We start from the raw sequence: 56,375 nt of genomic DNA on the forward strand, positions 1-56,375 counted from the left end.
GATCCGACTTGCCCGCGAAAGCGGTGTGTCAGTCGGCATCATCGGTAACTGATACACCGCCTTCGCGGGCAAGTCGGATCGCCGCACCGCTCGCTCCTACAGGAGATCGTGGCGCTAATGCCGGATCAGCTATAGTGCCGCGCGGGTTTTGTTCTGGAGACATCCCTTTGCGTATCGTTTTTCTTTTTTCGGCGTGGCTGTTGAGTTTCGGTGCCCTGGCGGCACCGGGCGATGTGGCGACGCTCGATCGCAGCACCTGGCCTGAACAGCTCAGCAACCCGACGCTGTTCGATGTCGCCTCGCGGGCAGAGATTCTGATGTTCGCGCGCGTGCTGCTGGCCAGCGAATCGCTGGATGACGCAAGCCTGGCCCAGCGCCTGGGCCTGCGCACGATCAATCCGGATTCGGTCAACCATCTGCGCCAGCGCATGTGGCAACGACTGCTGACCAACTACAACTTCGCTCAACAGAGCTGCGATCAGGACGCTTCCTGGTGTTATCTGGTGGAGGACATGGCCACCTTGCGCCAGCAAGCCGCCAAGTTTCAGGTCAGCGCCGACAGCTACTACATCAAGTGGTCCGAGCCGAGCCGACTGTTCCATGCGCAGTACCTCGACGAGCAATTGCGCAAGGCTGCGCTGTTTCCGCAAACCAGCAGCGAAATCGATCGTTTTGGCGACTACGAACGCAACGGCGAGCAGATGCATGACCGGCTGTTCCTGTTGACCTTCGACAGCGCCGCCAATGCCGCGCCGGACAACACGGCGTGGGTCACCGAGTACCTGCGCAAGGCCAACATGACGGGCACGTTTTTCGTCCTTGGCAAGGACATTCAGGCGCGTCTGAGCGATCGTTCCGTCGCCAGCCTGCAGGCCACTTACTCGGCGCAGTGCATCGGCGTGCAAGGCTGGGAGTTTCGCTCCCACAGCCATTGGCAGGACTGGCAGGACTCGGTGCGGCGCAGCGCCGAACTGGTCAAAAGCAAATTGCCGGAGAACTACGTGCCGCTGTTTCGTCCGCCCGATGGTCAGCGCCGTTCAGACGCACAAGGCTTCTTCAGATCCCAGGGCCTGCAAGTGGCGCTGTGGGACATCGATGCCCAGGACGGCGCCGGCAAACTCAAGGCCAGTCAGAGCGCGCAGCGCGTGCTGACCCTGATGCTGTTGTGGCGGCATGGGGTGATCAATTTCAATATTAAACAGGATGGCGTGAAAACGGCGATGCCCTGGCTTGTGACGCAAACGGCGCTCAGCGGGATCGGTTGGGAAGATTGTCAGGATGCGTTTCGCTGAAAGCGGGAAAGCCCGTAAATATTGGGGCTAAGGCGATTTTGGAGGGAAATTCAGTGCAGGCGGACTTCCGACTTTAACGGCACATTGCCTGCAGGCCAAGGGCTATTCGTCACTCTGAAAAATAAACTTCAAAAAAGCGTCAAAGTGCTTTTTTCTGTCACATGTTTTGGAGTATTACGAAGACAGACCGCCGAAACCTGCAACACAGGTGGCGTCTCCCAAGACCCAGCTATGGATGCAGTTCACTTGAGTCCCCGCAGGTGAATTCGGCAGTCACTTCGAGGCGCAGCACCGCCAAGGTATTGCGTCGAATGGCTCCCACAAAGGTGACCGAGTATGGATGATCACGGACGTAGTTCTTCCTCCAACCAGCCAATCCTTTATGTACTCGATACCAACGTATTGATTCACGATCCAAACGCCCTGCTGAACTTCGAAGAACACCACGTCGCGATTCCGATGACCGTGCTTGAAGAGCTGGACAAGCTCAAGAGCGGGCATCACAGCGTGGCTGCGGAATGCCGTCAGGCGATTCGCCTGATCGACAAGACCCTGGGCGAAGCCAGCCCTGAAGACGTTGAGCTGGGGGTGCCGATCCAGCGTGGCAAAAGTGGGCCGAAGGGTTTGCTGTCAATTCTGATGAGCAAACGTGCCGAACCGAACATCATTCTTCCCGAACACCTGAACGACAACATCATCATCAACCAGTTGATCGACCTGCACGCGCGCACGCCAAAGCTGCCCGTGGTGCTGGTCACCAAAGACATCAACATGCGCCTCAAGGCCCGTGCCTGTGGGATCGCGGCCGAGGACTACAGCACCGACCAACTGGTTGACGACGTTTCGCTGCTGCCCAACGGCTACCACAATATGGTCGGGTCCTTCTGGGACCTCGTCAGGAATGTCGAAACCCGCCAGGATCATGGCCGCACCTGGCACCAGGTGAAGATGATCGACAACCTGCCGGCCGTGCATATCAACGAGTTCATCATCGACGAACAGGGTTTCGTCGGCTGGATCAAGGAAATCGACGAAGACAAGTTGCTGATTCTCGACCTGCATCAGGAACCCCTGTTGCACCAGGAAGCCTGGGGCCTGAAACCGCGTGACATCTATCAGAGCCTGGCGCTGTACGCCTTGCTTGATCCGGATATCCATCTGGTCAACCTGTCGGGTGCGGCCGGTTCCGGCAAAACCATCCTGGCACTGGCGGCGGCAATCGAGCAGACCATGGTCAGCAAGCGCTATCGCCGGATCATCGCGACGCGCAGCGTACAGGGCCTGGACCAGGAGATCGGTTTCCTGCCCGGCACCGAAGCGGAAAAAATGGAGCCGTGGCTGGGCGCCATCACCGACAACCTCGAAGCCTTGCACATGGATGACGAAAACACCCATGGCAGCGTCGATTACATCCTCAGCAAAGTGCCGTTGCAGTTCAAATCCCTCAACTACATCCGGGGTCGCAGCTTCCAGCAGAGCCTGATTTTGATCGACGAATGCCAGAACCTCACGCCGCACCAGATGAAAACCATCATCACCCGTGCCGGCGCCGGTTCCAAAGTGGTGTGCCTGGGTAACCTGGCGCAGATCGACACCCCTTACCTGTCCGCGACCAGCTCCGGGCTGACCTACCTGACTGAACGTTTCAAGGATTTCCCCAACGGCGTGCACATCACCCTGCAAGGGGTGCCTCGTTCGATTCTGGCCGAATACGCCGAATCGCATTTGTAACCCTCACCAAAAAACCGGGCGGCCCAAAAGCCGCCCGGTTTTTCATGCCCCACACAAAACCCTGTAGGAGCCGGCTTGCTGGCGATAGGGCCTTGAGCCTTGCGTTGATCTTAAGGCTGCCATCGCCAGCAAGCCGGCTCCTACAGGGTTGTGAATGATCCAATAATCAAACGTGCGGAAGATTGACCCACAGGTTTACAATCGAGGCTCTTGATCAGGAGTAACCCTGTGCTGACTCATCTCGATTCCCAAGGTCGCGCCAACATGGTCGACGTCACTGAAAAAGACGTAACGTTCCGTGAAGCCACCGCTCAAGCGCGGGTGCGCATGCTGCCCGAAACCCTGCAAATGATCGTCAGCGGCGGTCACCCCAAGGGTGATGTGTTCGCCGTGGCGCGCATCGCCGGCATTCAGGCGGCGAAGAAAACCAGCGATCTGATTCCTCTGTGCCATCCGTTGCTGCTCACCGGCGTCAAGGTCGAACTGAGTGCCGAAGGTGACGACACCGTGCGCATCGTCGCGAGCTGCAAGTTGTCCGGGCAGACCGGTGTCGAAATGGAAGCGCTGACCGCAGCCAGTGTCGCGGCGCTGACGATTTATGACATGTGCAAGGCCGTGGATCGTGGCATGACCATCGAGAGCGTGCGTTTGCTGGAGAAACTCGGGGGCAAGAGCGGTCATTACCAGGCGGATCAGCCATGAACCTCACCGTGAAGTTTTTCGCTCGTTATAGAGAAGCACTGGGCGTCGACTCAGTGAAAGTCGAAGGTGATTTCGCCACCGTCGATGACGTTCGCGCACTGCTGGCCAAGCGTGACGGCGCCGATGTGTTGAGCGAGCAGAACCTGATGTGCGCCCGCAACGAAGACCTCTGCCAACTCGACGAGCCGGTAAGTGATGGCGATGAAGTGGCGTTCTTTCCGACCGTGACCGGGGGCTGAACCATGGCGATTCGCGTGCAGTCCACGGCGTTTGATCCGGGGGCGGAAGTCAACGCCATGCACGCCGCCAATGTCGGCGTCGGTGCGGTGGTGAGTTTTGTCGGTTACGTGCGCGACTTCAATGACGGGCTCGACGTGGCCGGGATGTTCCTGGAGCACTATCCGGGCATGACCGAAAAGGCCCTCGGCAAGATCGCCATCGAGGCCGAGCAACGCTGGCCGTTGCTCAAGCTGGAAGTGCTGCACCGCATCGGCGCCCTGGAGCCGGGTGAGCCTATCGTCTTCGTCGGCGCCGCCAGCGCCCACCGCCAGGCCGCGTTCGATGCCTGCGCCTTTGTCATGGACTACCTGAAAACCCGCGCACCGTTCTGGAAGAAAGAGAACACCCGTGAAGGCGCGCGTTGGGTGGAAGGGCGTGACAGTGATCATGCGGCGGCGGATCGCTGGAAGCAGTAAGTCCTGCGTTGTTCTCAAGTACGTCATCGCCGGCAAGCCGGTCTCACTCCCACAGGTTTATGTGTCGTACACAAAATTTGTGTTCAACCAGATCCACTGTGGGAGTGAGACCGGCTTGCCGGCGATGAGGCCATCAGCAGCACCAAAAATCCCAATGACTCACCGCCCGACCACCGGCCGGCACATCCGCGTTCCCTCCAATTGACGGTTCATACATAAAAGTCCAGTATGGAATTATAAGTACAAAAAAGGCGTACCCCTGTTTCTGCTCTTTCTTCTGTCTTGCCAAACCAACAACAACCCGCGAGAGAACGAACATGAAGAAATTCCCCCTCATCACCGGTCTGGCCCTGAGCCTGTTGGCGTGCAGCACTCTGTTTGCCGCCGAGAAAACCCTGCGCATCGGCATCGAGGCGGCTTACCCACCGTTCGCGTCGAAAACCGACAAAGGTGAAATCGTCGGTTTCGACTACGACATCGGCAATGCCCTCTGCGCGCAGATGCAGGTCAAGTGCGTCTGGGTCGAAGGTGAGTTCGACGGTCTGATTCCTTCCCTGAAAGTGAAGAAAATCGACATGGCGCTGTCGTCCATGACCATCAACGAAGACCGCAAGAAGTCGGTGGACTTCACCCACAAGTACTACTTCACCTCATCGCGACTGGTGATGAAGGAAGGCGCGGTGGTGGATGATCAGTACGCCAGCCTCAAAGGCAAGACCGTCGGCGTGCAACGTGCGACCACCACGGACCGTTATGCCACCGAGGTGTTTGAACCCAAGGGCATCAACGTCAAGCGTTACGGTAACAACGAAGAGATCTACATGGACCTGGCGGCCGGGCGCCTCGACGCCATTTTCGCCGACACCATCCCGCTGAATGACTTCCTGTCGATGCCACGTGGCAAGGGTTACGCCTTCGTCGGGCCAGAGCTCAAGGATCCGAAGTACGTGGGCGAGGGCGCCGGGATTGCAGTGCGCAAGGGCAACACCGAATTGGTCAGCCAACTGAACACGGCCATCGACGGTATTCGTGCCAGCGGCGAGTACCAGAAGATTTCCGAGAAGTACTTCAAGTCTGATATCTACGGCGACTGAGCAGGCGCATCGCCAGCAGGCTGGCTCCCACTTTGGAATGCATTCAACTGTGGGAGCCAGCCTGCTGGCGATGTGGTCGTGGGATCATGCAAATCTCTGGAAACTGATCGAATTTAATCCCTTCTTAACCACCTTATCGTTTATTCCCCGACATCTATTCCACACGCCCCGGGCTCTCCAAGGTCCGGGCCAGCGTGTAGACTTCCGGTCAATCGATATCTAGAAGGGAAACGCAATGAGCGAGGAAACGATGCGGTTGGGCCGTGAGCGGCGCTACCTGGTGTTGCTGGGCATCATCTGTCTGGCGCTGATTGGCGGCGCGCTGTACATGCAGATTGTGCTGGGCGAGGCGCCGTGCCCGCTGTGCATCCTGCAACGTTATGCCTTGTTGCTGATCGCGATCTTCGCGTTCATCGGCGCGGCAATGCGCACCCGCCGCAGCATCACGGTATTTGAAACCCTGGTGGTGATCTGCGCCCTGGCAGGCGTCGGCGTCGCCGGGCATCACGTCTATACCCAGTTCTATCCGGCGGTCAGCTGCGGCATCGATGTGTTGCAACCGATAGTCGATGGTCTGCCGCTGGCGAAGATCTTCCCGCTGGGGTTCCAGGTCGATGGTTTCTGCTCCACGCCGTACCCGCCGATCCTCGGTCTGTCGCTGGCACAGTGGGCGTTGATCGCCTTTGTCCTGGTGGTGGTGCTGGTGCCATTGCTCACTTCGCGCAACCGCAAGGCACTGCGCTGAGGTCATTCGCGGTATCGCTGCGCAACACATGAAAACGCCCCGGCCCTCGTTGAGAGAGCCGGGGCGTTTTGCCATTCAGGGCTCGGGTAAAAAGACCTTGATGCGCGACAAGAACGGGTGCGGCGCATGTGCGACATGTTGTCACAGCGCGAGTGTCGCAAGGCGTTTCAGCGTGTCGGATTGGTATGCGTAGACGCAATGAAAATGGTCTTCTGATTTCGCAGCAGGCTTTAGCGCTCTCAACCTGGAACAGGCAGTTTTAACAGGTCTTGGCAAATTGCCAGAGCCCTTGTCACATGGGGTCTTAGGCAGGGTAGAGGGCAGAGGCAGAGCCTTCGATACTGTCTGAACTGCGCGTGGTAGCCCTACTTATTTTGGTGTTTTTGTTGAGAATGAATTTCGATAAGATGCCGCACTTTTGCGAAAACCGTTAATGATTGTTGCTGGAATGGATAAAAATTATTTCGGGATGAGACATGGTTTATGAATCGTTACATATCTACAATCGCCCGCACTGAATTCCCGGCACTGCTCACCCTGCTTCAGGTGCTTGAGCAGCAATAGGACGTCGAGGGGCCGGATGGCTTCATGCGACTCCTCTGGTGTCGGTGCCTTCCAACTATCCGCACCAAATGGAATTGGTCTGTAACAAGGCCTTTGACCACGAATTCGAATAAGAACTCACCGCTTGCCCAGGAATTGTCGAGCAGCGTCTGACGCGCGACGGGCGGCCCTTATTCAATCCAAGAAAATGCCAACCCTTGGCAGGGTGAAGTGTTGGCGATCAAAACCCAACTGCATTGCGCAAGCTGCTTTAGAGGTCGTGAGATGAGTAAAAACAGGTACCCCAGACTACTAGGCTTATTGCCGCTGATCGGCACGTTGTTGCTGTCAGGCTGCAACATGACCTTGCTCGATCCCAAGGGCCAGGTTGGCCTGGACGAGCGAAACCTGATCATCACCGCAACGCTGCTGATGCTGTTGGTCGTGGTTCCGGTCATCGTCATGACCTTCCTGTTCGCCTGGAAATACCGCGCGTCCAACACCGACGCCGTGTACACGCCGAAATGGTCGCACTCCACCAAGATCGAAATCGCGGTGTGGGCTGTTCCAGTGCTGATCATCATTGCCCTGGGTTATGTCACCTACAAGTCGACCCACGCACTGGACCCTTACAAGCCGCTGGTCTCCGACGTCAAGCCAATCACCATTGAAGTGGTCGCGCTGGACTGGAAGTGGATGTTCATCTATCCGGAGCAAGGCATCGCCACCGTCAACAAGATCGTGTTCCCGGCGCACACGCCGATCAACTTCAAGGTGACTTCGGACTCCGTGATGAACTCGTTCTTCATCCCGGCGCTGGGCGGCCAGATCTACGCGATGGCCGGCATGCAGACCAAACTGCACCTGATCGCCAACCAGAACGCTGAAATGGACGGTATCTCCGCCAACTACAGCGGCGCGGGTTTCACCGGCATGAAGTTCAAAGCTATCGCCACTTCCCAGGAAGATTTCGACGCCTGGGTCAGCGAAGTCAAAAAGGCACCTAAACAGCTTGAAAAAGCTGAATACGAAGCCCTTTCCAAGCCAAGCCAGAACAACCCAGTCGAGCTCTACTCCTCGGTCACGCCGAACCTGTTCCAGATCATCGTCGACAAGTACGAAGGCATGAAACCAGGCAAGCCGATGCACCACGAGAAGAAAGAGCACGAAGTGGCCGCCATGGAAGGGATGGACATGAGTTCGCATTCAGCTGCCGGGGCAGAGGAGTAAACGATGTTTGGTAAATTAAGTTGGGAAGCGGTCCCGTTCCACGAGCCGATCGTGATGGTGACCATCGCCATGATCGCGCTCGGTGGTCTGGCGCTGTTCGCTGCAATCACCTACTTCAAGAAGTGGACTTACTTGTGGACCGAGTGGCTGACGTCGGTCGACCACAAGAAAATCGGCGTGATGTACATCATCGTCGCCATGGTCATGCTGCTGCGCGGCTTTGCCGACGCCATCATGATGCGTACCCAGCTGGCCATGGCCACCGAGGGTTCGCCTGGCTACCTGCCACCTGAACACTATGACCAGATCTTCACCGCTCACGGTGTGATCATGATCATCTTCATGGCGATGCCATTCTTCACCGGCCTGATGAACCTTGCAGTGCCGCTGCAGATCGGCGCGCGTGACGTTGCCTACCCGTTCCTGAACTCCCTGAGCTTCTGGTTGCTGGTATCCGGCGTAGTGCTGATCAACCTGTCCCTGGGCGTCGGCGAATTCGCCAAGACCGGCTGGGTTGCCTATCCACCGCTGTCGGGCCTGCAATACAGCCCTGGCGTGGGGATGGATTACTACATCTGGGCGCTACAGCTATCGGGTCTGGGTACGACGCTGACCGGGGTTAACTTCCTGGCGACCGTGCTGAAAATGCGTACCCCTGGCATGAAGCTGATGGACATGCCGATCTTCACCTGGACCTGCACCTGGGCCAACGTCCTGATCGTGGCTTCGTTCCCGATCCTGACCGCTACCCTGGCACTGCTGACGCTTGACCGTTACATGGATTTCCACATTTTCACCAATGAACTTGGTGGCAATCCGATGATGTACGTCAACCTGTTCTGGGCCTGGGGTCACCCCGAGGTTTACATCCTGATTCTGCCGGCGTTCGGGATCTTCTCCGAAGTCATCTCGACCTTCTCCGGCAAGCGTCTGTTCGGCCACCACTCGATGATCTACGCCTCGGGCGCGATCTCGATCCTGGGCTTCATGGTCTGGCTGCACCACTTCTTCACCATGGGTTCGGGTGCCAGCGTCAACGCCTTCTTCGGTCTGGCGACGATGCTGATTTCGATCCCGACGGGGGTGAAGCTATTCAACTGGCTGTTCACCATCTACCAGGGCCGTCTGCGTTTCACCAGCCAGGTTCTGTGGACCCTGGGCTTCATGGTGACCTTCGCCATCGGCGGCATGACCGGCGTACTGCTGGCCATTCCGGGTGCCGACTTCGTTCTGCACAACAGCCTGTTCGTGATCGCTCACTTCCACAACGTGATCATCGGCGGCGCGGTATTCGGTTACATCGCAGGCTTCGGCTTCTACTTCCCTAAAGCGTTCGGCTTCAAGCTGCACGAAGGTTGGGGCAAGGCAGCGTTCTGGTTCTGGATCACCGGCTTCTTCGTCGCGTTCATGCCGCTCTATGTACTGGGCTTCATGGGCATGACCCGTCGTCTGAACGCCACCACCAACCCTGAGTGGGTGCCGTACCTGTACGTCGCCATGTTCGGTGCGGTGATGATTGCCGTCGGCATCGCTTGCCAGCTGATTCAGCTGTACGTCAGCGTGCGTGATCGCAACAAGCCAGAAAACATGTGCGAACACGGCGACCCGTGGAATGCACACACGCTGGAATGGTCGACCTCGTCGCCACCACCGTTCTACAACTTCGCGGTCCTGCCAAAAGCGGAAACCATCGATCCGTTCACCGAAGCCAAGGAAAACGGTACTGCGTACAAGGCTCCGGCCAAGTACGAACCGATCCACATGCCAAACAACACCGCGACCGGTGTGGTCATGGGTGCTCTGTTGACCGTGTTCGGTTTCGCGATGATCTGGCACATCTGGTGGTTGGCTGCATTCGGCCTGATCGGCACCGTGGTGTACTTCGTGATCCACGCTGCACGTGATGATCAAGGCTATATGGTGCCGGTCGACGTGATCGAGCGCATCGAAGCCGAGCAGCACAAGCGTCTGGTAGCGGCCGGGAAAGTTCCAGCCACCGCCACCCGTGTTGAAACCTCGTTGGAACAGGCTTAAACCATGTCGAACTTAGTGACCAATGCTGGACACACCCATGTCGATGGACATGGGCACGATGACCATCACCACGACTCGGGCGAGATGACCGTATTCGGTTTCTGGCTCTACCTGATGACCGACTGCATCCTGTTTGCATCGATCTTCGCGGCGTACGCGGTACTGGTTAACAACGTAGCGGGTGGCCCGTCGGGCCACGACATCTTCGAACTGCCATACGTGCTGGGTGAAACCGCTCTGCTGCTGTTCAGTTCGATCACCTACGGCTTCGCCATGCTGGCGTTGTTCAAGGGCAAGAAGAACCAGGTCCTGGGCTGGCTGGCCATGACCTTCCTGTTCGGCGCCGGCTTCATCGGCATGGAGATCAACGAGTTCCACATGCTGATCTCCGAGGGCTTCGGTCCTAGCCGCAGCGGCTTCCTGTCCGGGTTCTTCACCCTGGTCGGCACCCACGGTCTGCACGTGACCAGCGGTCTGATCTGGATGGCGATCATGATGTACCAGGTGCAGAAAAACGGCCTGACGGCGACCAACAAGACCCGTCTGAGCTGCCTGAGCCTGTTCTGGCACTTCCTGGACGTGGTGTGGATCTGCGTATTCACCGTTGTTTATCTGATGGGGACTATGTAAATGGCTAACGCTCATTCCCACGATAGCCACGACGCCGGCCACGGCAGCGTCAAGTCCTACGCTATCGGTTTCATCCTGTCGGTCATCCTGACCGTCATTCCTTTCGGCCTGGTGATGTACCCATCGCTGCCGAAAGCCTTGACCCTGTGGATCGTACTGGCCTTCGCAGTAATCCAGGTGCTGGTGCACCTGGTGTACTTCCTCCACCTGGATCGTTCGGCCGCGCAGCGTAACAACGTGATTGCGTTTGTGTTCGCCGCGATCGTGATCGTCCTGCTGGTTGGCCTGTCGCTGTGGATCATGTTCAGCATCCACACCAACATGATGGCGCACTGAGGTAAATCCGGATGTCCTTGAAGCACTTTATCCAAATCACCAAACCGGGGATCATTTTCGGTAACGTGCTTTCAGTGGCAGGCGGATTTTTCCTGGCCTCGAAAGGGCATGTCGATCTGGCCATCTTCCTGGCCGCCATGATCGGCACGTCCCTGGTGGTGGCATCCGGTTGCGTGTTCAACAACTGCATCGACCGCGACATCGACATCAAGATGGAACGCACCAAGAACCGGGCGCTGGTGCAGGGCTTTGTCTCCCTGAAACTGGCCCTGGCCTTCGCGACCGTCCTGGGTGTTGCCGGCGTTGCGTTGCTGTACAAGGTGGCCAATCCGTTGGCTGCGCTGTTCGCCGTGATCGGTTTCGTCATCTACGTCGGCTTCTACAGCCTGTACCTCAAGCGCAAGTCGGTTCACGGCACGCTGGTGGGCAGTCTGTCGGGCGCGATGCCGCCGGTGATCGGCTATGTCGCGGTGAGCAACACCTTCGACATGGCTGCACTGACGCTGCTGGTGATGTTCAGCCTGTGGCAGATGCCGCATTCCTATGCCATCGCGATCTTCCGATTCAACGATTACCTGGCTGCATCGATTCCGGTGCTGCCAGTGAAGCGCGGGATTCAAGTGGCCAAGAAGCACATCCTGATCTACATCCTGGCCTTCCTCGTGGCGACCTTGATGCTGACCTTCAGCGGTTACGCCGGCATGAGCTACCTCGCCGTCGCCGCGGCCATGGGCATGTACTGGTTGTACATGGCCTGGACCGGCTACAAGGCAGTGGATGACACGGTCTGGGCACGCAAGCTGTTCGTGTTCTCGATCTTCACCATTACCGCGTTGAGCGTGATGATGTCCCTGGACTTCAAAGTGCCGACCGAGCTGTTGCTGACGTACGCGCCTTAAGCGTCGGATGCTGTAAAGAAAAACCCCGCCCTTTGAGAGAAGGTGCGGGGTTTTTTGTTGGGTGTTCAGTTCAGGATGATTTCGCTCTGCATGAAGACTTTTTCAGCGCGTCTCCCTCGGGCCACTCAGTTGGATTGCAGTGTCTGCCTGGTTTGTAGTGCTCTTGAATAAACCGGATAAAACGCTCTGCTTGGTCAGGAGGTGTGCGGCGTCCGTGCGCTGACTGGCCTTTAGGTAAATTTGGCCGGCAGTCAGCTGGAATGCTCAGTGCGCAAGATCCAAAGTAGTAAAACGTATCGGCTATCAAAACGTGCTGGCCGGAGATATCTCGATTTCGATCGAATTCACTTTGTCCACAAGAATCCCAGTGGTGGGGATTTTTGAGTTGCTCGAAGTGAGAGGGCTCAACGGCTCCAGGGACCAGAGGGCGATAGATGTTATCCCTGACTTTGCTGATTGGATCATTCAGTCGAGCATCCGGAATCTTGTTCTGGAAGCGAGGATCGATGAAGTAATCACGCAGGTGGCATTTCTCGCCAATCCGCATTAAGTACACCAGTCGCTCCTCGCCCAATCTGTCACCGTTTAAAGTCACGGAAGTGAAACCAGCGATCCATTGGCCTCTGTGCTTAGCCTTACGAATCTTCGGTTTGCAGGTTGCCAGCGTGAGCGTTTGGCCGAACGGGTTAGGCGCGAACCCCGTGTCATGGGTCATTTTGTAGCTGAACAGCTCCATCCAAGCCTCCTTGTTCTTCATCCCCAACTGCGAAGTTACTGGTCATTTAGGAAAGCGGAGTATGGCATTTGGGAAACGTCCTAACGCCGGGACCTGCATTGCTCGGGGTACGGTTCCTTTAGGCCCGTCACTGGCGAACGATCATCCATGGGACAAACGACTTCGGCGATGTATACGTCTTTGGCGGCATTAGCGGCGGGGGGAGGGAGATGAATAAACGTGAGCTTTTTGAAGAGTTGATGAAGGGGATTGAAGAGGTGACAGCTCATCGCGAGGAACAGTTTGAGGAAGGCAGCAATCAGGTGGGTGACCCTCCGATTGCTGATGAGAGCGAGCGCGAGTTAGTGGCGCCGCAGGCAAATTTGCGTAGGCTTTCCACCAACAATAGTTAAAACTGCTGCTTAATAAAAAATTGAGATACTCTCGAAAAATTAAGATTTTCTTGGCCCGCTAAAGAAAAAGTGCACGGGCAGACCAAAAATGAGGATTTGTGCGATGAGTTCAGCTGGATACGCTTGCTTGCAAGATACGCTGCGGCTTTCAGCTTTTCCTTTACGCCATCCTGCCAGAGTGCAGCCCGTTACACGGCTTGAGCGAATCGGTGAGACATTGGCAGTCCCACCCGGGATCGCACCTTCTCCAGACGATTTGCTTGGACATGTCCTCTTTGCTTTGAAACATGAAGGTATCAACCTCGCCATTCTGGCGCAGGCTTTACCCCAGATTCCGACAACATTGCTTGAAGCCGAGCTGCAAAAAGCTCCTAACGGGATCTACATCCGCAAAGCCTGTTATCTCTACGAGGCATTCACTGATAAGGAGCTGATACAGCTATCACCAGTGAAAGGCCGCTTCATCCCCTTGTTCGACCCGGAACAATACTTGACGATGCCGGGAGAACGTAATTCTCGCTGGCGCGTGGAGTTCAACGGGATTGGCACAATGGCTTATTGCGCCACCGTTGAGCGAACACCTCAAATCACGGACTTGCTCCAACACGATATCCTTGTGCGCGTGAAGCAATTCATACAGAACCTTCCATCAGGAATGATGGATCGAGCAATTAACTGGGCGTACCTGAACGAAACGAAGGACTCATTCGCCATCGAGAAGGAATCGCCAAGTGAGGATAAGTCCCGAAGATTTATCCAATTACTCAGGCAGGCACATGATCGCATTCCGCTGAGCGAGGACTACTTGGTAACCCTCCAGAATGCGACAATTTCCAATCCGTACGATATGGCTGCGGCGTTTCGCCATGAACAAAATCATCTCGCAAATGGGCTGCAAGGCGCTGCGGGAGTTACCTATGTTCCGCCTGCGCCGGATCTGTGCCGAGAGCTGATGGAACAGCTTATGGTATTGGGGAATGAAGCGACAAAGCACATTGACCCTCTGGTTGCCGCCGGGATTATTTCGTTTGGGTTTGTCTTTCTTCATCCGTTCATGGATGGGAATGGTCGCCTTTCCCGATTCCTCATTCACCAGACACTATGTCGTGCTGGCGCGCTGGAAAATGGCTTGTTGCTTCCAGTCTCGGTGGCAATGAAGCGTGAGGAACGTTTGTACCTGGAAACCCTGCAGGAGTTCTCTCGACCGGCGCGGGAATTTTGGGATGTTCGATGGATTGATCAAGGAAACCTGTCGTTCAACTTCACGGGACACCCTGCGATCTATCGCTTTTGGGATGCTACACCAGGAGTTCGATTTACGTTGGAGATGGCCAAACGTGCTCTCGAAGTCGAGCTTCGTGAGGAAACCATTTATCTCGAAAATTACGACAAAATCGTCAAAGCTGTTGATGAACGCTACGACGTCCGAGGCAGTGACCTGTCCAATCTCGTGATGATGTGCCTGGCCCAAAATGGCACGGTCTCAAAACATCGTCGCAAGCAGTACAAATATTCGGTTCAGGAGGAAGTGTTTGATTACATCGAGCAGGTTACACAGACACTGCTGAAGGCGCAGGAAGTGGAAGTCAATCGAGTCGAAGAGGTTGGCCAGTAACAAACACGGGCCTTGAATTACTTGGAAGGTACAAACATTTAAAAAGCCCCGCATTCAAAAGAATCGCGGGGCTTTTTTATTCAAACGCGGTTGTTGCACGGTGCTTCGAGCACCTTCACCACATCATCGATCACAGCCTTGCTCATCTCCTGCAAAAAATGCGACGCCCAGGCATGCCGGTCACTGTCGCGAACCATGGCGGCGTCGGAGGCAAGGAGTTTGGCAACGTGGAGCAGGTCGGAAGCGTGGGAGAGGGCGGCGATGACCGGGACACCGGCGCTGATGCGGAACAGAGGTTCGTTGGCGTGGAAGGAAAAATGGGTGAGGCCGATGGTTTTCAGGTCTTGGGGATTGGTCATTGGACACCTCCGATTTTTGGGCGATGGTGGGTGCTGACCGATAAAGCAGAGCTACAAACTTTGGACGGAACGATGGCGGGCATGCAAAAACTCCTGAATCAAAGTTAGAGCTGCCACGTTCGTTCTCAGGCGAATGGGTGGCAGCTATGCGCGGGCTGAGAAACCGGAGATACAGGAATCCGGCAGACCCGAAGGTCTCCCACGCACAGCCGCCATTACACGGAAATGCAGGCACAAAAAAACGCCGGCAATCGTGATTTGGGGCGCTTGTGCGCCTGTATCTTACTTGGGTTCTCAGGCCCGGTCGCTGAATTGGCAGCGACGGGGTGAAGTTAGCGTGTGGATATCAAATTGCACAATCGTGGCCTTGTGCTGGCCGGGATGCGTTTGGACACCGCAGTCCTTGTGGGAGCGGGCTTGCCCGCGAAGGCGGTGTATCAGGCAACATTGATGCTGGATGTGACGGCCTCTTCGCGGGCAAGTCGAATCGTCGCACCGCCGCTCCCACAGGGATAAGGGGGGCAGTTATTTACTTGGGGTCTCGAGCAACCGAAAGAACCGCTCCCGCACCTGAACGTTGTCACTGTGCGCCACGTTGAAACGCAGAAAGTGGCTGGCATCCGGCGCTTTGCTGAGCAGCGTGCCGGGCGCCAGCACCAGGTCGATGTCCAGGCCTTTCCTCGCCAGCGTTTCGGCATGATGCCCTTCGGGCAATCGTGTCCAGATAAACAACCCTTCATGGGGCAGCGATGACACCGAGCAACCGGCTTCCATCAGCCAACTGCTCACCCGACTGCTCGCCTCGTAAAGCCGATCCACCGTGCGCCGGGTGTGTTTGGCATAGCTGCCATCGCTGAGCATCGTGCAGATAATCTGCTCCGCCAGTTCCGACGTCATGCCACCGCAGGCCATTTTCAGGGTGACCATCCGTGCCGCCAGTTGCGGCGAAAGTACGGCATAGCTGACCCGACTGTTCGCCGTCAGGGTCTTGGAGAAACCGGAGACGTAACTGACATTGTCCAGCCCGCCCGCTGCCAGGCGCGGGGTCGTTCGTTGCTGCATGTCGCAATACAAATCGTCTTCGAGGATGTGAAAACCGTAACGGTGGCTCAACTCCAGCAAGCGATAGACCTGCGCCGGGGAGAACGAATGTCCGGTCGGATTGTGCAGGGTGTTATTGGTCATGTAGAGCACGGGCCGATGGACAATCAGCAATTGCTCGAAGGCGTCCAGGTCCATGCCGTCCGCGCCACGGGGGATGGTGATGACCCGGGCGCCATGCAGGGCCAGGTTGGTGTGCATGGTGAAGTAACACGGATCGTCAAGCAGCACCGTGTCGCCGGGTTTGACCAGCAGGCGCATCAGCATGTCGATGGCCTGCACGGTGTTGGCCGTGGTGATGATCTGGTCCACCGGCACTTCGATGCCCAAGGTCGCCAGTTTGACCCGCAACGCTTCGCGCAGCGGCAGGTAACCGGCGGCGACGCCGTATTCACCCATGCGCAGGGACGTTGCGCGCAGCGTGCCGCGCACGGCTTTGAGCAATTCGTCCGCCGGTAGCCACGAGGACGGCAGAAAACCCGCACCGGGGCGCAGCGAGCCGTTGTCCTGCAGCACCGCGCGGCGGACCACGCTCAGGGTGTCTTGAGGTTGCAGGTCCGGGCCGGCATCGGTCTTGAGCGTGGCGCTGGAGCGGTGCACGTAATGCCCCGACCCCTGGCGTGAAACCACCAGACCCTTGGCGCGCAAGCGGTCCAGCGCATCCACCACGGTGGACTTGCCCACGTTCATCAACTCGGAAAGTTCGCGAATCGGCGGCAGCCGCGAGCCGTGAGGCAGCCCGCCCTGGCTGATCGCTACCGACAATTGATCGACAATCTGCTGGACCAGCGGCACACCCGGCTGGAACTCGATGGCGGCGATCACTGCACGCTGAACCTGCATTTTACTGGTCTCTCCGGCAGTAAAGTTCGTTTGATTCTATACGAACTTGCTCTGATGAAAACAAGCGACTCTCTCTACCATCACCTTACAGACTTTCCTGATTGTTCGCGCTGAACGCCTGAACAATCGCTGGTTCCAGAGGTGTTGCATGAGTGTTCAAACAACGGTCGCCGTCGCTAAACCGGTGATCAATATTCGCCTGTTCACGATCCGGATCATCACCGCGGTGTCGCTGTTTGCCGTGCTGGGCAAGGCCAACGTCTGGCTCGACACCGCCACCAACAGCATCCTCGCCCTCGGTTATCGGGCGTTGCTGTTGCTGCTGCCGCTGACGTTATTGGTGCTTGGCCGCCGCTCCCTGAGCGTCACGTTGTTGTGCGCCGCCCTCGGGCTGGTGTTGCTGGCGGTCACCAGCAACCAGGGCATGGTGATGTTCGCCGCCGCGTTGTTCGCCTACGGCATCGCGATTGCCGGTTACCTGATCAAGAGCGAAGCCGCCCAGACCAAGGAGGGCGCGGCCTACAACCGCGTCGCCATGAACATGGGCAGTCTGGTGGCGGGGCTGATCCTGCTCTCGCCGCTGCTGACCCCGACCCTGTTTTTCCTCGGCGCGGCAGGTTTCGTCCTGCTGTGCCTGCCCATCGCCATGGGTGCGACCTTCACCACCCAACCGGTGGTTGCAAGCCCGGTCAGCCATGACGGCAGCGGCTGGCGCAACAAACTGCCGTGGGTGATCGCCGGCATCATCATGGGCATCAAGCTGTTTGGCGTGTTCTCGATTCTGCCCCAGGCGATCCTGCTCGAAACCGGCGAACTGCCGGCCTGGTATGGCCTGATGCTGATCCTCAACAGCGCGGTGGTGGTCTTCGCCCAGGTGCCGGTGATGAAACTGATCGAGCGCACCGGGCGCTTCAAAGTGGTCGCTGTCATCGGGATCATCATCGGCGGCTTCGCGGTGCTCTCGTCGCCGGGCGCATTCCACGTCGAAACCCTCGTGGGCGCGTTGATCTGGGTCGCGCTGCTGTCCATCGCCGAGTGTGCGTTCAGCTACCTCGATTACTTCTCCGTCAAACAAAACAACATGTTCGTCAAGGAAGTGTCCCTGGGCGTCGGTGCCGGCCTGACGGTGCTGATCATGCGGGTCATGCCGCCGCCCTATAGCGCCCTGGTACTGGCTGCCATCGGCGCGGGAGGCATCCTCGCCTGGTACTGGCTCAACCGTAGATCCAACGCGTCGCTGCACGACTGAGTCACCGCGTTTGCGTTTTTTACTCCACAGGTCGGAGGCTTCATGAATACGACGTCATGCGTAGTGGTGGTCGGGTACAACGGCAATCGGGTTCACGACATCCAGAAACTGCGCGAACTCTGCAAAACGCTCTACAACGCCCGGTTGATCCTGCTGGTCGAGAAGATTCAGCCCGATGACGACCAAGTGGCCGATCACGTCTGCAGCACGTCCCTGGCGCCGGAAGACGTCACCGAATCCCTGGAGCTGGTGGCGGGTTGCTTGAGTGCCGATCACTGGAAACTGATCGGCGTGCTGCCGTTTTCCGACCGTGGCGTGCTGCTCGGCGCGGCGCTGGCGAGTCATTACGGCTTGCCCGGCATCACCCCGGCCGAGGCGCGTGCGGGGTTGGATAAACAAATCTTTCGCAAGCTGGAAGCGGCGGCCGAGCAGTCGCCGGAAGATTATCGCCCGGTGTTTTCCGTGCGCATCGAAAGCCTTGCCGAGCTGCGTCAGCGGGTCGTCGAACTGGGCGGCAAAGCCTTCATCAAACCGGCCTGCGAAGGCGCAAGCAGGGGCTGCCGGGTCATCCATCATCCGTCCGAATGCGACGAGGCGTGGCAGGCACTCAAGCCGTATCGCGAGGGCGGTATCGTCCTTGAAGAACTGATCCAGAACGCCCGGGAATACAGCTGGGATTACGTCGCGGGCAGCACGTGGGTCACGGAGAAAACCACCACCGACGGCGCCTATCGCGCGGAAATCCAGCAAGTGGTGCCGGCACCGCTGGCGGCAGACGTGCAAGCCAGACTGGCGGCTGCCGGTCGGCACATGTCCGGCTTGGTCTCGCAGGCTAACGGCGCGTACCACAACGAGGTGTTCCTGCGCAGCGACGGCCTGACGTCGGCGGTGGAAACCAACATGCGCCCCGGCGGCATGCACATCTGGGACCTGGCCCGACTGGCGTTCGTCGATTTCGATCCGTGGGAGCGCTGGGTCAGGTGGGCGGTGGAAGGCAAGACCGACCCGCGCGATCCCGTCGCCCGGGGCTATTGCGGCATCCGTCTAGTCCGGGCGCCGGCCGGCGGACTGCTGCGCTACGTGCCGGACATCGAGTCCCTGGCCCGGGACCTGAACATCGACCTGGTAGAAGCCGTTTACACCAAGCGCCTCAGTGATTCGGTCACCGCACTGGTGAAGGACAACACTTCGTTTATCGGCCACATCGTGTTGTTCAGCGAAGACTACGCACAGCTCAGCGACAACCTGCTGCGCCTGGCAGACGCGATCGAATCACGTGTCGAGGTCACTTGCCTGGCGGCCCCGGCGAGAGCCGCGGGTTGAGTCTCCCGGACCTGCGTTTTGGTATTTTTGAGTTGAGAGGATTGTTTCAATGATCGAGCAAAAAATGACCTGTGATGAGCGCTTTATAGCCCTGGCGAAAGAGCTGGACTATGACATCTACGGCGAAAACACCGCGGGTGGTCATTACGCGCCGCTGATTCGGCATCACGATGAGCTCTATCTCAGTGGCCTGGTGCCGCGCATGACCGGCGAAATCCGCTACCCCGGCAGAGTGGGGCTGGAGCTCAGCCTGGCCGATGCACAAGCGGCCGCCAGTATCAGCGCCATGCGCGGGCTGGCCTTGATCGTTGATGCCATCGGCTCGCTGGACAAAATAAAGTCGCTGATACGTATCACGGTTTACGTGAAGTCCACGGCGGACTTTGTTGACCTCAGCGAAGTTGCCAACGGTGCATCGGATGTCTTCAGTCATGTGCTGGGCGATGCGGGCAAACATACTCGAACCACTGTCGGCGTTTATCAGTTGCCGAAAAATGCCGCCGTAGAAGTTGACATGATTGTGGCGCTTCGGCCTTCGGTTTTGTGAGTGTTAGTGCGCCGACTTTACAGTGATCAATTGTTCGCCTAGTGTCTGGTCACTTAAGTCGCTCATTACTCGGTGTTTACGGATGAATAACATTCAAGGTGGTTTTTTTTCATATAAGGACTTTCGCCAGAGTTTGACCCGTCCACCGGTGAGTGCACGGGTGTGGAAGGGCGATGAACTTACCCATATGCGCCAGAGCCTTGCCGCCAGCGAGGTCGATATCGTCGCGCTGGCTCACCATGACAGCAGCGAAGGTTGCAAGTTGACGCCAGGGATGGCGGTGTCGATGCAATGGTTGAACCCCGGCACCGAACTGAACGGTCATGCTCATTCGTGGTGGCACCTTTTCATCATTCAGTCCGGCAGCGGCACCTTGACCCTGGGCGATGCCGATGCAGTGAACATCAGCCCCGGCGACGTGTTGCTGGTACCGGCCTGGACCCGGCACGGCTTCGTCAACACCAGCGCCACTGAGCCGCTGGCCATGCTGAACATGAGCAACATGCCCCAGATGGCGTTGCTGTCCAATGCTGCAGACGCCACGGTCTGACACGCTCAATCTTCCCGTTTTTCCCACCAGGGAGTCCGCATGCGCAGACTCCCTTTTTCATTTCTGCTACCCCGGCAGGCCATGGCTGTTTTGACTTTCTGTATCCGTAGAAACAGATAATTTCTGTATCTGTTCAGCACCTGGCCAACTAACTACGATCGATTCCAATGCAACGGATTATTGTGGTTAGTGCAAGGGAGCGTTCTATGGATAGTACGAAGCTGAAACTGTATGTTGGCGCAGATTTTGTCAGTGCTTTTGCAATGTCGGCATTTGTCGCGCTGAAAGAAAAGCAACTTTCATTTGAACTTGTTAAGGTTGATTTAAAGGCGCGTGATAACTACCTGGCGAGTTATCGTGATGTATCGCTGACCTGCAAGATTCCCACGCTGGTTCATGATGGTTTTGCACTGTCTGAATCTTCGGCCATTGCCGAATACCTGGAAGAAATAGCGCCGGGGCATAAAAAACTGTTCCCGCTCGACATCAAACAGCGCGCTCGCGCCCGTCAGCTCCAGGCCTGGCTGCGCAGTGATTTGTTGGTGATTCGCAAAGAGCGCCCGGCGGACCTCATTTACTTCGGCAAGAAAGAAACCCCGTTGTCGGACGAAGCCCTGGCCGCTGTCGCAAGGCTGTTCTTCGTCGCGGATCGGTTGCTGGAGGAGGGGGCCGATCACCTGTTCGGTGACTGGAGCATTGCCGACACCGACCTGGCAATCATGCTCAATCGACTGCTCGCCAATGGCGACCGCGTTCCTCAGCGGCTCGCGGCCTATGTGCGTCGGCAGTGGGATCGCGACAGCGTTCGGGCATGGATGGACATAGAGCGCGCAGCGCCGGCCATTCGCTCTTGAATTATTAAGGCCAACGCCAGGCAATCACCAGGAGCGCTGCCATGCAGGGACCGTCGGAGCTGGAAAGATACAAACCCTACAACTCACGCACCATTCGCGACACGCCGTACTGGCAGAAACTGACGCCAGCGTTGCAGGAAGCCATGACCGTGGTGGCCCGGGTCATGCCGTTTCGCACCAATGAATATGTGCTGGGCACGTTGATCGACTGGAACAACATTCCGGACGATCCGATTTTTCGCATGACCTTTCCCCACAAGGACATGCTGCTACCGGAGGAATACGCGTCGCTCAAGCAACTGATCGAACGGGATGACGCCGTCGCCATCAAGCGACGGATCGAGGCGATCTGGTTGCGCATGAACCCGCATCCGGCCGGGCAGCTGACGCACAACGGCGCGACCCTCGACGGAAAAGTCCTGCCGGGCATTCAGCACAAGTACCGCGAGACCGTGCTGTTTTTCCCCGGTGCCGGTCAGACGTGTCACGCCTACTGCACGTTCTGTTTTCGCTGGGCGCAGTTCATCGGCGAAGAAGAGCTCAAGTTCAACGCGCGTGAGTCCCAGGAGCTGGTGAATTACTTGCGGGTGCACACTGAGGTGACAGATGTGCTGATCACCGGTGGCGATCCGATGATCATGAACACCCGTTCGCTGGCCGGTTACATCGAGCCGCTGCTGGCGTTGCCACACCTCAAAAGCATCCGCATCGGCACCAAGTCCGTGGCGTATTGGCCACAGCGGTTTGTCAGCGACAAAGATGCGCCGGAGCTGCTGGATCTGTTCAAGCGCATCGTTGCGGCCGGGAAAAACCTGTCGGTCATGGGGCACTACAACCATCCGGTCGAGATTCGTCAGGACATTGCCCGGCAGGCTGTCGAACGCATTCGTTCCACCGGCGCGACGTTGCGCATGCAGGCGCCGGTGATCCGCCACATCAACGAGAACCCCGGCGATTGGGCCGAATTGTGGACTGAAGGCGTGCGGCTGGGAGCGGTGCCTTATTACATGTTTGTCGAGCGCGATACCGGGCCCAGCCACTACTTCGCGATGCCGCTGGCACGGGCGTTCGAGATCTTCCAGGCGGCTTACCGCACGGTGTCCGGGCTGGCGCGCACCGTGCGTGGGCCGTCCATGAGCACCTTCTACGGCAAGGTATTGATCAACGGCATCGAGACCGTGGCCGAGGAAAAAGTCTTCGTGCTGCAGTTTCTCCAGGCTCGGGACCCGCAATGGGTATTGCGCACGTTTTATGCGCGCTTTGATCCGAACGCGACCTGGTTCGATGAGTTGCGGCCAGCGTTTGGCGAACGTGCGTTCTTCTTTCAGCCAGAGCCTGCGGCAGTGCCCGAATTGATACCGGTCCTGCTCGAAACGGCGTAGGACGATTCATCAGGAGATAAGGATATGAGCAGTATTCCGTTTGATCAGCGAGAAGGTTTTATCTGGCTCGACGGCGAGTTCGTCGAGTGGTCCCAGGCGCGACTGCATGTGCTGAGTCACGGCCTGCATTACGCGAGTACGGTGTACGAAGGGGAGCGCGTCTACAACGGCAAGATCTTCAAGCTGCGCGAACACAGCGAGCGGCTGTATCGCTCGGCACAGTTGATGGATTTCGCGATTCCCTATGAGCTGGCCGAACTGGAAGCGGCCAGTCATGAACTGCTGCAACGCAACAACGTCGTGGACGGCTATCTGCGGCCGGTGGCGTGGCGCGGTAGTGAAATGATCTCGACCTCGGCTCGTTTCAACCGCGTGCATGTGGCGATCGCCTGCTGGCAATGGCCGAGTTACTTCGACCCGGCGGGGCACATGGGCGGCATTCGCTTGAAGACCGCGCAGTGGCGGCGTCCGCCGCCAAGCAGCAGCCCGTTCGAAGCCAAGGCGTCCGGGCATTACCAGATCGCCACGCTCAGCAAGCACGATGCGGAAAACAACGGTTTTCACGACGCGTTGATGCTCGACTGGCGCGGCCACGTCGCCGAAGCCACCAGCGCCAACGTGTTCTTCGTCAAGGACCGGACGCTGCATACGCCGCTGCCCGATTGCTTCCTCAATGGGATCACCCGCCAGACCGTTATCGAATTGGCCGGTGCGCTGGATTACCAGGTGGTCGAGCGCACCATTCTTCCTACGGAGCTTGGCGACTTCGATGAGTGTTTTCTGACGGGCACCGCCGCCGAAATCACCCCCGTGCAGAGCATCGACGAGCAGCGCTACCGTCCAGGCAACGCCTGCCGCGAATTCATTGCCGCTTACACCTCAACCGTTAACGCCTGATAAACCGCCAGGAACACCACCATGTCAGATCAAGGGATTGTTGCGTCTAAACCTTACGTTTCACTGGGCCACCGCCAGGACGAATTGTCGTCCCGCGGCTGGACGGTACTGACCCCGGCCGAATTTGCCTACGATGTCGTCGGCACATTGCAGGCGTTCGGTCAGATCATTCCGCAATTCAACGGGCAGACGGCCTTCGCCATTACCCGCAAACCGGGGTACGAAGCGTTGCCGTACTCCCAGAGCATGAACGGCATCGGTCCGCACACCGAAGCGCCGGTCTACGGCCCACCGCCGCGTTATCTGGCGTTGCATTGTCATCATCAGGCCACGTGCGGTGGCGGGCATACCGGGTTGGTCGACGGAATCGAGTTCCTGGCATTCCTCGAACGCACGGAGCCTGAGTTGCGCGAATGGATCGACGACACACCCGTGGAGTTCGTGGCCACCGCCAAACCGGGTGAAGTGGCGCAAACGCGGGTCAGGGAATACATCCTGACGCCTACAGAGGACGGGGACATTTTCCGCTTCAGCTACAACCAGTTTCACTATGGCGATGTGAACCCTTCCGAGGAGGATCTGCAGCAATCGAAGGTGACGAACAGCTCATCGCCACTGGCCAGGTTCGCGATGCTCGGCGAGGAATACTTCATCCAGCACAACACACCGGTGCTGATTCCCGACGACTGCATGCTGATTTGGGACAACTGGCGAATGATCCACGCCCGCAGTCGATACACTGACCCCGCGCGAAACCTGACCCGCTACTGGCTGGCCTGATTCATCCGTCGCCCACAATTCCATCGGCGTACCCCTCGGCGGGTACGCGTCTTACAGGTATCGCGTCATGCAAACAGCAATCGAGATCGCCAAGGTCGATCATCAACTGGTCGTGCGGCTCAATCAGGCCTGGACCAAAAGGGCCACGGTGTGCGCACCGGACAAGGCCTCGGTCAGCGAAACGTTCGACCCGGCGCGCCCGGATTACCCGGAGTGCATGGTGCCGTTTTTCCATCACCCGAAATTCCAGGCCCTGAGCGACGAGCTCAAAAGCACCGTGGTGACCTGGGGCTGGATCGGCTACAACCTGCGCACGGTCACGGCCGAAGAGCACGTGGTGAACCCGGCGCTGAGCGTCATTGCCAATCAATACCTGGGCAAAAACGACTGGCATTTTCGCGAAGCGATGCAGCAGACGTTGATCGACGAGCACTACCACACGCTCATGCATCTGCGGGCCATCGAACGGACCAAAGAGGACCGAGCGCTTGATCAGGATCTGGACCTGCCGCCGTCGGTGACCTATCTGCGTCTTGCCGCGCTGCGTGAGGAATTGCCCGAGCAGTGGCAGCGCGATCTGGCGGCGATCACCTTCGCGGTAGTGGCCGAGATCAGCGTCAACGCTTACCTGGATCTGCTGGCCGACGATCAAACCATTCAGCCGCAAAACCGTCGCGTGGCAGAACTGCACAACCGCGACGAATATGCCCACAGCAAGATTCTCGCGGAAGTGGCGAAGGTCATGTACGCCAACATGCAGCCGCCTCAACGGGCATTTTTCGCACAGACGTTGTCGGTGGCGCTGAGTGCCTTTGTCGCTCAGGACTACTCGATGTGGGAGGCGATTCTGACGCAGCTCGGCGTCGAGGACGCTGCACTGATCATTGCCGACACCCGGGAGAGCAACAAGAACGCCACGATCATGCGCGACTACAGCGGCCTGCATCGTCTGGCGCAGGATCTGGGGATTAGCGACGAGATCGATTTCGACTTCCGTCCGACCCTAAAAACCGCTGCAGTGGCCTGATCGGGAGGTGAATATGTCCGTTCCTGTGTACGAAGTGTTCGCCATCCGAGTCGGCGCCAATGCCCAGCGCACTGCCCGGGAGAACTTTCTTTACGACGCCTGCTGCGGTGATCCGAATGCGTCGATGCCGCTGGATTACTACTTCTGGGTCATTCGTAATGAGCAGCAGGTGATCGTGGTCGACACGTGCTTTCAACCCGCGACAGCGGATCGGCGCAACCGTCAGATGTATCGCCTGCCGGAAGAATCCCTACGTCAACTGGACATCGATCCGGCGCAGGTCGAGAACCTGATCCTCACCCATTTGCACTGGGACCACGCCGGCAATCTGGGGTTGTTTCCGAAAGCCACGGTGCATTTGCAGGAAGCGGAACTGCGCTTCTGCACCGGTCCGAAAATGGCCCATCGCACGGTGAACAAAACCTACGAGGTCGAGGATGTGATGTCGGCGCTGCCACCGTTGTTTGAGGGACGCATGCGTTTGCATAGCGGCACGGTCGAGGTGGTTCCCGGCGTGACGCTGCACCCGGTGGGCGGCCATACGCCGGGTAGCCAGGTGGTGCGGGTGAACACCGCACGAGGGTGGATTGTTCTGGCGTCGGATGCGGCGCATTTGTGGGCGAACATTCGTCAGCGCAGTCCGTTTCCGATCATTGATGATCTGGCTCAGACGCTGGAAGCGTTTATCGAAATCGACCGTTTGGCCGATGGCGAAGACCACGTCATTCCCGGCCATGACCCGTTGATCGCCGAGCGCTTCCCGCATTGGAACGATGACCCGCACATCATCTGCCTGCACGCCAATCCCTTGTAGGAGCCGGCTTGCTGGCGATAGCGGTGTATCAGGCGACATCGATGTTGACTGATCCGCCGCCATCGCCAGCAAGCTGGCTCCTACAGGGTACGTGTCAGCTTTGGTTTTTGAGGAGTTGGCCGAGGGTCGCCAGCGCTTCATCAATCTTCGGCGAATACGGCGCCCCACAACCGATCCGCACGAAGTGACTGAAGCGCTGGGCATTGGAAAAGATATCCCCAGGCAAAATCTGGATGCCCACCTTCAACGCCGCATGAAAAAACGCCATGGACGCCTGTTCAGGCGGCAGTTCCACCCACAACAACGTACCGCCCTGTGGATGGGTGATGCGGGTGCCCGGTGGAAAATAGCGAGTGATCGCCGCACTCATCTGCTGGCGCTGCTGTGTCAGCGTTTTCCTCAAGCGGCGCAGGTAACGTTCGTAGGACGGCGTCTTCATGAACGCACTGACCGCCAGTTGCGACAACACTTCACAGCCTCGGGACTGCGTGTGTTTGAGCATTTCCACGCGGTCGTGCCACTGCCCGGCGCTGATCCAGCCCAGGCGTATGCCCGGCGCCAGCGTTTTGTTCAGCGACGCGCAGTAGATGACGTTATCGGTGCGGTCCCAGTGTTTGAGCGTGGATAACGGCTGCTCGGTGTCCACCAGGTCGCCGTAGGTATCGTCTTCGATCAGCACGGTGCCGTGCTCGGCACACAATTGCACCAGCCGCGCCTTGTGGGTGTCGGGCATGATACTGCCGAGCGGATTCTGCAGATTGGGAATGACGATCAGCGCCCGAATCTGTTCAGGGCCTTGCAACAGCTGTTCGAGCGCGAACAGATTGATGCCCGAATGGGCCGTTGCCGGGACTTCGAGCACTCGCAAGTTCAAACTTTCGAGAATTTGCAGCAGGCCGTAAAAGGTCGGGGATTCCACGGCCACGGTGTCGCCGGGATGGGTCACCGCACGCAAGGCCAGGTTGATCGCTTCGGTCGCGCCGTTGGTGATCACCATTTTCTCGGCGCTCAGGTTGGCCTTTGCCGTCAACGCTCGTCGGGCAAGGATGTTGCGCAACTCGATGTTGCCGCAGGTCGGGCCTGTCGCACCCAGCAGTTTCTGATCCTGACGCAATGCCTTGCTCATATGGTCTTGCAGAATCTTCAACGGATAGAGTTCCGGCGCGCAGTAGGCGCTGGCGAAATTGACCTTGACCGTCGCGCGTTGGCTGGCCTTGAGCACCGATGACACTTGCTCGTGAATACCGAGATAAACCTCGGTATCAAGGGGCGCAGGCGTTGTGGTCACGACCGGTTTGGGCAAGGTGTCCGGCTGGCGAATGTAGTTGCCGGAGCGCGGGCGGGCTTCCAGGACGCCATAGTCCTCAAGCTCTCGGCACACCTGCACCGCGGTCGACAGGCTGACGGCGTGTTTTTCCATCATCAGCCGAATGGAGGGGAAGCGTTCCCCGGTTTTCAAGGTGCCGCTGCGGATCGCGTCGAGGTAGTGGTTGGCTAACTGACGGTACAAGGGGGTCGGGTGCATGATGACCTCAGCAATCGCACCACTGAGGTCTTGGGCTGGAAAGAAAGTTGACGTTCCCCGCAGGCGGACCCGTGGTGCTCAAGGGTTAAGGGAAGTTTTTTTCTGGCGTCGATACACAGAGAGTAATCGCGCTTTTGCCGGAATCGCGGGCAATAAAAAGCCCCGCTCTAGGGCGGGGCTTTTAGGTCAGTGGCGCTTGAGGCGCTGCTGAGCGGGAAGTGTTACTGCGCGGCGATGCTGTAGCCATCGAACGCGGTTTGCTGCTGAAGCGCGGTGATGATGTTTTTGCGGTTAACGGCGTGTTCGGTTCCGCTACTGTCCAGGAACGATTCGCTTTCCAGCTCTGCTTCATCGCCTTCGCCGACAAAGGTAAAGCCAAGGAACTCCAGGGCCTCACGGTCAACGTTCAGGCGCGAGCGCGGAGTGCGCAACGGCAGCGTGACGCTGATGCCGTCCTTGCTGATGGTGAACACTTCGACATCTTTCTTGGCACGGGCCGTTTTGCTCTTGCCACTGGTTGGGTTGCTGATGGCCTGATGCGTCTGGTTCAGTACTTTCAGGGCCAGACCGTAGACGATTTCCTGAAACGCAGGATCGTCCTTGAAGCTGGAAAGGATCCGGCTGATCGAGAATTTGCTGCTCAGGTCTTCAAGGGCCGCGATATCGGCCGCCTCGGCGTCCTTGAGTTCGCCCATCAATTCATAGGCTTTATCGTCGTCGAAGCGGTCGTGGGCCTGGCGAATCGCGGCGCGCAGCTCGCGGATCTGGTCGCTTTCCCGGGTGGACTGGAAAGCGTCCAGCACCATCTCGGCGATGGTCTTGGCCTGGGGGACGTGCTGTGAAAGATTGATGGAGTTTTCGTATTCCGCTTTGGACGACAAGGTGACTACGGATTCAGCGGTATTGGAATCGGACATTGAAATTTCACTACTTCTTTAACTTGAATTGGGGCGAAAAAGCACAGGGCTTTTTCAGGCCGCCTAATCTATTGGACCTGCGCGGCGTTGTCACGGGTGAACAGGCGAGCGGGCAAAAGAACTGGATACCACCACCTTGTAGGAGCCGGCTTGCTGGCGATGGCGGCTCCTACAGGATGGCGTGCTTCAGGGAGCGGAACGTTTGATAAAACCGGAATGAGCGTCCGCAGAACAAACCGCTCGAAAACCAGCGACTATTTCCCCGGTGAGTTCAGGTTCATCGACCGCACCGCCCATTGCTCTGCGGTTTGCTGATCAACCGGCAATGTGAAGCGGAACGTTGCACCGCGGCCGGGCACATCGATCAACTGGATATCACGACCGTGCAGTTGCAGGATCCGATGCACGATTCGCAGCCCGAGTCCGCCATCGCGCCGTGCCCCGCCAATGTTGAACGGGCGCAGGAACAACCCTTCGCGCAGTTCTGGCGCGATGCCGGGCCCGGTGTCGCTGACGGTGACTTCGACGAAAGACCCTTGAGGGCGCAGGCTCAGTTCGACTTCCCCACCTTGGGCGGTGTGGCGCAGAGCATTGTCGAACAGATTGGTGAGCACCCGTTCAATCAGCCCCAGATCGGCGCAGGCGGCTGCAACGTTGGGGGCAAAGTTGGCTTTCAGTTCGACCTGACGCGCCTCGGCGGTCAGTTCGAACTTCTGGAAGATGTCCTGCACCAGGTCGGTCAGGGAGAAGCGCTCCAGCACCGGTTGCACAAAACCGTGTTCCAGGCGCACCAGCTCCAGCAGCGATTGCGCCAGACCGCCGACTTTGCGGCTTTGGTCCAGAGCGATGCCGAGGTAGCGGCGGCGGTCGGCGGGGGACAACGTGGCGTCCTTGAGCGACAGGGTTTCCAGATAACCGTGCAGGGAGGCCAGCGGCGTGCGCAAGTCGTGGGAAATGTTCGCCACCAGTTCGCGGCGTTCCTGATCCTGGCGGGTCAACGAACGCCATTGTTCACTGAGGCGTGCCTGCATCTGGCGGAAGGTGGCGTCGAGAATGGCAATTTCATCGTGGCTGGCGGTTTTTCCCACCGGCGCTGATTCAGGAGGCGTGGCCGGGACGCCATCGATGTCGAACTGGCTGACGGTTTCGGTCAGTCGGCGCAAAGGTCGGGTAATCAGCGCAAATGCGGTAAGACCGGCAATCAGACACAGCAGTGCGACTAACCCGATCGATAACAAGGCGGTATTGAGTGCCGCACTGGTGGCGCCGCGTTCAGCCAGGCGATCGTGGTCCTCACCGAGCAGCACCACATAGAGATAACCGGCCGGCTTGCCGTCAACTTTCAGCGGCGCGGCGCTGAAGACCTTGCGCGCATCGGCGCTGCGCGGGTCGTCGCCGAGAATCGGCAGGGCATCGCCTTTGAGCAGGCGCTGGATCGGCGCGAGGTCGATCTGCTGTCGATGAATCCGGCCCTCGGGCGCGGCGCTGCCGACTATCTTACCTTCGGTGTCGAGCAGATAGACCTCGACACTGGGATTGACCAGCATCAGTTTGCTGAACAAGTCACGCACGGCATTGGGCATCAGGCCCTGGGTGTCCATCAGCACGGTGTCACGGGCAATGTGCTGGGCCAGATCCCGCGACAGCCCTTGCACCACTTCCTGCTCATGCATCTGGTTGGAGCGCACCTGCATCCATGCCGAGGTGCCGCAGCACACCAACAACAGCACGGCGAACACCAGCGACAGCCGCTGGGTGAGGGTCAGCCTCATGGCTGTTCCTCCCTGGCCGCGAATTTGTAGCCACGGCCCCACACCGTGAGGATGCGCACCGGTTGTGCCGGGTCGGCCTCGATTTTCGCGCGCAGGCGGTTGATGTGGGTATTGACCGTGTGCTCGTAGCCTTCATGGCTGTAACCCCACACCGCATTGAGCAGGTCCATGCGCGAGAACACCTTGCCGGGCTGGCGGGCGAAGAAATACAACAGGTCGAACTCCCGTGGCGTGAGATCGAGGCGGCGACCGTCAAGGGACACATCGCGGGTGATCGGGTCGATGGCGAGCCCGTCCGTGATCAGGCTGCCGGCGTCCATTTTCAGGTTGCGGGCCATGGCGTCGACCCGCCGCAACAGCGCTTTGACCCGAGCGACCAGCTCAAGCATGGAAAAGGGTTTGGCCAGGTAATCGTCGGCACCGAGTTCCAGCCCCAGAATCCGGTGCACTTCACTTGAGCGCGCGCTGGTGATGATGATCGGTGTGTAGCGTGCCATGGCGCGGGCGCGCCGGCAGATTTCCAGGCCATCGACGCCCGGCAGCATCAGGTCGAGGATCAGTGCATCCCAGCTTCCTTGCTGCAGCATTCGCATGCCTTCATCGCCATCGGCGCAGTGCACCACCTCGAACTGCTCATCACGAAGATGCAGGCAGATAAGGTCGGCGATATGCAGGTCGTCCTCGACCACGAGGACGCGTTTGGTCGGTTCCATCAAGCTCAATCCTTCGGCGCAATGAGCGCATTGTGCGGGTTTTCCGGGGCCAGAGTTATCACGAATTGTTTAACTTCCCGTGAGGATTTGGCGATCAACCCAAGCCTAGGCTGTGTTCCATGAAAGGCACTTTGGATTTTGGAGACGGCCATGTTTTCACGGCGACAATTTCTTGTAGCGAGCGGCGGGCTGGGGGTTGCAGCCCTGGCGATCGGTGTATTGCCAAAATTTGCGGCCAGCTCTGCGCTGGTCAGCGAGGCCAGCGCGGCGGAGGTTTTCGAGGTGACGCACACTGACAGCGAATGGCGTGCCCTGCTCAGTGACGAGCAGTACGAAATCCTGCGGGAAGAGGGCACTGAACGGGCTTATAGCAGTGTGCTGAACAATGAGCATCGTGATGGAACCTTTGCCTGTGCCGGTTGCGATCTTCCGCTGTTTTCCTCTGCCACCAAGTTCGACAGCCACACCGGCTGGCCGAGTTTCTGGGCACCGCTGGACAAGGCGGTGGCGACCCGTCAGGACCGGTCCTTTGGAGTGTTGCGCGAAGAGGTTCACTGCCGGCGTTGCGGCGGTCATCTCGGCCATGTCTTCGACGATGGGCCCAAACCTACCGGTCTGCGCTACTGCATGAACGGTCTGGCGATGACCTTCAAGCCACAGGCGGCTTGATTCCTTTTTCTCTCATTTCCTGCAGGTCGACGCTATGTGGCTTCTGATCCTCGCTTATCTCGGTGGTGTGCTGACGATCGTCAGCCCGTGCATTCTGCCGGTGTTGCCGTTTGTCTTCGCTCGCACCGGTCAGCCGTTCATGAAGAGCAGCCTGCCGCTGCTGGCGGGCATGGCGCTGACCTTCGCGCTGGTCGCTTCATTGGCGGCAGTGGGCGGCGGTTGGGTGGTGCAACTCAATCAGTATGGACGCTGGCTCGCGCTGGTGTTTGTCGCCCTGTTCGGGCTGACGCTGTTGCTGCCGCAGTTGGCCGAACGCTTGACGCGCCCATTGGTGGCGGCTGGCAGTCGGTTGTCGGAGGCGGCGGGCGCCGATGCCCGGCCGCGTCCCGGCGCTTCGTTTTTGATCGGTGTTGCCACGGGGCTGCTCTGGGCGCCGTGTGCCGGGCCAATTCTGGGCCTGTTGTTAACCGGCGCCGCGCTGCAAGGGGCAAGCATCGCCACCACCCTGTTGCTGCTGGCCTACGCCGCCGGTGCCGCCACTTCCCTTGCGGTTGCGTTGCTGCTGGGCGGTAAGGTTTTCGCCGCAATGAAGCGTTCCATCGGTGCTGGCGAGTGGGTCCGTCGAGGTTTGGGCGCGGCCATGCTGGCCGGTGTGGCGGCGATTGCGCTGGGGCTTGATACCGGGATTCTGGCGCGGTTTTCCACCGCATCTACCGGTGGTATCGAGCAGGCGCTGGTGGGCCGTTTGGCCGGTAAGACACCGAACGGCAGCGGGGCGATGATGGCGAGGGCCCCGGTTGCTGATGGTGCGATGAGCGTGGCTGACAGAGCGCCGGGCACACTGCCCATCGAAGGCAAGCTGCCACCGCTGGATGGCGCCGTGCAATGGCTTAACTCGCCACCACTCGATGCCCAGGCGTTGAAGGGCAAGGTAGTACTGGTGGATTTCTGGACTTATTCCTGCATCAACTGCCTGCGCAGCTTGCCCTATGTAAAAGCCTGGGCTGAAAAATACCGCGATCAGGGGTTGGTGGTGATCGGCGTCCATGCGCCCGAGTTCGCCTTCGAGCGCAACGTAGACAACGTCACCAAAGCCATGAAGGACCTGGGTATCAACTACCCGGTGGCCATCGATAACGAATTCAAGATCTGGCGAGCTTTCAACAATGAGTATTGGCCGGCCCACTATTTTGCCGACGCCCAGGGGCGCATTCGTTATCACCACTTTGGTGAAGGCGAGTACGCCGAGTCGGAGCGGGTGATCCAGCAATTGCTGCGAGAAGCGGGTGCCGCCAAGGTGGATGACGGGTTGATCAATGCCAATGCCGAGGGTGTTCAACTCGCGCCGGACATGAACGAAGTGCAGTCGCCGGAAACCTATGTCGGCTACCAGCGCTCGGAGCATTTCGTCCCCGAAACCAGTCTGGTTCCCGACAAGTTGACGACCTACAACCCTCCGTCGCAACTGGCCCTGAATGACTGGGGTCTGGGTGGTCAGTGGACTGTCGGTCCGGAGCGGGCCACTTCAAGCGCGCCCGCCAGTCGCATTGTCTATCGCTTCCACGCACGTGATTTGCATCTGGTACTGGGCCCCGGTGCAGACGGCAGACCGGTGCGCTTCAAAGTGCTGATTGACGGAAAAGCCCCCGGTGATGCCCACGGTACGGACGTGGCGCCCGATGGCAGCGGTAGCGTCACCGAACAACGTTTGTATCAACTGGTGCGCCAGTCCGGCGCAGTAACGGATCGGACGTTCAGCATCGAATTTCTCGATCCGGGTGTCTCGGCGTATGCCTTTACGTTCGGTTGATCGCCACTTCACTGATTCAGGAGTCAGCCTAATGAAAACCCTGTTCACCTTGCGTCGCACCCTGTTGGGACTGGCCGCCGCTGGCGTCATCGGCCAATGCTCTGCGTTCTCTTTCGGTTCCGCCGAAGACGCGGTCATCATCCCCGCACCCACCCTCGACGAAATCACCCAGGCCCACAGCGAAACCGCCGTGTTCGCGGGCGGTTGCTTCTGGGGCGTCCAAGGTGTGTTTCAGCATGTCAAAGGCGTGAAGAAAGCCGTCTCCGGTTACGCGGGCGGGGCGGCCGACACCGCTCAATACGAGCGGGTCAGCGGCGGCAATACCGGTCACGCGGAATCGGTCGAGGTGACCTTCGACCCCACTCAGGTCAGCTACGGCACCTTGTTGCAGATCTACTTCTCGGTGGCTCACAACCCGACCGAACTCAATCGTCAGGGACCTGACCACGGCACGCAGTATCGCTCGGCGATTTTTCCGGAAAACAGCGAGCAGCAACGTGTTGCCCAGGCCTACATTGCCCAGCTCGACGCTGCGAAATCGTTCAACAAACCGATCGTCACCAAGCTCGAAACCTATAACGGTTTCTACCCGGCGGAAGAGGAACATCAGGACTTTCTGACAGAACACCCCACCTATCCGTACATCGTTATCAACGATCTACCGAAAGTGGCGCAGTTGAAGAAGTTGTTTCCGGAGCGGTATCAAGAGAAACCGGTGTTGGTGAAGGCGGGGATGTGAGGGGCGAGAAAAACGTTCACCCCGAAATCACATTCTTGCCCGCCACTTTCGACCGATACAACGCTTGATCAGCCCTGGCCAGCAGCCCGGTCTGTTGTTCTTCTTCAAAGCGTTGTACGACGCCAAAACTCATGGTGACTTGAAAGTCTCCCACTGGCAGCAAACTGGCGACGCTATGGCGGATTGTCTCCGCGAGGTTTCTGGCGTCGGCCAACGGGGTATCGGGAAGAATGATGATGAACTCGTCACCGCCCCAGCGCGCCAGCAAATCGCCGTCGCGTACGCAATGTTTCACGCTCTGGACTACCTGCACCAACGCGGCATCCCCCAAGGCATGGCCGTAGTGATCGTTGATGTTCTTGAAGTCGTCGATGTCCATGGCAATCAGCGACAGCGGCTGTCGGAAGCGCTGGGCGCGATCACATGCCTGAGGAAGGTCCTTGCTCAGGCGATGGCGATTGGCGATTGTGGTCAGTGCGTCGGTTTCCGCCAGTTTGCGGTTTTCTTCGAGCTGAATCTGCAGTTGCTGGTTGACCCTGGATAGCTCTCTAGTGCGTTCTTCGACGATGGCTTCGAGGGATTTGTTCTTTCGTTCAAGCTCTTCGAACAGACGCTTCTTGTCTTCAATGCTGCGGTGCGCACCGACCATGCGCGCCACCGAACCGTCGGCGTTGCGGGCGAGCACGTAGCCGCGGTCTTCGACCCAGGTATAGCTACCATCCTGCATGCGGCAGCGGTACTCGGCCTGATAGCCGAGAGCCTGTTGGCTCAGGTAGGCGTCAAACAGGGCCATGACCCGTGGGTAATCCTCAGGATGCATCACCGATTCCCAAGTGAATACCGTGTTGTCGAGGGAATGAGGCGCATAGCCGAGCATTTTGTACCAGCCGGGGTTGCGGTAAACGAACCCGGTATTGGCGTTCCAGTCCCAGATGCCATCACTGACCAGTTCCAGAATGGTGTGCAGCATGTCTTCGTTCAAATCCGACAGATTGAACTTCAACGCTTCAATATCCGAGGCCCCATCCATCACTGCTCTCCCTGACCAAAGCGACCCGCCAGTCGAGGAGATTAGTCGATGGTGCATTCAACCGCCTAGTGCTTGCCCCACATCGCCATGGCGAAGTCGACGAAACGGCGTAATTTTGGCAAGCGGTAGCGATCCTGAGCGTACATCAGGCTCATTGGCCGGCTCGGCGGCGGGTAATTGGGCATCAAGGCCACCAGTGTTCCGTCCTTGAGGTCTTGTTCTACCAAGGCGTCGGGTAACAGCACGATGCCCATGCCGGTGCGTGCCGCCTGATGCAAACCGGCGGAGCTGTTGATCAGCATCGGTCCACTGACCGCCACCGCTACCTCGCCTTCGGCCCCGCTCAGACGCCATTCCTTTTCCACCGATTGCCAGTCATCACCGGCCGGGTAGGCGAAGGACAGGCAGTCGTGGTGTCGCAGGTCATCAGGTTTTTCCGGGTTGCCGCGACGCGCCAGGTAGATCGGCGATGCGCACATGGTCAGGGTGTAGTCCACGAGTGGACGGGCGATCAGGTTGGTCTGTTCCATGTTGCCCAGGCGAAATGCCACGTCGATGCCGTTTTCAAGCAGGTCCGGGCGGCGGTTGGTGAGGACAACGTCCAGCTTGACGCGTGGGCACAGCAGGGCGAATTCGCTGAGCGCCGGTGCCAGTTTTTCCGTGCCGAAGGTTAACGGTGCGGTAATGCGCAGGGTGCCGCTCGGCTCGTCGAGGGCCTGCTCGGCGAGGCGTTCGGATTCGGCCACCAGTCCCAGCACTTCCAGGCAGCGTTGATAGTACGCGGTGCCAAATTCCGTCAACCGCTGGCGCCGGGTCGTACGGTTGAGCAAGCGCACACCCAGACGCTGCTCCAGTGCCCGCAGGTGATTGCCCACCATGGTGGTGGACATTTCGCACTGAAAAGCGGCGGCGGTCATGCTGCCGGATTCCACCACCCTTACGTACACGGTCATTGCCTGGAACAAATCCATTATCAAGCCCGACTTTAAAATGATTGAAGTATTGCAGCGTTTATCCAGCTCAGGTGGCTAACCATACTGCAAAAACACCGACCATTGATGGAGTTTGATGTCATGACCGCCGCCTGCCTGATGAGTACTTACCAACCGCTGGCACTGAGTTTCAGTAAAGGCCTGGGCACACGCCTGTGGGATCAGGCCGGTCGTGAATACCTGGACGCGGTGGCGGGCGTGGCGGTGACCAACGTTGGGCACTCTCATCCTAAAATCGTCTCGGCGATCAGCGAACAGGCCGGTCTGCTGCTGCACACCTCCAACCTCTACAGCATCGACTGGCAACAGCGGCTGGCGCAGAAACTGACGCGGCTGGCGGACATGGAGCGGGCGTTCTTCAATAACTCCGGTGCCGAAGCCAACGAGACTGCGCTGAAACTGGCGCGGCTGCATGGCTGGCACAGAGGCATCGAACAACCCTTGGTGGTCGTCATGGAAAACGCGTTCCATGGCCGGACACTCGGCACCCTGTCCGCCAGCGATGGCCCGGCCGTGCGCCTGGGGTTCAATGAACTGCCGGGTGATTTCGTCAAAGTGCCGTTCGGCGATCTCAAGGCGCTGGACAAGGTCCAGCAGGCCCACGGCGCAAGAATCGTGGCAATCCTGATGGAGCCGATCCAGGGTGAAAGCGGCGTGCAACTGGCCCCGCCCGGTTACCTCAAGGCCGTGCGCGACCTGTGCAACCGGCGTGGCTGGCTGATGATGCTCGATGAAATCCAGACCGGCATCGGTCGCACCGGCCAGTGGTTTGCGTTCCAGCACGAAGCCATCGTTCCGGACGTCATGACGTTGGCCAAAGGCCTCGGTAACGGCGTCCCCATCGGCGCCTGCCTGGCCCGGGGCAAAGCCGCCGACCTCTTCACCCCCGGCAGCCACGGCAGCACGTTCGGCGGTAATCCACTGGCCTGCCGCGTGGGTTGCACCGTGCTGGACATCATCGAAGAACAGGGCCTGCTGGAAAACGCCAAAATACAGGGCGAACGCTTGCTCGCGAGATTGCGCAACGAGTTGGCCGATGACCCGAACGTGCTGGCGATTCGCGGCCAGGGTTTGATGATCGGCATCGAACTCAAGCAACCGATCCGCGACCTGACCCTGATCGCCGCCCGGGATCACGCCTTGCTGATCAACGTGACACGGGGCAAGACCATCCGCCTGCTGCCACCGCTGACGATTGATGAGCGCGAGGTGGAGATGATTGTCAGAGGGGTTGGTCGGGCGGTGAAAGTGAACTGACCTATTGAGTGCCGATTCAAACCTGTCGGAGCTGCCCGGCTTGCGGTAGCTCCAACAGGATCGGCGTCCCCGTTTCTGGAACTGGCGTAGCGGTTTTGATGTTCGCTGATCGCAAACTCGTGATTGATCTGAGCAAGCGTTTCGCGTTGGCTTTCGAGTTCAAAAGATAGGTGGTTTCATCGTCTGCATCGGCGTCGGCCGAAACGTTCCCCACATAGTGTTTGCGAGATTCCTGGATGGTTCGCATGTATCCCTCCGCACTTGATAGACGCTCAGTGTGCATCGGCTGATCAAAAGACGTTTCCGTGATCGATGTAATCCCTATCCGATTTAAAAGCCATCCCTTTTCCGGGTATTCACGAATGCCGTGATCTCGGAGCGATTCATCAGTTTGATTTTTGAACCGGCGAACCCTTCGAACAACTGCCGATGCGCGGCAAGCCCACTGGAACATTCGCGAGCGCGATAACTGCCGGCCCAATCGAGCAAGGCGATCAGACTCTCGTCCTGCTCATCCCGATTCGCTTCACGCAGACGAATATTGGCGACGCATTCCTCATCGTCAATACACAGCCAGATCAACGCCGTTGCCCTGTGGATAAGTTCGCTGGCGATCCAGCCGTAGACACCTTCGATCACCCAGCGCTCTTCATCTGCTGCGATCCGCGCCATGCCCAGGGCTTCGGCGCGGGGGCGGGCGATGCTGTGTTCGTCGGACAGCCACTGAATCGCGTCCAGATCAACCCACGGTATTTGCAGTTGGCTGGCCAATCGCTCGGCCAGCCAGCTTTTGCCGGAACCGGAGTTGCCGATGATCAGCGTTCGGATGAGATCCATAAATCACCACGATCTACTGTAGGAGCAAGCTTGCTCGCGATGCAGACAACTCGGTCTCTCGCCCTCAGTCTTCAGTCTTCAGTCTTCAGTCTCAGGCGCCACCATCCGCGTCTTCGGCGAGCCATCCGAGTTGTGCTGGTAAATCGCCTGCGGCTGTCCTTTTTCATTAAAGAACACCTGCCCGATCCCCGCCGAATTCCACAACCGTTCACCCGCCTCGGCATGCTCCGGAACATGCGGCACGATGCGCATCCGTCGACGTTTGGTCAGCCAGTTCAGCGGTGAGCGCGGCGAATAGAGCCAGCGGTTGAGCCGGTCGAACCATTCCAGCAGCGTCGGCGGAAATTCGTTCTTGATGCCGCTGCTGGTGATCTGCCAGATCCTCGGGCCCGCCTTGCGGTGTCGGATCAGCACTTCGTAGACGAAGGAATAATGCACATCGCCTGACAGCACCACGTAGTTACCCGGTGTACGCGAGTGTCGGAAAATGTTCAGGATCACCTGCGCCGCACCGCGATGGGCCATCCAGTTTTCGGCGTCCACCAGCAAGGGATAACCGAACCAGCTGAACACCCGTTGCACGGTTTCGATCAGCTTCACACCGAACACCGGCGCGGGCGAAACGATGATTGCCGACGGGTGATCCAGCAGTTCCTGTTGCAGTTCGCAGAGGGCTTCCCAGTCCAATAGACCCGAGGGTTGCTTGAGTGTCATCTCGCTGCGCCAGCGCCGGGTGCGGGTGTCGAGCACCACCATCGCGGGGCTGGTGGGCAGCACGTAATGCCAGTGCTGAAACTTCAGCAGCTCATCGATCAAGGCGTCCTGCACCGGGCTGTCGAGATAGCCGTCTTCCCCGGTCGCGCTGAAACCATCGGTCTTCGCCAGCACGGCGCCGAATGCATCCGGGTTGTTGCCCCAGCCCTGGCACAGCATGTAAGCAATCAGCGCGTTGCCGATGATGCGCTTGGAGAACGGGTGGCCGTAGGCCGTTTCCTCCCATTGCGCGGAAAGATTCCAGTCATCGGTAATATCGTGGTCGTCGAAGATCATCAGGCACGGCAGATGCGCGAAGGCCCGTGCGACACCGCCCAGGCCAGTCTTGAAGGTATCGATGCGCGTCTGCTCCAGCGCATAACGCTCGCGCCGTTCGGGAATCAACTTCGGCGGTTTGGGCGCGATCAGCGTCCAGGGTGTCGGCGACCACACCAGCAGGTACATGGCCATGACTTCGGCAAAGGTCACCAGATGATTGTCGGCACTGCTGCTGGTGAAAATCGGCTTGCGCGCCCCGCCGAAAAATCGCTCGCGCAGGGTTTCATTGCTTTGCAGCGCCGGTAACAAATCCGCACGGTGGTAGTAGCTGGCCGCATGCTCATAGAGCTTGGCGCTGTCGCTGACCACGGCGCCTTCGAGGTGTTCGCCGAACAATCCCAGCCGTGCGATCAAGGCATGAATGGCCCGCAACATCGGCCCGGCGACATCGTCGGCGTACACCTGGTCGCCACTCATCATCAGCAACGCAGGGCGCTCAGTGGCCTTATGTTCCGAGGCCAGCAAATGATCGACACAAAGCAAGCCGTCGGCGGCGGGGTGATGAGGTTTGCGGCAGGAGCCATGCAGCAGTTGGTCGATCCGCGAGCGCAAAACAAAATTCGGGCAGCGTGCTTCGCCATACAACAGATGCGGCGCCCATTCGGCGATGCCCGTCATCGCGTCATCAATCAACAGGTCGTACTCGATCAACGTGTCGCAGGGCAGGGCGTTGTCGAGCGGCACATCGATCAAGTGAATGAAGGCATGGGTACCGACGGGAATGATCGTGCATTGCCCGGCGTCGAGGCGGATGTCGCCAACATCTTGCAGGCGCAACGTCAGCGACAACGCCCGGGTGCCCACGAGCCACAGCACCAGCCGTGAAGGCTCCAGGCGCCGCAACAGCGGCCCGACCAGAACCGGTGGCAGTGGGGTGCAGTTGTCAGGCAGTGGCAGTGATTCGGACATCCGGGTTCAAGACTCTTAGCGCACAGGCCGGCGATGATAACGCAGACCTCTGCCTGAACTTCATCAATTGCCTGGGGTAACGTTTACTTGGGGGGGAAGGTCGTTACCCACAGCAACAGCGTGAAAAATGTCGCCACCACACTGCAGGCCCCGGCGATAAAATGACGGCCGACCGGATGTTCGCCTTCCTTGAATCGGGCGATGACGAAGAGCCACGTCCCGATGAACACCCCGATGAACGCCATCAACGAATAAAGAAAATACGTCGGGCCCCGTGTTCCAGCCTGTTCGGGGGCCATAAAGACCAGCACGACCACACCCACAAGGAAACTGGCCAGGACACCTGCCAGGTTGGCCAGCCACAGATTGACGCTGCCACGATTCCTCACGATCCAATGCCATATCCCCGCTGATGCAGCGAGGAACACCAAAATGCCGAGGGGTACCATTGATTCTTCCTTGTTCATGGGGCGGGAGAGACGATGGCGTGCAAGATATCAAATCAATGGCTTTGAGCTGAAGAGCGTCGTGGGTTGTGTTGAAACTGCTCGATCCTGGCCCGGTATTCAGTGGTGATGACATTCAACTCCGACCCCGGCAGCTTGTTGGCCCGATACACCAGAAACGGCTCGCTCCACGCCCATTGGCGGCGATGCGCAGTCGCGCGCAACGGTTGCAACAATTGCTCAAGGGGAAACAGGTTAACGCCGGTTTCACTGTAGGCCTCGGGCGTATTGCCCGCGGTCGCCACAATCATGATCGGCAAGCCCTCAAGCCTGGAACCCTGCGCTTCATATGCGATGTAGTACATCTGCGTCAGCACGCGGTCCTGCCAGTTTTTCAGCAGCGCCGGCGTCGAGTACCACTGCACCGGAAATTGCAGCACCAGCTGCTTTGCCGACAACAAGCGCTGCACCTCCACGGCGGTGTCGACTTCATCGGTCGGGTAAAGCCCATACAGATCGACGATGGAGACGCCCGGCAGATCCTTCACGGCATCGAGCAAGGCGCGGTTGGCGTGTGAACGTCCCAGATCCGGGTGAAAACTCATAATCAGTGTGGTGTCGTTCATGGGATTACCCGGTTCAAGTGAAGGGAGCCACAGCGTGCCAGCGTGCTATAAATTGCTCCAATGGATGGTTTGTCTAATTAGGTATTGATTCAATGAATCTACGTTCGGTGGACCTCAATCTGTTGACTGTGCTCGATGCGTTGCTCGACGAAGCCCACGTCTCCCGCGCCGCCGAGCGTGTCGGCCTGTCGCAACCGGCGGCCTCCAATGCGCTGGAGCGTTGCCGGCATCTGTTCCAGGATCGCCTGCTCGAACGCGTACCGGGCGGCATGCAACTGACCCCCAAGGCGCAGGCCTTGCGCGGTCCGTTGAAGCAGATTCTGGGCTCGGTCAGCACCCTGGTCGGCGCTGCCAGTTCCGACCTGAGTACCCTGCGCCAAACCGTGCGCATCGTCATGGCCGACTTCCCGGCGATCATCGTCGCGCAACAGTTGCACCAGCGACTGGCCGAGTTGGCACCGGGTATCGACCTGGTGATTCAACCCTGGCAGGGCGGCGAAGCGGCTCAGGAAAGTTTGAGTCGCGGCCAAAGCGATCTGGCCATGTCGGTCTTCCCGCCCCTCGGACCGGATTACACCCGACGCCTGCTGTTGCACGAGCATTTCGTGGTGGCGATGCGCGCCGGGCATCCTGCAATTGCAGACTTCAATCTCGACCGCTGGCTGAGTTATCCACACGTGCTGGTGTCTGGCCGGGGCGCAACCTGGGGCCCGCTCGACGAGTTGTTGAAAGGGAGGGGGCTGGCGCGACGGGTCGGGATCGTCGTGCCGAGCTTTGTCATGGTTCCGGATCTGCTGTTGGGCTCGGACCTGATTGCGATGTTGCCCAGCGAGTGCCTGTCGATGCCGATGGCCAAGACGCTGCACGCCGTGCAACCGCCGATTGAGGTTGAGGGATTTGCGGTGCATCTGGCCTGGCATAAACGCCGCGATGAGGACGCGGCGGTGCAGTGCGTAGCGCGGGTGTTGGAGGAAGTGATCGCTGTTCACTGACATCCGCCTCACCGTTGGCGACCAGCCAGCGAAACAGCTCGCTCACCGACACCGTGTGACTGCGCTCGATCCAACGCACCAGCGCCGGGCCGTAGTGTTCGGTGTAGCGGGTGAGCACCAGTTGGCGACAGTCTTCGGACAGGCGCAGGGTGATTTCCCGGCAGTGCAGATTCGCCTCGTCGTCGCGGGTCACGCGGTGTTGAAGAATCAGGCCTTCAGAAACCATCGGCCGGTGCTCCTGTGCATTGTGGTTGAGTGTTCTTCGGCGAGCCTTGTTTGCCCTCGACCACGAAAGCGGCGCGATGCTCGGCGACCACGTTGCGCAACGCGCTGTAATAGTCCGGCAGTTTTTGCAGGCTGTCGGTCAGCGGCAAGACTTCGGCTCGGCCATCGACGATGTCGCCGACGGTGTTGATCGTTGAGAGCGTGTCCACGGTATCGCTGTTGTCGCCGAACGGATCGACCACGAAACTCAGCACACGCCCGGCCGCATCGCGGCTGTTGGACGTGCCGAGCAACGGCAGTTCGACGATTGGCCCATCGCCGATGCCCCACACGCCGAAGGTCTGGCCGAAGTCGGCTTTATGACGTGGAATGCCGGCCATGCCGGAGACGTCGACCAACCCCACCACGCCCACCGTGGTATTCAGCGCGAACCGCCCCAGCGTATTGACCGAACGCATCGGATTGCCTTGCAGCAGGTCGTTGATAAATACCTTGGGCTCGCCGAAGTTCGCCACGAAGTTATGCACACCCGTCTGGAAAAAGTCCGGCGTGTGGCGATAGCCGCGAGCGACCGGCGCCAAGGCGTAGTCATCCACCACCCGGTTAAACGCGAAGACCCCGCGATTGAGCGGTTCCGCCGGGTCGTACACCGAATAGGCGATGTCGGCGCAGCTCACTTCGGCGCTGGACGACGGCTGGCTGCTGCAGCCCGCCAACCCGGCGGCCAGCACGGCAATCGAGGTGTTGCGGGCCAGCCAGGGAGCACATTTGAAAGGCAACATGGACGCGAGTCTCGGGAGGAATTGGCGGCGATGCTGGGCCCCGAGCCTTGCGCAAAGATGTCCGGTTTATTGCGCCGCTGTCGTTTTATTGCAGGATTGAAATATATGACGCGCTGCCGTGAATGGTTTTAGATGACGGTTCCATTCGCCCCGTAAGTGACCTTCGGTGAACAGCCTTTTAATTGTCGACGACGACCTTGAAGTCCTCGATCTGCTGAAAAAATTCTTCGTCCAGCACGGTTACAGCGTCGAGGTCGCCACCGACGGCGCGTCGTTGTGGGCGGCCATCGAGCGCCAGGCGCCAGACCTGATCATTCTCGACGTGATGTTGCCCGGCGACAGCGGGCTGATCCTGTGCCAGCAACTGCGCATCCGCCACGCGATCCCGGTGATCATGCTCACCGCCATGGGCGAACTCAGTGATCGGGTGGTCGGCCTCGAACTCGGCGCCGACGATTACCTGACCAAACCCTTCGACGCCCGTGAACTGCTGGCCCGAGTGCGTGCCGTGTTGCGCCGCGTGGAGGACCGTCGACCGCTGGCGCAGGAACGTCCACGGCCGCTGATCGACTTCGCCGACTGGCACCTCGACGTCACCCGCCGGGAACTGCGCTCGCCGGACAACGTGATGATTCCGCTGTCGGCCGGTGAGTTTGATTTGTTGCTGGTCTTCGTCGAACACCCGCAACGCATCCTCACCCGCGAGCAATTGCTGGACCTGGCGCGCGGGCATTGTCACGACGCGTTCGACCGTAGCATCGACGTGCAAGTCAGCCGCTTGCGACGCAAACTCGAATCCGACACCAAGCGCCCGGCGATGATTCGCACCGTGCGCAACGGCGGCTACCTCTTCACCCCCAGCGTGACGCGGCGATGAACTGGCTGAAGCGGATTCGCCGGGACACGGTGGCGCGCTGGATCGCCCTGACCATCATCCTGGCCATGCTCATTTCCCTGGCGCTCAACGGGCTGTTCATTCAACTCGCCGGCGTCTGGGCGCGGCCGCCGCTGACTGAAACCGGGCTGCTGGAAAAAATGGCCGCCATCACCCGCGTCATCAAGGCTGCCCCGGTGCCCCTGCGCAGCCAGTTGGCACAAGCTGTCAGTGATGAAGGCTTCACCGTCAGTTGGCACCTTGATCGACGTGAGCTCAACCTGCCGACGGTGGAGGATCTGGATTCCGAAATCGGCTCGACCCTCTTGCAGCCGTTGCTTAAATTCGCAGGTCGAATCCAGACCTACGAGCCGGCTGACTGGACGGAACCCTCGGCGGACGCGCATTACGCGTTGCTGATCGAGCTGCCCGACTCGTCCTGGCTGATGTTCTCCGCGCCCTCACGCAGCTGGGGCCTCGACGAAACGCCGCGTTACCTGATCGTCATCCTGCTGGTGCTGATCTCCACCGCGCTGGTCGCACTGATCGCCACCCGTCGCCTCGCCACACCCTTGCAGCGCTTCGCCGAAGGTGCCCGACGTTTCGGCATCGATTTCCGCGCCCCACCCATCGAACCCCTCGGTCCCCAGGAAATCCGCCAGGCGATCCTCGCCTTCAACGCCATGCAGGCCCAGTTGCAACACTTCATCCGCGACCGCACGCAAATGCTCGCGGCCATCTCCCACGACCTGCGCGCACCGTTGACGCGCATGCGTTTGCGCGGCGAATTCATCGAGGATGCCGAGCAACAGCAGCGGCTGTTTCGTGACGTGGATGAAATGCAGGCGATGATCAATTCGGCGCTGGAATTCTTTCGGGACGATGCGCGGCTTGAACCGGCGACCCAGTTTGATCTGGCGGAACTGCTGCAAACCTTGCGGGATGACTACCGGGATCAGGGTGTCGAGATTGCCTTCAGTGGACCGCAACGGCTGGTGTATTTCGGGCGGCCGTTGGGGCTTAAGCGGGTGATGACCAATCTGCTGGAGAACGCGATCAAGTACGGCAGTGAGCCCGCGATTGAGCTGATGCCTGATGCGGGGGAAGTGCGGATCAACGTGCTGGATCGTGGCCCGGGAATTCCGCAGGCCAGTCTTGAGCAGGTGTTTGTGCCGTTCTTTCGCCTGGAAGGGTCGCGGAATAAAAGCACGGGCGGGGTAGGGTTGGGATTATCGGCTGCACGGGCGATTGTGTTGGAGCACGGCGGCGAGCTGAAACTGAGGAATCGAACGAAGGGCGGGTTGGCGGCGTTGGTGGTTTTGCCGGTGCATCCGGGGACAGGATTCGGACTACAGTGAATGATCCATGCAGTTCGCGGGCGCTGGGGAAGGCGCTGATCAGAAGAGAGGACCTATGAAACGGATCATCCTGCCGGCATTGGCCACCATGATGTTGGTGCAACTCCCGGCCTATGCCATCAACGACAAGTACCGCAAACAACTTGAGCAATCCGGTTGCACCCAGGTCAGCGAGACTCAGGGCTGCGATATCCACAAGAGCAAAGCGGAAAACGCCAAGGCCGGATTCACCAACCCCGCGACGGACAGCACAAATACCCAGACGCCTTACGCCGGGCAATGGGTCGCCAAGAGCGATGCCGGCGCGACCGTTGCCACGATTCGTATCGATGCCAAGGAGCAGGTCTGGGTCAACGGCAAGCGGGTAAACGCCAAGCGCACCGATGGCACGCTGCAGTTTCGCCAGGGCAAACTCACCTTCACGATTCAGGGCGATCGGCGGTTGCAGAATGAGGATTACTGGACCGACAGCGATGCCGGGACCAAAGGGCCGATTCAGATCGAGTAGCCGTTACATCCAGGGACGCGGCATCGATTTCCAATACTTGTGCCAAGCTGATGAGTGTCAATCCGCCTGCCGCCCTCAGGAAACCCACGACATGAAGCCTGCAAATACGTCGAACATCCGTCGAGAGTTCTACAAAGCTGTCGGCTATTACCTTCGAGTTGTCTGGCCCATCCTTTCCACCATGCTGATCGTCATCGTCACGTGCGGCCTGATCATCAGCTACCTGGAAGGTTGGGATCCTTTCGACGGCATCTATTTCGGCTTCGTGACCGGCTTGACCATCGGCTATGGCGAGTTGGTGCCGAAGTTGCCGCTTTCGCGGATATTGGCAATATTGCTCGGGTTCAATGGCGTGCTGCTCACGGCGATCTTTGCGGCGATCAGCGTGCGGGCGATTGAGATCGCGGTGCGGGTGACCGGTGGGGATAAATAAGGCGGAACACCACACGCAACCCCTGTAGGAGCGAGCCTGCTCGCGATGCAAGTCCATACAACGCGGGCATCCAGACAGCCCGCGTTATCGTTGACGTCCATCGCGAGCAGGCTCGCTCCCACAGGTTTTTTCGTCGTTTTTTAGATCTAAGCCTCCCAACCCGCCCCGCTGACCGCCTCTTGCGCCAACGGATGCAAATCCGCCCCCTGATGCTCTGTCTGCCAGGCCAGCAACTCCTTGCGCATGCCCGGCGTCCAGTACATCTGCAGATGATTACGCACACCGAGCACGGCCTGTTTCCGGTCCGGTTCGGTGGCGAAGTACTGGGCGATCTGGTTGACCATCTTGATCAGATTGGCAATGCTCATCGGCGCACCTCCGCTTTAGCGCCTTGACGGCGTTCCTTGAGCAAACGGTGCTGTTCGTCAGTGAACTCCTGGAAGCGTTTTTGCCATTCCGAAGGGTGGTACACGCGGCTGACCTCAACGGCGGTGACCTTGTACTCCGGACAGTTGGTGGCCCAGTCGGAGTTGTCGGTGGTGATCACGTTGGCCCCCGATTCAGGGAAGTGGAACGTGGTGTACACCACGCCCGGCGCGACCCGTTCGGTGACCCGCGCACGCAGCACGGTCTGCCCGGCGCGGCTGCCGATGCCCACCCAGTCACCTTCATTGATGCCACGGCTTTCGGCGTCGGTCGGGTGGATTTCCAGCCGGTCCTCGTCGTGCCACGCGACGTTTTCGGTACGCCGGGTTTGAGCGCCGACGTTGTACTGGCTGAGGATGCGCCCGGTGGTCAGCAGCAGCGGATAGCGGTTGTTGACCTTCTCCTCGGTAGGCACATAACCGGTGAGCATGAACCGCCCCTTGCCGCGCACGAATTGATCGATGTGCATGGTCGGTGTGCCGTCCGGTGCGGCGGCGTTGCATGGCCATTGCAGGCTGCCGTGGCGGTCCAGTTCGGCGTAGCTGACGTTGGTGAACGTCGGCGTCAGGCTGGCGATTTCATCCATGATTTCCGATGGATGTTTGTAGTTCATCGGGTAGCCCAAGGCGTTGGCCAAAGCCACGGTGCCTTCCCAGTCGGCCTTGCCGCCCAGAGGGTCCATGACCTTGCGCACCCGCGAAATACGGCGCTCGGCGTTGGTGAAGGTGCCGTCTTTTTCCAGGAACGAAGCGCCCGGCAAGAACACATGGGCGAACTTGGCGGTTTCGTTGAGGAAAATGTCCTGCACCACCACGCACTCCATGGCCGACAAGGCCGCGGTGACGTGCTGGGTATTCGGATCGCTCTGGGCGATGTCTTCGCCCTGGCAATACAGGCCCTTGAAGCTGCCGGCCAGCGCAGACTCGAACATGTTCGGAATCCGCAGGCCCGGATCGGGTTGCAGGGTGACGTTCCACGCCTGTTCGAACTGCGTGCGGACCGTTTCGTTGGAGATGTGCCGGTAGCCGGGCAACTCGTGGGGGAAGGAACCCATGTCGCAGGAACCTTGAACGTTGTTCTGCCCACGCAACGGGTTCACGCCCACGCCTTCGCGGCCGATGTTGCCGGTGGCCATGGCCAGGTTGGCGATGCCCATCACCGCCGTACTGCCCTGACTGTGCTCGGTGACGCCCAGGCCGTAGTAAATCGCGGCGTTACCGCCAGTGGCATACAGGCGGGCGGCGGCGCGGATGTCGGCAGCGTCGACCCCGCAGACAGGGGCAAGGGCTTCCGGCGAGTTTTCCGCACGGCTGACGAATTCGCTCCAGCGGGCGAAGTCATTGCCCTCGCAACGAGCGTCGATAAAGGGCTGGTCTTGCAAGCCTTCGGTGATGATCGTGTGGGCCAACGCGTTGAGCATGGCGACGTTGGTGCCGGGGCGCAGGGCCAAGTGATATTCGGCGCGGGCGTGCACCGAATCCACCAGATCGATGCGACGTGGGTCGATAACGATCAGCCGTGCGCCTTCACGCAAACGGCGTTTGAGTTGCGAAGCGAACACCGGGTGAGCGTCGCTCGGGTTGGCGCCCATTACCAGGATCACGTCGGCCTGCATCACCGAGTCGAAACTCTGGGTGCCGGCGGACTCGCCCAAGGTTTGTTTCAAGCCATACCCGGTCGGTGAGTGACAAACCCGCGCACAGGTGTCGACGTTGTTGTTGCCGAACGCGGCGCGCACCAGTTTTTGCACCAGATAGGTTTCTTCGTTGGTGCAACGGCTGGAGGTGATGCCACCAATGGAATCGCGGCCATATTTCTGCTGCAAGCGACGGAATTCGCTGGCGGCGTAGGTCACCGCTTCATCCCAGCTGACTTCCTGCCATGGGTCGCTGATGTTCTTGCGAATCATCGGTTTGGTGATGCGATCCGGGTGGGTCGCGTAGCCCCAGGCAAAGCGCCCTTTGACGCAAGAGTGGCCGTGGTTGGCCTGACCGTTCTTGTCCGGAACCATGCGCACCAGTTGGTCGCCTTTCATCTCGGCGCGGAACGAACAGCCCACGCCGCAATAGGCGCAGGTGGTGATCACGCTGCGTTCCGGCTGGCCGAGTTCGACCACGCTTTTTTCCATCAGCGTCGCGGTAGGGCAGGCCTGCACACAGGCGCCGCAAGACACGCATTCCGAGTCGAGGAAATTCTCGCCACCAGCAGCGGCCACGCGGGATTCGAAACCGCGCCCGGTGATGGTCAGGGCAAAGGTGCCCTGGGTTTCTTCGCAGGCGCGCACGCAGCGGTTGCAGACGATGCACTTGCTCGGGTCGTAGTCGAAATAAGGGTTGGAGGTGTCTTTCACGTCCTCCAGATGGTTTTCGCCTTCATAGCCGTAACGCACTTCCCGCAGGCCGACCTGACCGGCGACGGTTTGCAGCTCGCAGTTGCCGTTGGCCGAGCAGGTCAGGCAGTCCAGCGGGTGATCGGAGATGTACAGTTCCATGACGTTGCGGCGCAGCGTTGCAAGTTTTGGCGTCTGCGTATGCACGGTCATGCCTTCCGTGACTGGCGTGGTGCAGGACGCGGGATAGCCGCGCATGCCGTCGATCTCCACCAGACACATGCGGCAGGAGCCGAAGGCTTCCAGGCTGTCGGTGGCACAGAGTTTGGGAATGGTGGTGCCCATCAGCGCAGCGGCGCGCATCACCGAAGTGCCTTCAGGCACGCTGATGCTGCGACCGTCGATGTTCAGGGTGACTTGCACCTGGCTTTCGCGAGCGGGAGTGCCAAGGTCGATATCGGTTTTCGGGTCGAAGAGAGTAATCATTGCTCGGCCTCCGAAGGCTGCAGACCGAAGTCGGCGGGGAAATACTTGAGGGCGCTGGTGACCGGGAAGGGGGCCATGCCGCCCAAGGCGCACAGCGAACCGTATTGCATCGTGTCGCACAGGTCCTTGAGGATGATCACCTGCGCATCGCGATCGCTCTGGTCCGGCGCGGCCAGCATCCGGTCGATAACCTCAACGCCCCGGGTCGAGCCGATGCGGCAAGGCGTGCATTTGCCACAGGATTCTTCGGCGCAGAACTGCATGGCGAAACGGGCCATTTGGGCCATGTCCAAAGTGTCGTCAGCCACGACCACACCGCCGTGACCGACCATCGCGCCGATGCCGGCGAAGGCCTCGTAATCCAGCGGCGTATCGAATTGCGACGGCGGTACCCAGGTGCCGAGCGGGCCGCCGACCTGCGCGGCCTTCAGCGGCCGACCACTGGCGGTCCCGCCGCCGTAGTCTTCCACCAGTTCCCGCAGGGTCAGGCCAAAGGCCCGTTCCACCAGGCCGCCGTGACGAATATTGCCCGCCAGTTGGAAAGGCATCGTGCCCATTGAACGGCCAATCCCATAGTCGCGATAAAACTGCGCACCTTTCGCCAGAATCAGCGGCACCGAGGCCAACGTCAGCACGTTGTGTACCAGCGTCGGCAGGCCGAACAGTCCTTGTAGAGCAGGGATCGGCGGTTTGGCGCGGACGATCCCGCGCTTGCCTTCCAGCGAATCCAGCAGCGCCGTTTCTTCACCGCAGATATAAGCGCCGGCACCGACGCGTACTTCCATGTCGAAGGCCAGACCGCTACCGCCGACATTAGCGCCGAGGTAACCCGCTTCACGAGCAATGTTCAGCGCTGCACGCAGGGTGGCCACGGCATCCGGATATTCCGAACGGACATAGATGTAGCCGAAGGTGGCGCCGACGGTAATGCCGGCAATGGCCATGCCTTCGATCAGCAGGAAGGGGTCGCCTTCCATCAACATGCGGTCGGCGAAGGTGCCGGAATCGCCTTCGTCGGCGTTGCACACAATGTATTTCTGCGCCGCCTGAGTGGCGCGCACCGTGCGCCATTTGATCCCGGCGGGGAAGGCCGCGCCGCCACGGCCACGCAGGCCTGAATCGAACACTGCGGTTGCGGTCTCTTCGCCGCCAATGGCGACGGCCCTTGTCAGGCCTTCGAAACCGCCGTGGGCCCGGTAATCGTCAAGCGACAGCGGCCGGGTAATACCGGCGCGGGCGAACAGCAGGCGTTGTTGGGATTTCAGATAAGGCAGCTCTTCCACCAGGCCCAGGGCCAGAGGATGGCTGGCGTCTTTTTGCAGCGCATCGAGCACTGACGGCACATCGTCTGCGGTCAGCGGACCGAAGCCGATCCGGCCTTGCGGGCTGTCCACTTCCAGCAGCGGTTCCAGCCAATACAAACCGCGCGAACTGGTGCGTTGCAACTCCAGCGGCAGATTGCGTTCCTTGGCCTGAGTGATCAGCGCTGTGGAGACTTCATCGGCCCCAACAGCACGGGCAAGGGAATCACAGGGCAAATAAAGAGTCGGCATCACGCGTCCTCCCGGCAAGCGTCGAGCAAGGCATCGAGACGCTCAGCGCTAAGCCGCGCATGCACCCGGCCATCCAATTCCAGAGCCGGCGAACAGGCGCAGGCGCCGAGGCAATAAACGGGGCGCAAACTGATGCTGCCGTCGGCGCTGCTGCCGTGATCGTCCAGTTGCAGGCGGTCGCGCAACTGCGCAGCCAACTCTTCGGCACCACGGCTTTTGCAGGACTCAGCCCGGCACAAACGCAGAATATGGCGGGCCGGCGGCGAGGTACGGAAGTCATGGTAAAAACTGATCACCCCGCGAACCTCGGCCTGACTCAGGTTGAGGGCATGAGCAATCTCGGGGACGGCCACATCGGGGATGTAACCGATGCGTTCCTGAATATCATGAAGAATGGGCAACAGTGCGCCGGGGGAGCCTTTGTGGCGCTCCAGCAGGCTGTTGACCAAAGGCAGGTGCAAACTCTCATCAGGCATTCAGCAATCCTCACGGTCACGGACAAACCAGAAGGTTGTCGGTCGTCCGAAAGTGTCGGCTGCGGCACTCACACCACGTCACGGTATCGTGGCAATTTCAGGCCGGTGGCCAGGGCACCCTGAATGGGCATCTTGTTGTGCCCGGCACGGTCTTCGCCGCACCTCAGTAAGGGCATAAAAGTCAGATTGCCACGCGGCCCTTTATTAATCCGCACCAAAGCGACGTGCTCGGTTCTGTCTACGACCACCCATTAAGTCTAGACGAGAGGCAGCCGAAGGCGTCAGATGCACCTGGCACTCGGGATTCAATTCAATAAGCAGGGACTAGCAGGAAATAGAGTCTGTCCCCTTTGCTGTCAGTGGACGGCAAGGCGGCAAAACAGTAGCGTTGCGCCACTTTCATCAACTTTGTAACGGACTACACATGGCCACTGTCACTCGAGTCTCGCGCCTGTTCTGCGCAATCACTTTCGCCGTCGTGATGACCCCGGCGCTCGCCGGCCTGTCGAGTGAAACCCCGACATACGCCTGGGACGGCTACCTCTCCGATTGCCAGAAATTTCTGCAGGTGGTGGCCGAGGTGCAGGCCGGGCGCCAGACGCCCAAAGAAGCTAATCCCGCTATCAAGATGCATCTGAGTACCCTTGAGTTCCATCGCTACTACCTATCCCCGTCAAGCCTTGGCTCCCCCGAATACGCTCGTTGTGAGAGCGGCGTTCCCATAGCGGAAGAGATCGCGCACAAGGGCGAAATTGAACTCAGCAAAGACGTGGACGAGTATCTCGCGCAAGCCCAGATCAAACACCAGGCCTCCCCGGCATACAAACGTGCTCGCTCCCTGGGCTTCATCGACGTCGGCGAAATCGGGGAACTCGACCAGCACGCCGAGGCGGATGGTGAAGCGAACCTGAAGAGGTTGATGATCAGAGTCGATTCTGGTTGCGGCGAACATTTCCGCGCCGCGAAATACGTCAAACCTTATGTGATCTACACCGTCGGTCCTGACGATGGCACCTGCGCCATTAACCGGAACGTCGCAGTGTTGGGCGGCAAAGCCGCGGAGTGGGGCGAGTACATTGATGAAGAAGCGATTTTTCAGTACGTGGGATGGAAGAAACTGCCTGGACAGGATGGATTCCCCGTCAACATTCGAGTCGTAAAAGCGCTGAAGTAATTAGCAGGGATTTTTCTTCGAACGGAGGATGGGCAGATGATCGACTTCAACAACAAAGGCTTCTTCAAACTCAAGCAAAACGAAGAATACGCAGAACGGGTCAGTGCACTGCTGCTGGAAGGCGAGCACGTCATCGACTCGTATAAATCCATGCGCGACGGCGTCGTCTTCACCAACAAACGCATCATCGCCGTCAACGTACAAGGCATCACCGGCAGCAAAAAAGACTTCACCTCACTGCCCTACAAAAACATCGTCGCGTACTCGGTAGAAACCTCCGGCACGTTCGACCTGGACTCGGAACTGGAGATCTACTTCTCGTCGCTGGGCAAAGTGAAATTCGAATTCACCGGCCGGACATCAATGGTAGAAATCTCCAAACTGATCTCCCAACACCTCCTCTAACCTGAATGCTAAAAAGCCCCGAAAAACCCGGGGCTAACCCACAACCCCTGTAGGAGCGAGCCTGCTCGCGATAGCGCCAGACCAGCCACCACTATTCCCGAATACACTCACCCAGAAACCAAATACGACCAAGCCTGCCCAAGCACAACCGCGCCAACAAAAACACTCACCGCCCCGGCAAACAAATGGCGCAGAAACAGATCCTCCGGCTGCTCAAGCCTCGCAATAAGCCACATCCATGTCCCAACCAACATGCCAAACCCAGCCATAATCGAATACAACATAAAAGGCGCATTCGGCGACAGAATCCCGCTGGCGGCACGAGTCAATTGCTCCACCACCATCCCGACAATACAGCCACAAACAAACCCCGCCAGATTAGCCAGCCACAGATTCAGCGTGCCACGACAGCGCACGATCCAAACCCACACCCCAATCCAAGCACCGTAAATAACCAGCGAATCAAACAACATTACTACACTCCACTCCTTGGTTAAAAAAATTCAGGGCCAACATCACCCACCTGACAACCACACTCCCTGTAGGAGCCGGCTTGCTGGCGATAGCGCCAAACCAGCCACCACCAATGGCCGAATACACCGCCGCCACCCCAAACAACCCGCCCCCACAGACTTCCTACCTTATCGACTGACGGCTACAACCCTTCAGCCTTCGCCCCAGCCCGCTTGGACCCCGACAAAGAATCCCGATCCCGCGTCAACACCTTCACCGCATCATCCACCAGCGCCTTACTCATCGACGTCAAATAATGCGCAGCCCAGGCGTGGCGGTCGGTGTCTTTGGCGTAGGCAGCATCTTCGGTGAGCGTTTTGGCGAGGAACAGGAAATCGGAAGCCATAGATAACGCATCGCCGAGGGGGACGTCGCGGGTGACGTGGAAGAGTGGTTGATCGCCGCAGTAGATGGCGGGGGTTAGGCCGATGGTTTTTAGTTCGGGTTGGTTGGTCATTGGGTGCCTCCAGTGACGGAGAGGCGATGGGGGAGGGGTGAAGCGCTACGCGATTGGGAATTGCGTAGAGGGAAAAGCCAAATTTTGTACGGATTCATGCTGCGCATTATCAGACTCCTTGATATGAGGAGCTGCCACGTTCGTTTCCACACGAATGGGTGACAGCTGTGCGCAGGGTGGAAAACCGGGAATCAAGGAAACCGGCACGCCCGAAGACGTCCCACGCACAGCCGCCATAACTCACGCCGCAGGCATAAAAAAAGCGCCGGCAGACGTGATGGGGGCGCTGTTGCGCCTTGAATTACACGGGTTTCCATACCCGGTCGCTGAATTGGCAGCGACGGTGGGAGGGTATCGTGCAGGCCTTTTTCCTGCAACCTTCAAACACACGGGGTGATAAATGTGCGACGGGAGACTTTTTTATGACGTGTGTTGAAAAAGGGCAGGGCCATCCGTGGGTTGTGGCTGCCGTGGCGAATGCAGCCGCTATCAGCCCGCTATCTTAATGTGCGTGCTTCCTGGCACACCAAGCGAGGATCAGATGAAACTCAGAACGGTATGTCTGAATCCAGCTCCTCAGGGCTAAGCGTCAGCAGGTCAGTGGGTTTCGTGAGAGCTGTAGTGGCCTCGCGTAGACTCTCTTCCCCACGCTCGATAGGCAAATCAACTAATATGGGAGACGCAGGATCCTCGACGATTGAGGCGAGTTGGTGCGCACTGTCTGAGAGTACTGCCTCTGGAATGGACTCATCAGGATCCAGATCCACGAAGTCACCATCCATCATCATCTGGTAATGAGCCATGTGGTCTGTGACTTTAAATATTTTGAAGAAAATCTTCATGTAGCTGGCAGCCATGGCGTCACCGATGGCAACGTAGAGTTCATCGGGAGCGTAATGCGATCCGTCGTTAACCCAACTGATGAGAGACTGGCACTGAATCTTTTCATGCCCTTCAAACCGAGCGACAAGCGTCTGGGTGTCGATACCGCCAAGGATCTTGAAGTAATTCTCCAAGATTCGGCGCATGGTATTTTGGAGCGTGAGGGCCGGTACGGGCTTTTTCTTCAATTCATTCCACAGTAGCTGATACGAAGTTCTAATGGGGTTTGCAGAGTGGAATTCAATCTCTGAGTAATGCCCAGGTTTACGAACGATCCAGAACCCTTCATCGCCGAGAGAGGCGCCAGGTTTCCGGCTTTGGTTAAAGGTGACCTCTTTGTGAAAATGCACATTGTGAGTCAGCACAAAAATTTGCTTTAGATTGCCACCCTTTTGTCGGACCTCGGTAAATAGCTGCTTGATTAAACTACTTACGATGAATAATACGTCGCTATCGAGACTGGAGACAGGATCATCAATGACCACGACGCGATCGGTCTTGATACCGGATGTCGTGATGCTGCCTTTGAGCAGATGATAGAAATATAGGAAGGTGACGAACGTCTTCTCACCTTCACTAAGGGTGTTTTTGGCATCCGTTCCATCAGCCCTAATAAGCCTGTAGGAATTTCCAGCACAGGCCGGATCGAGGGAAAAGCTACGAAATCCAAAATCCTTCAGTATTTTGTTTATGGCAATAACCGTGGGCTTAACACTCGTTAGAGAAGTTTCTATCTTATCGATCTCTAACTCGGCCTGAGCAATATCC

The 56,375-nt window shown here is 58.8% G+C and carries 56 protein-coding genes (1 of these 56 running past the window's edge); 35 read left to right on the plus strand and 21 right to left on the minus strand.

The features are described from left to right. The first annotated feature begins 167 nt into the window (after positions 1-167). From IB254_RS26910 to cyoE, 12 genes are all read left to right on the plus strand, one after another. Complete coding sequence (locus IB254_RS26910; RefSeq protein ID WP_192420419.1) at positions 168-1,292, plus strand: polysaccharide deacetylase family protein; 1,125 nt, start codon at positions 168-170, stop codon at positions 1,290-1,292. Between the two features lie 336 nt (positions 1,293-1,628). Further along, positions 1,629-3,023 (plus strand): PhoH family protein, encoded by a 1,395-nt coding sequence (locus IB254_RS26915; protein ID WP_192420420.1) that lies wholly within the window; start codon positions 1,629-1,631, stop codon positions 3,021-3,023. A gap of 228 nt (positions 3,024-3,251) precedes the next feature. Continuing rightward, complete coding sequence (gene moaC, locus IB254_RS26920; protein ID WP_008025383.1) at positions 3,252-3,725, plus strand: cyclic pyranopterin monophosphate synthase MoaC; 474 nt, start codon at positions 3,252-3,254, stop codon at positions 3,723-3,725. Then, the gene (gene moaD / locus IB254_RS26925) at positions 3,722-3,964 is read left to right on the plus strand and encodes a molybdopterin converting factor subunit 1 (RefSeq protein WP_008025385.1); all 243 of its coding nucleotides are present in this window, start codon (positions 3,722-3,724) and stop codon (positions 3,962-3,964) included. The genes moaC and moaD overlap by 4 nt, the downstream gene beginning before the upstream one ends. Positions 3,965-3,967: 3 nt before the next feature. Next, positions 3,968-4,420, plus strand: a complete 453-nt coding sequence (moaE, locus tag IB254_RS26930; protein ID WP_008044526.1) for a molybdopterin synthase catalytic subunit MoaE — start codon at positions 3,968-3,970, stop codon at positions 4,418-4,420. Between the two features lie 317 nt (positions 4,421-4,737). After that, positions 4,738-5,514, plus strand: coding sequence for an ABC transporter substrate-binding protein (locus IB254_RS26935; protein ID WP_192420421.1), 777 nt, complete (start codon positions 4,738-4,740; stop codon positions 5,512-5,514). A 235-nt stretch (positions 5,515-5,749) separates the two neighbouring features. Continuing rightward, positions 5,750-6,259: a disulfide bond formation protein B gene (locus IB254_RS26940; protein ID WP_032828589.1), complete on the plus strand. Its 510-nt coding sequence runs from the start codon at positions 5,750-5,752 to the stop codon at positions 6,257-6,259. 828 nt (positions 6,260-7,087) lie between these two features. Then, complete coding sequence (gene cyoA / locus IB254_RS26945) at positions 7,088-8,032, plus strand: ubiquinol oxidase subunit II (RefSeq protein WP_008025394.1); 945 nt, start codon at positions 7,088-7,090, stop codon at positions 8,030-8,032. Positions 8,033-8,035: 3 nt separating this feature from the next. Beyond that, the gene (gene cyoB / locus IB254_RS26950; protein WP_008025397.1) at positions 8,036-10,066 is read left to right on the plus strand and encodes a cytochrome o ubiquinol oxidase subunit I; all 2,031 of its coding nucleotides are present in this window, start codon (positions 8,036-8,038) and stop codon (positions 10,064-10,066) included. Between the two features lie 3 nt (positions 10,067-10,069). Continuing rightward, positions 10,070-10,696, plus strand: coding sequence for a cytochrome o ubiquinol oxidase subunit III (locus IB254_RS26955; RefSeq protein ID WP_008010573.1), 627 nt, complete (start codon positions 10,070-10,072; stop codon positions 10,694-10,696). Continuing rightward, positions 10,697-11,032, plus strand: coding sequence for a cytochrome o ubiquinol oxidase subunit IV (gene cyoD, locus IB254_RS26960; RefSeq protein WP_008025399.1), 336 nt, complete (start codon positions 10,697-10,699; stop codon positions 11,030-11,032). An 11-nt stretch (positions 11,033-11,043) separates the two neighbouring features. Beyond that, a complete protein-coding gene (gene cyoE, locus IB254_RS26965) occupies positions 11,044-11,931 on the plus strand; it encodes a heme o synthase (RefSeq protein ID WP_008025400.1) in 888 nt (295 codons plus the stop codon). Positions 11,932-12,001: 70 nt separating this feature from the next. Here cyoE and IB254_RS26970 read toward each other — a convergent pair whose 3' ends face one another. After that, a complete protein-coding gene (locus IB254_RS26970; protein ID WP_192420422.1) occupies positions 12,002-12,667 on the minus strand; it encodes a hypothetical protein in 666 nt (221 codons plus the stop codon). Positions 12,668-12,876: 209 nt separating this feature from the next. Here IB254_RS26970 and IB254_RS26975 point away from each other — a divergent pair, with 209 nt between their 5' ends. After that, a complete protein-coding gene (locus tag IB254_RS26975) occupies positions 12,877-13,059 on the plus strand; it encodes a hypothetical protein (protein ID WP_192420423.1) in 183 nt (60 codons plus the stop codon). A gap of 103 nt (positions 13,060-13,162) precedes the next feature. Then, positions 13,163-14,674 carry a Fic family protein gene (locus tag IB254_RS26980; protein ID WP_192420425.1) on the plus strand — a complete coding sequence of 504 codons (1,512 nt, stop codon included), beginning with the start codon at positions 13,163-13,165 and terminating at the stop codon, positions 14,672-14,674. Positions 14,675-14,754: 80 nt separating this feature from the next. On the opposite strand, the gene IB254_RS26985 is transcribed toward IB254_RS26980, so the two are convergent. Next, entirely contained in the window at positions 14,755-15,033 is a 279-nt protein-coding gene (locus IB254_RS26985; RefSeq protein WP_192420428.1) for a DUF3077 domain-containing protein, read from the minus strand. Between the two features lie 525 nt (positions 15,034-15,558). Continuing rightward, the gene (locus IB254_RS26990) at positions 15,559-16,977 is read right to left on the minus strand and encodes a PLP-dependent aminotransferase family protein (RefSeq protein ID WP_192420430.1); all 1,419 of its coding nucleotides are present in this window, start codon (positions 16,975-16,977) and stop codon (positions 15,559-15,561) included. Between the two features lie 148 nt (positions 16,978-17,125). Here IB254_RS26990 and IB254_RS26995 point away from each other — a divergent pair, with 148 nt between their 5' ends. The 10 genes from IB254_RS26995 to IB254_RS27040 all read left to right on the plus strand — a co-directional run bounded on the left by IB254_RS26995 (position 17,126) and on the right by IB254_RS27040 (position 26,400). Further along, a complete protein-coding gene (locus tag IB254_RS26995; RefSeq protein WP_192420432.1) occupies positions 17,126-18,226 on the plus strand; it encodes a hypothetical protein in 1,101 nt (366 codons plus the stop codon). Between the two features lie 42 nt (positions 18,227-18,268). Then, the gene (locus IB254_RS27000) at positions 18,269-19,549 is read left to right on the plus strand and encodes a biotin carboxylase (RefSeq protein WP_192420434.1); all 1,281 of its coding nucleotides are present in this window, start codon (positions 18,269-18,271) and stop codon (positions 19,547-19,549) included. A gap of 49 nt (positions 19,550-19,598) precedes the next feature. Then, entirely contained in the window at positions 19,599-20,096 is a 498-nt protein-coding gene (locus IB254_RS27005; RefSeq protein ID WP_008025407.1) for a RidA family protein, read from the plus strand. A gap of 82 nt (positions 20,097-20,178) precedes the next feature. Then, positions 20,179-20,646: a cupin domain-containing protein gene (locus IB254_RS27010; RefSeq protein ID WP_192420436.1), complete on the plus strand. Its 468-nt coding sequence runs from the start codon at positions 20,179-20,181 to the stop codon at positions 20,644-20,646. Between the two features lie 206 nt (positions 20,647-20,852). Further along, positions 20,853-21,500 (plus strand): glutathione transferase, encoded by a 648-nt coding sequence (yfcF, locus tag IB254_RS27015; RefSeq protein WP_192420498.1) that lies wholly within the window; start codon positions 20,853-20,855, stop codon positions 21,498-21,500. 41 nt (positions 21,501-21,541) lie between these two features. Next, positions 21,542-22,882, plus strand: coding sequence for a KamA family radical SAM protein (locus IB254_RS27020; protein WP_192420438.1), 1,341 nt, complete (start codon positions 21,542-21,544; stop codon positions 22,880-22,882). 24 nt (positions 22,883-22,906) lie between these two features. Beyond that, positions 22,907-23,779 carry a branched-chain amino acid aminotransferase gene (locus IB254_RS27025; protein ID WP_008045173.1) on the plus strand — a complete coding sequence of 291 codons (873 nt, stop codon included), beginning with the start codon at positions 22,907-22,909 and terminating at the stop codon, positions 23,777-23,779. 21 nt (positions 23,780-23,800) lie between these two features. Beyond that, a complete protein-coding gene (locus tag IB254_RS27030; RefSeq protein ID WP_192420440.1) occupies positions 23,801-24,559 on the plus strand; it encodes a TauD/TfdA family dioxygenase in 759 nt (252 codons plus the stop codon). A 67-nt stretch (positions 24,560-24,626) separates the two neighbouring features. After that, complete coding sequence (locus tag IB254_RS27035; protein ID WP_192420442.1) at positions 24,627-25,586, plus strand: diiron oxygenase; 960 nt, start codon at positions 24,627-24,629, stop codon at positions 25,584-25,586. 13 nt (positions 25,587-25,599) lie between these two features. Then, a complete protein-coding gene (locus tag IB254_RS27040) occupies positions 25,600-26,400 on the plus strand; it encodes an N-acyl homoserine lactonase family protein (RefSeq protein ID WP_192420444.1) in 801 nt (266 codons plus the stop codon). Positions 26,401-26,494: 94 nt separating this feature from the next. Here the strand turns inward: IB254_RS27040 and IB254_RS27045 are convergent, their stop codons facing one another. The 4 genes from IB254_RS27045 to IB254_RS27060 form a co-directional block, all read right to left on the minus strand. Then, on the minus strand, positions 26,495-27,925 hold the full coding sequence (locus tag IB254_RS27045) for a PLP-dependent aminotransferase family protein (protein WP_192420446.1): 1,431 nt from the start codon (positions 27,923-27,925) through the stop codon (positions 26,495-26,497). A 221-nt stretch (positions 27,926-28,146) separates the two neighbouring features. Next, positions 28,147-28,842 (minus strand): hypothetical protein, encoded by a 696-nt coding sequence (locus tag IB254_RS27050; RefSeq protein WP_192420448.1) that lies wholly within the window; start codon positions 28,840-28,842, stop codon positions 28,147-28,149. Between the two features lie 254 nt (positions 28,843-29,096). After that, complete coding sequence (locus IB254_RS27055) at positions 29,097-30,614, minus strand: sensor histidine kinase (RefSeq protein WP_192420450.1); 1,518 nt, start codon at positions 30,612-30,614, stop codon at positions 29,097-29,099. Continuing rightward, complete coding sequence (locus tag IB254_RS27060) at positions 30,611-31,327, minus strand: response regulator transcription factor (protein ID WP_008025429.1); 717 nt, start codon at positions 31,325-31,327, stop codon at positions 30,611-30,613. Before IB254_RS27060 ends, IB254_RS27055 begins: the two co-directional genes overlap by 4 nt. A gap of 150 nt (positions 31,328-31,477) precedes the next feature. Between IB254_RS27060 and msrB the strand changes: the two genes are divergently transcribed. Genes msrB through msrA form a run of 3 tightly spaced genes read left to right on the plus strand, consistent with a single transcriptional unit; the run spans position 31,478 to position 34,545 of the window. Further along, positions 31,478-31,996 carry a peptide-methionine (R)-S-oxide reductase MsrB gene (gene msrB, locus IB254_RS27065; protein WP_192420452.1) on the plus strand — a complete coding sequence of 173 codons (519 nt, stop codon included), beginning with the start codon at positions 31,478-31,480 and terminating at the stop codon, positions 31,994-31,996. A gap of 34 nt (positions 31,997-32,030) precedes the next feature. After that, complete coding sequence (locus IB254_RS27070; RefSeq protein WP_192420454.1) at positions 32,031-33,806, plus strand: cytochrome c biogenesis protein DipZ; 1,776 nt, start codon at positions 32,031-32,033, stop codon at positions 33,804-33,806. A gap of 31 nt (positions 33,807-33,837) precedes the next feature. Further along, positions 33,838-34,545: a peptide-methionine (S)-S-oxide reductase MsrA gene (gene msrA, locus IB254_RS27075; protein ID WP_008025433.1), complete on the plus strand. Its 708-nt coding sequence runs from the start codon at positions 33,838-33,840 to the stop codon at positions 34,543-34,545. 16 nt (positions 34,546-34,561) lie between these two features. Here msrA and IB254_RS27080 read toward each other — a convergent pair whose 3' ends face one another. Then, positions 34,562-35,575, minus strand: a complete 1,014-nt coding sequence (locus IB254_RS27080; protein ID WP_192420456.1) for a sensor domain-containing diguanylate cyclase — start codon at positions 35,573-35,575, stop codon at positions 34,562-34,564. Positions 35,576-35,640: 65 nt separating this feature from the next. After that, complete coding sequence (locus IB254_RS27085; protein WP_008025440.1) at positions 35,641-36,546, minus strand: LysR family transcriptional regulator; 906 nt, start codon at positions 36,544-36,546, stop codon at positions 35,641-35,643. A 102-nt stretch (positions 36,547-36,648) separates the two neighbouring features. Here IB254_RS27085 and IB254_RS27090 point away from each other — a divergent pair, with 102 nt between their 5' ends. Beyond that, a complete protein-coding gene (locus IB254_RS27090; protein WP_192420458.1) occupies positions 36,649-37,824 on the plus strand; it encodes an aspartate aminotransferase family protein in 1,176 nt (391 codons plus the stop codon). Between the two features lie 330 nt (positions 37,825-38,154). Here IB254_RS27090 and IB254_RS27095 read toward each other — a convergent pair whose 3' ends face one another. From IB254_RS27095 to IB254_RS27110, 4 genes are all read right to left on the minus strand, one after another. Continuing rightward, positions 38,155-38,661: an adenylate kinase gene (locus IB254_RS27095; protein ID WP_192420460.1), complete on the minus strand. Its 507-nt coding sequence runs from the start codon at positions 38,659-38,661 to the stop codon at positions 38,155-38,157. A 78-nt stretch (positions 38,662-38,739) separates the two neighbouring features. Beyond that, a complete protein-coding gene (locus tag IB254_RS27100; RefSeq protein ID WP_192420462.1) occupies positions 38,740-40,662 on the minus strand; it encodes an alkaline phosphatase D family protein in 1,923 nt (640 codons plus the stop codon). Positions 40,663-40,745: 83 nt separating this feature from the next. Next, a complete protein-coding gene (locus IB254_RS27105; RefSeq protein WP_225602519.1) occupies positions 40,746-41,129 on the minus strand; it encodes a hypothetical protein in 384 nt (127 codons plus the stop codon). 35 nt (positions 41,130-41,164) lie between these two features. Further along, positions 41,165-41,734, minus strand: coding sequence for an NAD(P)H-dependent oxidoreductase (locus IB254_RS27110; RefSeq protein WP_192420464.1), 570 nt, complete (start codon positions 41,732-41,734; stop codon positions 41,165-41,167). A gap of 92 nt (positions 41,735-41,826) precedes the next feature. Between IB254_RS27110 and IB254_RS27115 the strand changes: the two genes are divergently transcribed. After that, positions 41,827-42,726 carry a LysR family transcriptional regulator gene (locus IB254_RS27115; RefSeq protein WP_192420466.1) on the plus strand — a complete coding sequence of 300 codons (900 nt, stop codon included), beginning with the start codon at positions 41,827-41,829 and terminating at the stop codon, positions 42,724-42,726. A 215-nt stretch (positions 42,727-42,941) separates the two neighbouring features. On the opposite strand, the gene IB254_RS27120 is transcribed toward IB254_RS27115, so the two are convergent. Further along, positions 42,942-43,733 (minus strand): VacJ family lipoprotein, encoded by a 792-nt coding sequence (locus IB254_RS27120; RefSeq protein WP_192420468.1) that lies wholly within the window; start codon positions 43,731-43,733, stop codon positions 42,942-42,944. Positions 43,734-43,899: 166 nt separating this feature from the next. Between IB254_RS27120 and IB254_RS27125 the strand changes: the two genes are divergently transcribed. The 4 genes from IB254_RS27125 (at position 43,900) to IB254_RS27140 (ending at position 46,906) form a co-directional block, all read left to right on the plus strand. After that, positions 43,900-44,610 (plus strand): response regulator, encoded by a 711-nt coding sequence (locus IB254_RS27125; RefSeq protein WP_008025454.1) that lies wholly within the window; start codon positions 43,900-43,902, stop codon positions 44,608-44,610. After that, positions 44,607-45,965 (plus strand): ATP-binding protein, encoded by a 1,359-nt coding sequence (locus IB254_RS27130; protein ID WP_192420470.1) that lies wholly within the window; start codon positions 44,607-44,609, stop codon positions 45,963-45,965. The genes IB254_RS27125 and IB254_RS27130 overlap by 4 nt, the downstream gene beginning before the upstream one ends. A gap of 55 nt (positions 45,966-46,020) precedes the next feature. Next, positions 46,021-46,473, plus strand: coding sequence for a hypothetical protein (locus IB254_RS27135; protein WP_192420472.1), 453 nt, complete (start codon positions 46,021-46,023; stop codon positions 46,471-46,473). Between the two features lie 91 nt (positions 46,474-46,564). Then, positions 46,565-46,906, plus strand: a complete 342-nt coding sequence (locus tag IB254_RS27140) for a potassium channel family protein (protein WP_192420474.1) — start codon at positions 46,565-46,567, stop codon at positions 46,904-46,906. Between the two features lie 146 nt (positions 46,907-47,052). Here IB254_RS27140 and IB254_RS27145 read toward each other — a convergent pair whose 3' ends face one another. The 4 genes from IB254_RS27145 to IB254_RS27160 are packed head-to-tail and all read right to left on the minus strand — an operon-like array spanning position 47,053 to position 52,176. Beyond that, positions 47,053-47,274: a formate dehydrogenase subunit delta gene (locus IB254_RS27145; RefSeq protein ID WP_192420476.1), complete on the minus strand. Its 222-nt coding sequence runs from the start codon at positions 47,272-47,274 to the stop codon at positions 47,053-47,055. Then, entirely contained in the window at positions 47,271-50,147 is a 2,877-nt protein-coding gene (fdhF, locus tag IB254_RS27150) for a formate dehydrogenase subunit alpha (protein WP_008036617.1), read from the minus strand. Before fdhF ends, IB254_RS27145 begins: the two co-directional genes overlap by 4 nt. Next, positions 50,144-51,700 carry a formate dehydrogenase beta subunit gene (locus IB254_RS27155; protein WP_192420478.1) on the minus strand — a complete coding sequence of 519 codons (1,557 nt, stop codon included), beginning with the start codon at positions 51,698-51,700 and terminating at the stop codon, positions 50,144-50,146. Before IB254_RS27155 ends, fdhF begins: the two co-directional genes overlap by 4 nt. Further along, complete coding sequence (locus tag IB254_RS27160; RefSeq protein ID WP_192420480.1) at positions 51,700-52,176, minus strand: formate dehydrogenase subunit gamma; 477 nt, start codon at positions 52,174-52,176, stop codon at positions 51,700-51,702. The genes IB254_RS27155 and IB254_RS27160 overlap by 1 nt, the downstream gene beginning before the upstream one ends. A gap of 424 nt (positions 52,177-52,600) precedes the next feature. Between IB254_RS27160 and IB254_RS27165 the strand changes: the two genes are divergently transcribed. Further along, on the plus strand, positions 52,601-53,350 hold the full coding sequence (locus IB254_RS27165) for a hypothetical protein (RefSeq protein ID WP_192420482.1): 750 nt from the start codon (positions 52,601-52,603) through the stop codon (positions 53,348-53,350). A gap of 36 nt (positions 53,351-53,386) precedes the next feature. Further along, a complete protein-coding gene (locus IB254_RS27170; RefSeq protein WP_008025469.1) occupies positions 53,387-53,755 on the plus strand; it encodes a PH domain-containing protein in 369 nt (122 codons plus the stop codon). Between the two features lie 107 nt (positions 53,756-53,862). Here IB254_RS27170 and IB254_RS27175 read toward each other — a convergent pair whose 3' ends face one another. The 3 genes from IB254_RS27175 to IB254_RS27185 form a co-directional block, all read right to left on the minus strand. Beyond that, entirely contained in the window at positions 53,863-54,228 is a 366-nt protein-coding gene (locus IB254_RS27175; RefSeq protein ID WP_192420484.1) for a hypothetical protein, read from the minus strand. Between the two features lie 182 nt (positions 54,229-54,410). After that, positions 54,411-54,725, minus strand: coding sequence for a DUF3077 domain-containing protein (locus tag IB254_RS27180; RefSeq protein WP_192420486.1), 315 nt, complete (start codon positions 54,723-54,725; stop codon positions 54,411-54,413). Positions 54,726-55,273: 548 nt separating this feature from the next. Next, on the minus strand, positions 55,274-56,375 hold the end of the coding sequence (locus IB254_RS27185) for an AAA family ATPase (protein WP_192420488.1). Its footprint extends 1,325 nt past the window's final position; 1,102 of the gene's 2,427 nt are visible here — the last part of the coding sequence; its start codon lies beyond the right edge, outside the window — the gene reads right to left on this strand; it ends in the stop codon at positions 55,274-55,276.

Source organism: Pseudomonas sp. PDM03 (genome assembly GCF_014852385.1).
GTDB classification, from domain to species: domain Bacteria; phylum Pseudomonadota; class Gammaproteobacteria; order Pseudomonadales; family Pseudomonadaceae; genus Aquipseudomonas; species Aquipseudomonas migulae.

What these genes read in the sequence shown, in the direction of transcription:
- IB254_RS27135 (WP_192420472.1), top strand. Translation starts at nt 46,021, where the DNA reads ATGAAACGGATCATCCTGCCGGCATTGGCCACCATGATGTTGGTGCAA.
- IB254_RS27140 (WP_192420474.1), top strand. Translation starts at nt 46,565, where the DNA reads ATGAAGCCTGCAAATACGTCGAACATCCGTCGAGAGTTCTACAAAGCT.
- IB254_RS27000 (WP_192420434.1), top strand. Translation starts at nt 18,269, where the DNA reads ATGAATACGACGTCATGCGTAGTGGTGGTCGGGTACAACGGCAATCGG.
- IB254_RS27120 (WP_192420468.1), bottom strand. Translation starts at nt 43,733, where the DNA reads ATGTTGCCTTTCAAATGTGCTCCCTGGCTGGCCCGCAACACCTCGATT.
- yfcF (WP_192420498.1), top strand. Translation starts at nt 20,853, where the DNA reads ATGGATAGTACGAAGCTGAAACTGTATGTTGGCGCAGATTTTGTCAGT.
- IB254_RS27165 (WP_192420482.1), top strand. Translation starts at nt 52,601, where the DNA reads ATGGCCACTGTCACTCGAGTCTCGCGCCTGTTCTGCGCAATCACTTTC.
- IB254_RS27050 (WP_192420448.1), bottom strand. Translation starts at nt 28,842, where the DNA reads ATGTCCGATTCCAATACCGCTGAATCCGTAGTCACCTTGTCGTCCAAA.
- IB254_RS27100 (WP_192420462.1), bottom strand. Translation starts at nt 40,662, where the DNA reads ATGTCCGAATCACTGCCACTGCCTGACAACTGCACCCCACTGCCACCG.
- fdhF (WP_008036617.1), bottom strand. Translation starts at nt 50,147, where the DNA reads ATGATTACTCTCTTCGACCCGAAAACCGATATCGACCTTGGCACTCCC.
- IB254_RS27090 (WP_192420458.1), top strand. Translation starts at nt 36,649, where the DNA reads ATGACCGCCGCCTGCCTGATGAGTACTTACCAACCGCTGGCACTGAGT.
- msrB (WP_192420452.1), top strand. Translation starts at nt 31,478, where the DNA reads ATGTTTTCACGGCGACAATTTCTTGTAGCGAGCGGCGGGCTGGGGGTT.
- IB254_RS27175 (WP_192420484.1), bottom strand. Translation starts at nt 54,228, where the DNA reads ATGTTGTTTGATTCGCTGGTTATTTACGGTGCTTGGATTGGGGTGTGG.
- IB254_RS26955 (WP_008010573.1), top strand. Translation starts at nt 10,070, where the DNA reads ATGTCGAACTTAGTGACCAATGCTGGACACACCCATGTCGATGGACAT.
- IB254_RS27180 (WP_192420486.1), bottom strand. Translation starts at nt 54,725, where the DNA reads ATGACCAACCAACCCGAACTAAAAACCATCGGCCTAACCCCCGCCATC.
- IB254_RS27115 (WP_192420466.1), top strand. Translation starts at nt 41,827, where the DNA reads ATGAATCTACGTTCGGTGGACCTCAATCTGTTGACTGTGCTCGATGCG.
- IB254_RS26995 (WP_192420432.1), top strand. Translation starts at nt 17,126, where the DNA reads ATGAGTGTTCAAACAACGGTCGCCGTCGCTAAACCGGTGATCAATATT.
- IB254_RS27020 (WP_192420438.1), top strand. Translation starts at nt 21,542, where the DNA reads ATGCAGGGACCGTCGGAGCTGGAAAGATACAAACCCTACAACTCACGC.
- cyoE (WP_008025400.1), top strand. Translation starts at nt 11,044, where the DNA reads ATGTCCTTGAAGCACTTTATCCAAATCACCAAACCGGGGATCATTTTC.
- IB254_RS26970 (WP_192420422.1), bottom strand. Translation starts at nt 12,667, where the DNA reads ATGGAGCTGTTCAGCTACAAAATGACCCATGACACGGGGTTCGCGCCT.
- IB254_RS27170 (WP_008025469.1), top strand. Translation starts at nt 53,387, where the DNA reads ATGATCGACTTCAACAACAAAGGCTTCTTCAAACTCAAGCAAAACGAA.
- IB254_RS26940 (WP_032828589.1), top strand. Translation starts at nt 5,750, where the DNA reads ATGAGCGAGGAAACGATGCGGTTGGGCCGTGAGCGGCGCTACCTGGTG.
- cyoB (WP_008025397.1), top strand. Translation starts at nt 8,036, where the DNA reads ATGTTTGGTAAATTAAGTTGGGAAGCGGTCCCGTTCCACGAGCCGATC.
- IB254_RS27145 (WP_192420476.1), bottom strand. Translation starts at nt 47,274, where the DNA reads ATGAGCATTGCCAATCTGATCAAGATGGTCAACCAGATCGCCCAGTAC.
- IB254_RS27035 (WP_192420442.1), top strand. Translation starts at nt 24,627, where the DNA reads ATGCAAACAGCAATCGAGATCGCCAAGGTCGATCATCAACTGGTCGTG.
- moaE (WP_008044526.1), top strand. Translation starts at nt 3,968, where the DNA reads ATGGCGATTCGCGTGCAGTCCACGGCGTTTGATCCGGGGGCGGAAGTC.
- IB254_RS27095 (WP_192420460.1), bottom strand. Translation starts at nt 38,661, where the DNA reads ATGGATCTCATCCGAACGCTGATCATCGGCAACTCCGGTTCCGGCAAA.
- IB254_RS27040 (WP_192420444.1), top strand. Translation starts at nt 25,600, where the DNA reads ATGTCCGTTCCTGTGTACGAAGTGTTCGCCATCCGAGTCGGCGCCAAT.
- IB254_RS27005 (WP_008025407.1), top strand. Translation starts at nt 19,599, where the DNA reads ATGATCGAGCAAAAAATGACCTGTGATGAGCGCTTTATAGCCCTGGCG.
- cyoD (WP_008025399.1), top strand. Translation starts at nt 10,697, where the DNA reads ATGGCTAACGCTCATTCCCACGATAGCCACGACGCCGGCCACGGCAGC.
- IB254_RS26990 (WP_192420430.1), bottom strand. Translation starts at nt 16,977, where the DNA reads ATGCAGGTTCAGCGTGCAGTGATCGCCGCCATCGAGTTCCAGCCGGGT.
- IB254_RS27130 (WP_192420470.1), top strand. Translation starts at nt 44,607, where the DNA reads ATGAACTGGCTGAAGCGGATTCGCCGGGACACGGTGGCGCGCTGGATC.
- cyoA (WP_008025394.1), top strand. Translation starts at nt 7,088, where the DNA reads ATGAGTAAAAACAGGTACCCCAGACTACTAGGCTTATTGCCGCTGATC.
- IB254_RS27110 (WP_192420464.1), bottom strand. Translation starts at nt 41,734, where the DNA reads ATGAACGACACCACACTGATTATGAGTTTTCACCCGGATCTGGGACGT.
- IB254_RS27055 (WP_192420450.1), bottom strand. Translation starts at nt 30,614, where the DNA reads ATGAGGCTGACCCTCACCCAGCGGCTGTCGCTGGTGTTCGCCGTGCTG.
- IB254_RS26915 (WP_192420420.1), top strand. Translation starts at nt 1,629, where the DNA reads ATGGATGATCACGGACGTAGTTCTTCCTCCAACCAGCCAATCCTTTAT.
- IB254_RS27105 (WP_225602519.1), bottom strand. Translation starts at nt 41,129, where the DNA reads ATGAACAAGGAAGAATCAATGGTACCCCTCGGCATTTTGGTGTTCCTC.
- IB254_RS26935 (WP_192420421.1), top strand. Translation starts at nt 4,738, where the DNA reads ATGAAGAAATTCCCCCTCATCACCGGTCTGGCCCTGAGCCTGTTGGCG.
- msrA (WP_008025433.1), top strand. Translation starts at nt 33,838, where the DNA reads ATGAAAACCCTGTTCACCTTGCGTCGCACCCTGTTGGGACTGGCCGCC.
- IB254_RS27030 (WP_192420440.1), top strand. Translation starts at nt 23,801, where the DNA reads ATGTCAGATCAAGGGATTGTTGCGTCTAAACCTTACGTTTCACTGGGC.
- moaD (WP_008025385.1), top strand. Translation starts at nt 3,722, where the DNA reads ATGAACCTCACCGTGAAGTTTTTCGCTCGTTATAGAGAAGCACTGGGC.
- IB254_RS27025 (WP_008045173.1), top strand. Translation starts at nt 22,907, where the DNA reads ATGAGCAGTATTCCGTTTGATCAGCGAGAAGGTTTTATCTGGCTCGAC.
- IB254_RS27160 (WP_192420480.1), bottom strand. Translation starts at nt 52,176, where the DNA reads ATGCCTGATGAGAGTTTGCACCTGCCTTTGGTCAACAGCCTGCTGGAG.
- IB254_RS27080 (WP_192420456.1), bottom strand. Translation starts at nt 35,575, where the DNA reads ATGGATGGGGCCTCGGATATTGAAGCGTTGAAGTTCAATCTGTCGGAT.
- IB254_RS26975 (WP_192420423.1), top strand. Translation starts at nt 12,877, where the DNA reads ATGAATAAACGTGAGCTTTTTGAAGAGTTGATGAAGGGGATTGAAGAG.
- IB254_RS27155 (WP_192420478.1), bottom strand. Translation starts at nt 51,700, where the DNA reads ATGCCGACTCTTTATTTGCCCTGTGATTCCCTTGCCCGTGCTGTTGGG.
- IB254_RS26980 (WP_192420425.1), top strand. Translation starts at nt 13,163, where the DNA reads ATGAGTTCAGCTGGATACGCTTGCTTGCAAGATACGCTGCGGCTTTCA.
- IB254_RS27010 (WP_192420436.1), top strand. Translation starts at nt 20,179, where the DNA reads ATGAATAACATTCAAGGTGGTTTTTTTTCATATAAGGACTTTCGCCAG.
- IB254_RS27085 (WP_008025440.1), bottom strand. Translation starts at nt 36,546, where the DNA reads ATGGATTTGTTCCAGGCAATGACCGTGTACGTAAGGGTGGTGGAATCC.
- IB254_RS26985 (WP_192420428.1), bottom strand. Translation starts at nt 15,033, where the DNA reads ATGACCAATCCCCAAGACCTGAAAACCATCGGCCTCACCCATTTTTCC.
- IB254_RS27060 (WP_008025429.1), bottom strand. Translation starts at nt 31,327, where the DNA reads ATGGAACCGACCAAACGCGTCCTCGTGGTCGAGGACGACCTGCATATC.
- IB254_RS27070 (WP_192420454.1), top strand. Translation starts at nt 32,031, where the DNA reads ATGTGGCTTCTGATCCTCGCTTATCTCGGTGGTGTGCTGACGATCGTC.
- IB254_RS27045 (WP_192420446.1), bottom strand. Translation starts at nt 27,925, where the DNA reads ATGCACCCGACCCCCTTGTACCGTCAGTTAGCCAACCACTACCTCGAC.